General features: G+C 51.4%; 60 protein-coding genes (2 of these 60 cut by a window edge). 36 read left to right on the top strand and 24 right to left on the bottom strand.

Going from position 1 to position 56,684, the window contains the following annotated elements:
* Window positions 1–1,172, top strand: partial view of an ATP-binding cassette domain-containing protein gene (locus tag HNQ57_RS14735; protein WP_184464253.1) — the 3' portion only. It extends 283 nt beyond the left edge of the window; only the last 1,172 of its 1,455 coding nucleotides appear in the window; its start codon lies off the left edge, out of view; it ends in the stop codon at window positions 1,170–1,172.
* 14 nt (window positions 1,173–1,186) lie between these two features.
* Here HNQ57_RS14735 and mrcB read toward each other — a convergent pair whose 3' ends face one another.
* Entirely contained in the window at window positions 1,187–3,481 is a 2,295-nt protein-coding gene (gene mrcB / locus HNQ57_RS14730) for a penicillin-binding protein 1B (protein ID WP_184464249.1), read from the bottom strand.
* Between the two features lie 80 nt (window positions 3,482–3,561).
* On the opposite strand from mrcB, the gene HNQ57_RS14725 reads away from it, so the two are divergent.
* Entirely contained in the window at window positions 3,562–4,560 is a 999-nt protein-coding gene (locus tag HNQ57_RS14725) for an adenosine kinase (protein ID WP_184464248.1), read from the top strand.
* A gap of 128 nt (window positions 4,561–4,688) precedes the next feature.
* Window positions 4,689–5,138 carry a thioredoxin TrxC gene (gene trxC, locus HNQ57_RS14720; RefSeq protein WP_184464247.1) on the top strand — a complete coding sequence of 150 codons (450 nt, stop codon included), beginning with the start codon at window positions 4,689–4,691 and terminating at the stop codon, window positions 5,136–5,138.
* A gap of 91 nt (window positions 5,139–5,229) precedes the next feature.
* Here trxC and HNQ57_RS14715 read toward each other — a convergent pair whose 3' ends face one another.
* Genes HNQ57_RS14715 through HNQ57_RS14705 form a run of 3 tightly spaced genes read right to left on the bottom strand, consistent with a single transcriptional unit; the run spans window position 5,230 to window position 7,361 of the window.
* Window positions 5,230–5,820 (bottom strand): YajG family lipoprotein, encoded by a 591-nt coding sequence (locus HNQ57_RS14715; protein ID WP_221301737.1) that lies wholly within the window; start codon window positions 5,818–5,820, stop codon window positions 5,230–5,232.
* Window positions 5,821–6,855 (bottom strand): DUF2333 family protein, encoded by a 1,035-nt coding sequence (locus HNQ57_RS14710; RefSeq protein ID WP_184464244.1) that lies wholly within the window; start codon window positions 6,853–6,855, stop codon window positions 5,821–5,823.
* Window positions 6,855–7,361 carry a copper chaperone PCu(A)C gene (locus HNQ57_RS14705; RefSeq protein ID WP_226968247.1) on the bottom strand — a complete coding sequence of 169 codons (507 nt, stop codon included), beginning with the start codon at window positions 7,359–7,361 and terminating at the stop codon, window positions 6,855–6,857. The genes HNQ57_RS14710 and HNQ57_RS14705 overlap by 1 nt, the downstream gene beginning before the upstream one ends.
* 171 nt (window positions 7,362–7,532) lie before the next feature.
* On the opposite strand from HNQ57_RS14705, the gene HNQ57_RS14700 reads away from it, so the two are divergent.
* From HNQ57_RS14700 to coq7, 12 genes are all read left to right on the top strand, one after another.
* Window positions 7,533–9,221 carry a protein-disulfide reductase DsbD family protein gene (locus HNQ57_RS14700; RefSeq protein WP_184464242.1) on the top strand — a complete coding sequence of 563 codons (1,689 nt, stop codon included), beginning with the start codon at window positions 7,533–7,535 and terminating at the stop codon, window positions 9,219–9,221.
* Window positions 9,222–9,406: 185 nt separating this feature from the next.
* Window positions 9,407–9,847 carry a type II 3-dehydroquinate dehydratase gene (gene aroQ / locus HNQ57_RS14695; protein ID WP_184464240.1) on the top strand — a complete coding sequence of 147 codons (441 nt, stop codon included), beginning with the start codon at window positions 9,407–9,409 and terminating at the stop codon, window positions 9,845–9,847.
* A gap of 38 nt (window positions 9,848–9,885) precedes the next feature.
* Complete coding sequence (gene accB / locus HNQ57_RS14690) at window positions 9,886–10,344, top strand: acetyl-CoA carboxylase biotin carboxyl carrier protein (protein ID WP_184464238.1); 459 nt, start codon at window positions 9,886–9,888, stop codon at window positions 10,342–10,344.
* Between the two features lie 47 nt (window positions 10,345–10,391).
* Complete coding sequence (accC, locus tag HNQ57_RS14685; RefSeq protein ID WP_184464236.1) at window positions 10,392–11,732, top strand: acetyl-CoA carboxylase biotin carboxylase subunit; 1,341 nt, start codon at window positions 10,392–10,394, stop codon at window positions 11,730–11,732.
* 87 nt (window positions 11,733–11,819) lie between these two features.
* Window positions 11,820–12,704, top strand: a complete 885-nt coding sequence (gene prmA, locus HNQ57_RS14680; RefSeq protein ID WP_184464234.1) for a 50S ribosomal protein L11 methyltransferase — start codon at window positions 11,820–11,822, stop codon at window positions 12,702–12,704.
* Window positions 12,705–12,726: 22 nt separating this feature from the next.
* Window positions 12,727–13,530 (top strand): zinc-ribbon and DUF3426 domain-containing protein, encoded by an 804-nt coding sequence (locus tag HNQ57_RS14675; protein ID WP_184464233.1) that lies wholly within the window; start codon window positions 12,727–12,729, stop codon window positions 13,528–13,530.
* 136 nt (window positions 13,531–13,666) lie between these two features.
* Entirely contained in the window at window positions 13,667–14,656 is a 990-nt protein-coding gene (gene dusB / locus HNQ57_RS14670; RefSeq protein WP_221301736.1) for a tRNA dihydrouridine synthase DusB, read from the top strand.
* A 26-nt stretch (window positions 14,657–14,682) separates the two neighbouring features.
* Complete coding sequence (gene fis, locus HNQ57_RS14665; RefSeq protein ID WP_040802536.1) at window positions 14,683–14,961, top strand: DNA-binding transcriptional regulator Fis; 279 nt, start codon at window positions 14,683–14,685, stop codon at window positions 14,959–14,961.
* A gap of 61 nt (window positions 14,962–15,022) precedes the next feature.
* Complete coding sequence (purH, locus tag HNQ57_RS14660; RefSeq protein ID WP_184464228.1) at window positions 15,023–16,603, top strand: bifunctional phosphoribosylaminoimidazolecarboxamide formyltransferase/IMP cyclohydrolase; 1,581 nt, start codon at window positions 15,023–15,025, stop codon at window positions 16,601–16,603.
* Window positions 16,604–16,763: 160 nt separating this feature from the next.
* Entirely contained in the window at window positions 16,764–18,041 is a 1,278-nt protein-coding gene (gene purD, locus HNQ57_RS14655; RefSeq protein WP_184464227.1) for a phosphoribosylamine--glycine ligase, read from the top strand.
* Window positions 17,992–20,835 carry a response regulator gene (locus HNQ57_RS14650; RefSeq protein ID WP_184464225.1) on the top strand — a complete coding sequence of 948 codons (2,844 nt, stop codon included), beginning with the start codon at window positions 17,992–17,994 and terminating at the stop codon, window positions 20,833–20,835. The genes purD and HNQ57_RS14650 overlap by 50 nt, the downstream gene beginning before the upstream one ends.
* Window positions 20,836–20,870: 35 nt before the next feature.
* Complete coding sequence (gene coq7, locus HNQ57_RS14645) at window positions 20,871–21,512, top strand: 2-polyprenyl-3-methyl-6-methoxy-1,4-benzoquinone monooxygenase (protein WP_221301735.1); 642 nt, start codon at window positions 20,871–20,873, stop codon at window positions 21,510–21,512.
* A gap of 48 nt (window positions 21,513–21,560) precedes the next feature.
* On the opposite strand, the gene HNQ57_RS14640 is transcribed toward coq7, so the two are convergent.
* Both HNQ57_RS14640 and HNQ57_RS14635 read right to left on the bottom strand, forming a co-directional pair.
* Complete coding sequence (locus HNQ57_RS14640) at window positions 21,561–21,968, bottom strand: VOC family protein (protein ID WP_184464223.1); 408 nt, start codon at window positions 21,966–21,968, stop codon at window positions 21,561–21,563.
* A gap of 2 nt (window positions 21,969–21,970) precedes the next feature.
* Window positions 21,971–22,393 carry an OsmC family protein gene (locus HNQ57_RS14635; protein ID WP_184464221.1) on the bottom strand — a complete coding sequence of 141 codons (423 nt, stop codon included), beginning with the start codon at window positions 22,391–22,393 and terminating at the stop codon, window positions 21,971–21,973.
* Between the two features lie 145 nt (window positions 22,394–22,538).
* Here HNQ57_RS14635 and crp point away from each other — a divergent pair, with 145 nt between their 5' ends.
* Window positions 22,539–23,177, top strand: a complete 639-nt coding sequence (gene crp / locus HNQ57_RS14630) for a cAMP-activated global transcriptional regulator CRP (RefSeq protein WP_184464219.1) — start codon at window positions 22,539–22,541, stop codon at window positions 23,175–23,177.
* 136 nt (window positions 23,178–23,313) lie between these two features.
* Here crp and trpC read toward each other — a convergent pair whose 3' ends face one another.
* The 4 genes from trpC to trpE are packed head-to-tail and all read right to left on the bottom strand — an operon-like array spanning window position 23,314 to window position 27,252.
* A complete protein-coding gene (gene trpC / locus HNQ57_RS14625; RefSeq protein WP_184464217.1) occupies window positions 23,314–24,120 on the bottom strand; it encodes an indole-3-glycerol phosphate synthase TrpC in 807 nt (268 codons plus the stop codon).
* A complete protein-coding gene (gene trpD / locus HNQ57_RS14620) occupies window positions 24,117–25,166 on the bottom strand; it encodes an anthranilate phosphoribosyltransferase (RefSeq protein WP_184464310.1) in 1,050 nt (349 codons plus the stop codon). Before trpD ends, trpC begins: the two co-directional genes overlap by 4 nt.
* A gap of 5 nt (window positions 25,167–25,171) precedes the next feature.
* Entirely contained in the window at window positions 25,172–25,756 is a 585-nt protein-coding gene (locus HNQ57_RS14615; protein ID WP_184464216.1) for an aminodeoxychorismate/anthranilate synthase component II, read from the bottom strand.
* Entirely contained in the window at window positions 25,756–27,252 is a 1,497-nt protein-coding gene (trpE, locus tag HNQ57_RS14610; RefSeq protein ID WP_184464214.1) for an anthranilate synthase component I, read from the bottom strand. The genes HNQ57_RS14615 and trpE overlap by 1 nt, the downstream gene beginning before the upstream one ends.
* A 263-nt stretch (window positions 27,253–27,515) precedes the next feature.
* Here trpE and arfB point away from each other — a divergent pair, with 263 nt between their 5' ends.
* Window positions 27,516–27,938, top strand: coding sequence for an alternative ribosome rescue aminoacyl-tRNA hydrolase ArfB (arfB, locus tag HNQ57_RS14605; RefSeq protein WP_221301734.1), 423 nt, complete (start codon window positions 27,516–27,518; stop codon window positions 27,936–27,938).
* Here the strand turns inward: arfB and HNQ57_RS14600 are convergent.
* Entirely contained in the window at window positions 27,935–28,714 is a 780-nt protein-coding gene (locus tag HNQ57_RS14600) for a sulfite exporter TauE/SafE family protein (RefSeq protein WP_226968246.1), read from the bottom strand. The genes arfB and HNQ57_RS14600 overlap by 4 nt on opposite strands.
* A 229-nt stretch (window positions 28,715–28,943) precedes the next feature.
* On the opposite strand from HNQ57_RS14600, the gene HNQ57_RS14595 reads away from it, so the two are divergent.
* From HNQ57_RS14595 to HNQ57_RS14575, 5 genes are all read left to right on the top strand, one after another.
* Window positions 28,944–29,102 carry a hypothetical protein gene (locus tag HNQ57_RS14595; RefSeq protein ID WP_184464213.1) on the top strand — a complete coding sequence of 53 codons (159 nt, stop codon included), beginning with the start codon at window positions 28,944–28,946 and terminating at the stop codon, window positions 29,100–29,102.
* 176 nt (window positions 29,103–29,278) lie between these two features.
* Window positions 29,279–29,614: an Hpt domain-containing protein gene (locus HNQ57_RS14590; protein WP_184464211.1), complete on the top strand. Its 336-nt coding sequence runs from the start codon at window positions 29,279–29,281 to the stop codon at window positions 29,612–29,614.
* Between the two features lie 6 nt (window positions 29,615–29,620).
* Entirely contained in the window at window positions 29,621–30,511 is an 891-nt protein-coding gene (locus tag HNQ57_RS14585) for a GGDEF domain-containing response regulator (protein ID WP_184464209.1), read from the top strand.
* Window positions 30,512–30,556: 45 nt separating this feature from the next.
* On the top strand, window positions 30,557–31,366 hold the full coding sequence (locus HNQ57_RS14580) for an alpha/beta fold hydrolase (protein WP_184464207.1): 810 nt from the start codon (window positions 30,557–30,559) through the stop codon (window positions 31,364–31,366).
* A 320-nt stretch (window positions 31,367–31,686) separates the two neighbouring features.
* Complete coding sequence (locus HNQ57_RS14575; RefSeq protein WP_184464205.1) at window positions 31,687–34,221, top strand: TonB-dependent receptor; 2,535 nt, start codon at window positions 31,687–31,689, stop codon at window positions 34,219–34,221.
* Between the two features lie 65 nt (window positions 34,222–34,286).
* On the opposite strand, the gene HNQ57_RS14570 is transcribed toward HNQ57_RS14575, so the two are convergent.
* From HNQ57_RS14570 to HNQ57_RS14560, 3 genes are read right to left on the bottom strand one after another with little or no spacing between them, the layout of a single operon-like run.
* Window positions 34,287–34,973 (bottom strand): ChrR family anti-sigma-E factor, encoded by a 687-nt coding sequence (locus HNQ57_RS14570; RefSeq protein WP_184464203.1) that lies wholly within the window; start codon window positions 34,971–34,973, stop codon window positions 34,287–34,289.
* Window positions 34,970–35,533 (bottom strand): sigma-70 family RNA polymerase sigma factor, encoded by a 564-nt coding sequence (locus tag HNQ57_RS14565; RefSeq protein ID WP_184464201.1) that lies wholly within the window; start codon window positions 35,531–35,533, stop codon window positions 34,970–34,972. Before HNQ57_RS14565 ends, HNQ57_RS14570 begins: the two co-directional genes overlap by 4 nt.
* A 22-nt stretch (window positions 35,534–35,555) precedes the next feature.
* Complete coding sequence (locus HNQ57_RS14560; protein ID WP_184464199.1) at window positions 35,556–35,960, bottom strand: DoxX family protein; 405 nt, start codon at window positions 35,958–35,960, stop codon at window positions 35,556–35,558.
* Between the two features lie 130 nt (window positions 35,961–36,090).
* Here HNQ57_RS14560 and HNQ57_RS14555 point away from each other — a divergent pair, with 130 nt between their 5' ends.
* The 5 genes from HNQ57_RS14555 (at window position 36,091) to HNQ57_RS14535 (ending at window position 40,539) form a co-directional block, all read left to right on the top strand.
* A complete protein-coding gene (locus HNQ57_RS14555; RefSeq protein ID WP_184464197.1) occupies window positions 36,091–37,101 on the top strand; it encodes a cysteine synthase A in 1,011 nt (336 codons plus the stop codon).
* Between the two features lie 71 nt (window positions 37,102–37,172).
* Window positions 37,173–38,411 carry a cytochrome P450 gene (locus HNQ57_RS14550; protein WP_184464195.1) on the top strand — a complete coding sequence of 413 codons (1,239 nt, stop codon included), beginning with the start codon at window positions 37,173–37,175 and terminating at the stop codon, window positions 38,409–38,411.
* Window positions 38,412–38,450: 39 nt separating this feature from the next.
* Complete coding sequence (locus tag HNQ57_RS14545) at window positions 38,451–39,023, top strand: LemA family protein (RefSeq protein WP_184464193.1); 573 nt, start codon at window positions 38,451–38,453, stop codon at window positions 39,021–39,023.
* Between the two features lies 1 nt (window position 39,024).
* A complete protein-coding gene (locus HNQ57_RS14540) occupies window positions 39,025–39,897 on the top strand; it encodes a GIDE domain-containing protein (protein ID WP_184464191.1) in 873 nt (290 codons plus the stop codon).
* A 39-nt stretch (window positions 39,898–39,936) separates the two neighbouring features.
* Window positions 39,937–40,539 carry a TetR/AcrR family transcriptional regulator gene (locus tag HNQ57_RS14535; RefSeq protein ID WP_184464189.1) on the top strand — a complete coding sequence of 201 codons (603 nt, stop codon included), beginning with the start codon at window positions 39,937–39,939 and terminating at the stop codon, window positions 40,537–40,539.
* 7 nt (window positions 40,540–40,546) lie between these two features.
* Here the strand turns inward: HNQ57_RS14535 and HNQ57_RS14530 are convergent, their stop codons facing one another.
* Complete coding sequence (locus HNQ57_RS14530) at window positions 40,547–41,005, bottom strand: DUF2489 domain-containing protein (protein ID WP_184464187.1); 459 nt, start codon at window positions 41,003–41,005, stop codon at window positions 40,547–40,549.
* A 107-nt stretch (window positions 41,006–41,112) separates the two neighbouring features.
* Between HNQ57_RS14530 and mtnA the strand changes: the two genes are divergently transcribed.
* Genes mtnA through mtnC form a run of 4 tightly spaced genes read left to right on the top strand, consistent with a single transcriptional unit; the run spans window position 41,113 to window position 44,078 of the window.
* Window positions 41,113–42,165, top strand: a complete 1,053-nt coding sequence (gene mtnA, locus HNQ57_RS14525) for an S-methyl-5-thioribose-1-phosphate isomerase (protein WP_184464185.1) — start codon at window positions 41,113–41,115, stop codon at window positions 42,163–42,165.
* Window positions 42,166–42,183: 18 nt separating this feature from the next.
* A complete protein-coding gene (locus tag HNQ57_RS14520; protein WP_184464184.1) occupies window positions 42,184–42,807 on the top strand; it encodes a methylthioribulose 1-phosphate dehydratase in 624 nt (207 codons plus the stop codon).
* Window positions 42,808–42,815: 8 nt separating this feature from the next.
* Complete coding sequence (locus HNQ57_RS14515; protein WP_184464182.1) at window positions 42,816–43,367, top strand: 1,2-dihydroxy-3-keto-5-methylthiopentene dioxygenase; 552 nt, start codon at window positions 42,816–42,818, stop codon at window positions 43,365–43,367.
* Between the two features lie 18 nt (window positions 43,368–43,385).
* Window positions 43,386–44,078: an acireductone synthase gene (gene mtnC / locus HNQ57_RS14510; protein WP_184464180.1), complete on the top strand. Its 693-nt coding sequence runs from the start codon at window positions 43,386–43,388 to the stop codon at window positions 44,076–44,078.
* Window positions 44,079–44,287: 209 nt separating this feature from the next.
* On the opposite strand, the gene HNQ57_RS14505 is transcribed toward mtnC, so the two are convergent.
* On the bottom strand, window positions 44,288–44,680 hold the full coding sequence (locus HNQ57_RS14505) for an MAPEG family protein (RefSeq protein WP_184464178.1): 393 nt from the start codon (window positions 44,678–44,680) through the stop codon (window positions 44,288–44,290).
* 95 nt (window positions 44,681–44,775) lie between these two features.
* Between HNQ57_RS14505 and HNQ57_RS14500 the strand changes: the two genes are divergently transcribed.
* Window positions 44,776–45,339 (top strand): TetR/AcrR family transcriptional regulator, encoded by a 564-nt coding sequence (locus HNQ57_RS14500; RefSeq protein WP_184464176.1) that lies wholly within the window; start codon window positions 44,776–44,778, stop codon window positions 45,337–45,339.
* A gap of 305 nt (window positions 45,340–45,644) precedes the next feature.
* On the opposite strand, the gene HNQ57_RS14495 is transcribed toward HNQ57_RS14500, so the two are convergent.
* The gene (locus tag HNQ57_RS14495) at window positions 45,645–46,034 is read right to left on the bottom strand and encodes a DUF6491 family protein (RefSeq protein WP_184464174.1); all 390 of its coding nucleotides are present in this window, start codon (window positions 46,032–46,034) and stop codon (window positions 45,645–45,647) included.
* A 90-nt stretch (window positions 46,035–46,124) separates the two neighbouring features.
* A complete protein-coding gene (locus tag HNQ57_RS14490) occupies window positions 46,125–48,551 on the bottom strand; it encodes an ATP-dependent helicase (protein ID WP_184464172.1) in 2,427 nt (808 codons plus the stop codon).
* 227 nt (window positions 48,552–48,778) lie between these two features.
* Here HNQ57_RS14490 and HNQ57_RS14485 point away from each other — a divergent pair, with 227 nt between their 5' ends.
* The 4 genes from HNQ57_RS14485 (at window position 48,779) to HNQ57_RS14470 (ending at window position 52,062) form a co-directional block, all read left to right on the top strand.
* Window positions 48,779–49,372, top strand: a complete 594-nt coding sequence (locus HNQ57_RS14485) for a TetR/AcrR family transcriptional regulator (protein WP_184464170.1) — start codon at window positions 48,779–48,781, stop codon at window positions 49,370–49,372.
* Between the two features lie 252 nt (window positions 49,373–49,624).
* Entirely contained in the window at window positions 49,625–50,422 is a 798-nt protein-coding gene (locus HNQ57_RS14480; protein ID WP_184464168.1) for an enoyl-CoA hydratase-related protein, read from the top strand.
* Window positions 50,423–50,496: 74 nt separating this feature from the next.
* On the top strand, window positions 50,497–51,720 hold the full coding sequence (locus HNQ57_RS14475; protein ID WP_184464166.1) for an NAD(P)/FAD-dependent oxidoreductase: 1,224 nt from the start codon (window positions 50,497–50,499) through the stop codon (window positions 51,718–51,720).
* 21 nt (window positions 51,721–51,741) lie between these two features.
* Window positions 51,742–52,062: a 2Fe-2S iron-sulfur cluster-binding protein gene (locus HNQ57_RS14470; protein WP_184464164.1), complete on the top strand. Its 321-nt coding sequence runs from the start codon at window positions 51,742–51,744 to the stop codon at window positions 52,060–52,062.
* A 91-nt stretch (window positions 52,063–52,153) separates the two neighbouring features.
* Here HNQ57_RS14470 and HNQ57_RS14465 read toward each other — a convergent pair whose 3' ends face one another.
* From HNQ57_RS14465 to HNQ57_RS14440, 6 genes are all read right to left on the bottom strand, one after another.
* Window positions 52,154–52,924, bottom strand: coding sequence for an acetoacetate decarboxylase family protein (locus HNQ57_RS14465; RefSeq protein ID WP_184464162.1), 771 nt, complete (start codon window positions 52,922–52,924; stop codon window positions 52,154–52,156).
* A 39-nt stretch (window positions 52,925–52,963) separates the two neighbouring features.
* Window positions 52,964–53,938: a Rieske 2Fe-2S domain-containing protein gene (locus HNQ57_RS14460; RefSeq protein WP_184464160.1), complete on the bottom strand. Its 975-nt coding sequence runs from the start codon at window positions 53,936–53,938 to the stop codon at window positions 52,964–52,966.
* 294 nt (window positions 53,939–54,232) lie between these two features.
* Window positions 54,233–54,835: a TetR/AcrR family transcriptional regulator gene (locus HNQ57_RS14455; protein ID WP_184464158.1), complete on the bottom strand. Its 603-nt coding sequence runs from the start codon at window positions 54,833–54,835 to the stop codon at window positions 54,233–54,235.
* Window positions 54,836–54,961: 126 nt separating this feature from the next.
* Window positions 54,962–55,342, bottom strand: coding sequence for a hypothetical protein (locus HNQ57_RS14450; protein ID WP_184464156.1), 381 nt, complete (start codon window positions 55,340–55,342; stop codon window positions 54,962–54,964).
* The gene (locus tag HNQ57_RS14445; RefSeq protein ID WP_184464154.1) at window positions 55,335–55,730 is read right to left on the bottom strand and encodes a response regulator; all 396 of its coding nucleotides are present in this window, start codon (window positions 55,728–55,730) and stop codon (window positions 55,335–55,337) included. Before HNQ57_RS14445 ends, HNQ57_RS14450 begins: the two co-directional genes overlap by 8 nt.
* Window positions 55,727–56,684, bottom strand: the 3' portion of a protein-coding gene (locus HNQ57_RS14440) for a PAS domain-containing sensor histidine kinase (protein WP_184464152.1). The gene runs 569 nt beyond the window's last position; 958 of the gene's 1,527 nt are visible here — the last part of the coding sequence; the start codon falls outside the window, past its right edge; it ends in the stop codon at window positions 55,727–55,729. Before HNQ57_RS14440 ends, HNQ57_RS14445 begins: the two co-directional genes overlap by 4 nt.

Raw genomic sequence — 56,684 nt, 5'->3', positions numbered from 1 at the left:
AAACCCGCGACGACGCCTTTGACGTTGGCACACCAGTGCGCGCTATTATTTTGCAAGGCCAGCCCGCCAATGCAGAATTCGACAGCCTGTGCAGCAGGCTTGGTATTGAGCACATATTAGACCAGGGCATCCGTTTCATCTCTACCGGTGAAAGTCGCAAAACCCTGCTAGCCCGGGCCCTGTTCGCCAAACCTGTGGCCCTGATTCTCGACAATCCCTTTGAAGGTTTGGATGTCAATGCCCAGGCCGAGATGCGAGCCATGCTCGACGAGTTACTCACCTCGCCAACGCCGCTAATCCTGTTAACCAAAGACGCCAACGATATTCCCGATTGCATAGACACGGTATATCAAATGGCCCACGGCAAAATGCGGGGAGAATGCAGTGCGGCCGCCGCCAAGCAGGCCAGCAAAGCGTTACATCACTACGCCAAACCGCTGCCCATTGCCGAAGCGCCAGCACACCCTGACGACAGCGCACTGTTAGAGCTGCGTAATATCAATGTGAATTTCCGTGGCAATCAGGTGCTTAGCAACATCAACTGGACCTTAATGCCTCATCAACACTGCTGTATTAGCGGCCCTAACGGCGCTGGCAAGTCGACCTTGCTCGGCATGCTCTGCGGTGAAAACGATAAGGCCTACGGCCAAGAAGTGGTTTTATTCGGCAAGCGCCGTGGCAGCGGAGAAAGTATTTGGGAGGTTAAATCGCAATTTGGCCTGCTCAATACCAGCATGCAAATGAATAATTTAAAACGCACCAAGGTGATCGACGTCGTTGCATCGGGCTTATTTGATTCCGTGGGGTTGTACACTGAATACAGCGAGTCTCAGCGTCAGATGCTCATGGCTTGGCTAGACGCGCTTGAACTTTTGCCCCTCAAAGAGCAGCGGTTCGACCGGTTGTCGTTTGGTGAACAGCGCATGGTTTTACTGGCGAGGGCTATGGTGAAATCACCTCGTATTCTCATTTTAGATGAGCCCTGTATTGGCCTAGACAACGAACAAAAATCGCGATTGCTCGGCGCCGTCGACCAAATTGCCGCCCACGGCCAAACCCGTATTTTATTCGTTAGCCATCGCAGCGAAGAACTGCCCGAGTGCATCAATCAGTTTATGGATTTAGTCCCCGCTGAGCAGGGCGGCTATACCGCCCAGATCCGCGAGGCTTAAGCCAGCCATTCTAGCTAGTCAAAGACGCTGCGAAACCAGCCCCACACCTTCTCAGGTTCTGGGGCGCAGCCGCCGCGTTCACTGGGTGCGCTGCCGCTCATAAAAGGCATATAGCGGGCATTTTCACACCACGACTGGCTAAGTTTTCCGCTGATACCATCCACCCACTGATACTCTACGCCATCGACCATTGAGAATGGCATTTGCTCGGTGCTGGCCTCGGCCATAAACTGACGCCACACCATTAAGGCACCGCTGGCACCCGTTAAGCCCGTTGAGGTGTTATTGTCTAAGCCCATCCACACCACGGCCATATAGTCCCCGGCAAAACCAGCAAACCACGAGTCGCGGGTATCGTTACTGGTACCGGTTTTACCCGCCACCCGATAGTCTTTGGGCAACACCTGATACACCCCTTTGCCCGTGCCTTCGCGCACGGTTTCTAACATCGCGTATTGCAATAAATGCACTGCTGCAGAACTTACAACCTGCTTTGGCTTTTGCGGGTAGCGCGCCAATAACTCGCCCTTGTTATCCGTAATCGCGTAAATCGTACGGAGCGGTGTATAGCGGCCATCTGCCGCCAAGGTCTGGTACATTGCCGCAACTTCTATTGGCGCCAACTCCGCCGAACCCAGTAACATCGATGGCACTTCGAGTAAGGGCCGCTGCACGCCAAGGCGCTGGAACATCGCCATAACCTTATCCAAGCCAACCTGCATACCCAATCGAGCAGTCGCTATATTATAAGAGTGGGCCAATGCCGTGTGCAGTGGCACCTCGCCGTGAGATTTCCGGTCGTAATTCGAAGGCCGCCACTGGCTGCCATTGGCATTGCTGATCGACACCGGCTCATCCGACACCTTGGTCAACAAACTATATTGATTGGGCTGATTTAGCGCGGCCAAGTACACCGCGGGTTTAGCCAATGAGCCAATGGGTCGCAGTGCATCTAGGGCGCGGTTAAAGCCAGCGTACTTCGGCCGTTTGCCACCAATGACCGCGACCACATCACCACTATTTACTTTGGTCACGACCATGGCGACCTCTAAGTCTTTTTGACGGGCTTCCAGTCGCTGCAGGGATTTAACCGTTGCCTTTTCCGCGCGGCGCTGCAAAACCGGGTCAAAAGGAGTGAAAATTCGCAAGCCACTGGTTTGCAGCTCTTTGCTCTGATAATCACGGCTCAATTGACGCCGCACCAAGTCAACATAAGCAGGGTAAACGCCTGCCAGCGCCGAGGTTTTGGCTAACTCTAAAGGCTCTTTCTGCCACGCGGCCAATTGCTGCGTGGTGAGCCAGCCCTCTTCCTCCAGCTCGCCAAGCACAATATTGCGGCGGGTTTTGGCGCGTTCTGGGTGACGCCATGGGTCGTAATACGACGGCCCTTTAACCAGCCCGACCAGCATCGCAACCTGCCCTAAATTTAGCTCTTCTAGGGGCCGGTTATAATAGTGCCGCGCAGCAAGACCAAAGCCGTGAATAGCCCGATTGCCCTCCTGGCCAAGATAAACTTCGTTGATATACGCTTCTAAAATTCGGTCTTTGCTGTAATGCATCTCGGTTAAAATCGACATCACCGCTTCTTTCGCCTTGCGCCACAAGCTGCGTTCATTGCTCAGAATAGTGTTTTTAACCAATTGCTGGGTCAGTGTGCTGCCGCCCTGCACAGTACGTCCCGCCTTTATATTGGCGAGCATGGCACGCGCGATACTGCGCGGCGAAATACCAAAATGGCTGTAGAAGTGCTGATCTTCCACCTGCACCAAGGTTTCAAGCAGCATTTGCGGCGCTTCAGCTAAGCTCAGCATGATACGGTCTTCATGACGACCGGGATAAACACCGCCAATGACCATCGGATCGAGCTGCTCTTCGGCAATGCGATCACCCAATTTATTGCGGACCACGCGCACGGTCGTCGCACTCATCTCAACTTCGATCTTGCGCGCCGGTTGTGCCCCGTCGGCAAAGGAAAATGGCCGAAGATAAATAGTGAAGTGGTCACCTTGGCGGGAATAGCTGCCAGGCTGATCAACTAAGCGACGATTACTATAGCCTAGCTCGCCCAGCTCAGATTCGAGTTCATAGGCGGTGAGAATCGCCCCCGTTGCCAGCACCAATGGCCGGGCGTAGACCTTGGCGGGTTGCTCATAGCGCTGGCGGTCAAACGTGCCACGCACCTTGGCATCGCAATAAGCGAAAAAAATCAGCATGACGACCGCAAACGCCAAGCTAAGCTTGACGAATAAACCCCACCACGAGAATTTTGCTGCGGAAGCGCCACTTGCCTTAGATGCTTTCTTAACCATTCAATACGACCAGATACATTGCAAATCAGAATTCAAACCGGATAATAGCGGCACTTTACCGCAAGTTACTGGCAAATCAGATGAAAAAATACCACCTCTATGGAATTGGCGCCGCCTTGGTCGATACCGAAATCGAAATTAACGACGCAGAATTGCAATCCCTCGGCGTGGAAAAAGGCCTGATGACCCTCGTCGATGCCGCCCGTCAACAGGAACTCTTGGACAAGCTCAGCGGCCATATGGTTCACGCCAAACTCGCCAGTGGCGGTTCCGCCTGTAACAGTATTGTCGCTGCGGGCTATTTTGGCGCCAACAATTACTATTCCTGCAAAGTGGCAAACGACGAACACGGCCACTTCTTTATGAACGACATTAAAGCCGCTGGGGTAGATGCTGATTTTAACAGCGCCAAGGCCAATGGCATTACCGGTAAATGCCTCGTATTAGTCAGCCCAGACGCCGAACGCAGTATGAACACCAATCTCGGGATTAGCGAAACCCTTGCGGTAAGCGAGATCAATGAAGCAGCTCTCGCCGCCTCTACGTATTTTTACATGGAAGGCTATCTGGTCACCTCCGACAGTGGTCGCGCCGCCGCCATTGCAGGACGCGAAATCGCCGAGCGCAATAAGGTTAAAACCGCGCTGAGCTTTTCAGACCCGGGGATGGTCAGCTTCTTCCGCGACGGCTTAAAGGACATGCTGGGCAATGGTGTAGACCTGATTTTTTGCAACGAAGCCGAGGCATTGGGCTGGGCCAACAGCGAGTCTTTAGACGAAGCCGTTGCCGCACTGAAACGCGTTGCCAAGACCTTCGCCATCACCCTCGGTGCCAAAGGCGCACTGGTGTTTGACGGCGAACAATTGCATGAAATTTCAGGCCATAAGGTCACTGCGGTAGACACCAACGGCGCGGGCGATATGTTTGCTGGCGCGTTTCTCTACGGCATTACCAACGGGTACAGCTACGCCAAGGCCGGCGCACTGGCTAGCCGCGCTGCCGCCGAGGTAGTATCCCAATACGGTCCACGCCTACGCGGGCCGCGACATCAGGAATTACTCAGCGAGTTAAATCGCTAAGCACTCCCTTGCTAGGCTGTCTCAGGCGCTTTCGCGTCGAGAACGCCTAGCGCCATAAAGCTAAGACCTTGAAATCCCCGCCTTCTGACCACATATCAGCGTTATGACTTGCTGTATTTGGATTCCCCATGAGCGCTAGCCCTTCGCTACAACTGATTTGCCCAAACTGCGCCGTGATTAACCGCGTACCCGAATCACGTATTGCCGATGCTCCGGTGTGCGGCAAGTGCAAGGCGCTATTGCTCGACGGCAAGGTCGTAAACGCCAGCGATGCGAATTTTAATCGTTATATTCAACAAAGCGGCCTGCCGGTGCTGGTGGATTTTTGGGCGCCCTGGTGCGGCCCCTGCCGCTCATTTGCGCCGGTGTATAGTGAACTTGCCGCCGAAATGCCCGCCCATGTCAGCTTTCTTAAACTCGACACTGAAGCCAATCAGAACACCGCTGCCCAGTTTCAAATCCGCTCGATCCCCACGCTAATTCTATTTCATCGTGGCCGGGAAATTACTCGGCTGTCTGGTGCGCTACCCAAGGGACAATTCAAGCAGTGGCTAAATCAGCAGCTGGCAACTTTATAGGCCATGAGTTGGCGCCCACCCAGCACGTTGCAAGCATAAAAAAAGGCGGAGCAATTAACGCATCCGCCTTCTTTAACTCAGATAATACGTGTTAGTTTTTCCGCAAGAACCCTACCAACTTAGGGTCTTCAAACATGCTATTAAGCACTTCAACCACAAGGCCATTAACCAGCTCGGCATTGTGAGACTCGCTTGGCGCGTTAAAGAACTTCTGCTTCCGCTTCACTCGGTAGCGGCCTTCATAACGCTCATTACCGCGACTAGCAACCACATTTACCACAGCTAACATATCCATGTCATAACCAACGCCGTCTTCTTTCGGGTGGTTATAGACCAGAGATTCAAAAATCACATGGAGATCTGCCGTGTCGGCACGCAGACTGTCGGTATCGTAGCCCATTGTTGCCATGTGCTTAGCCAAGGGTTTTTCAACCGCCAAAGACAAATCGTTGGCAATGGTCACCACTGAGGTTTCACGGTATGTACCACCGCGACTGCCCAGCACCTTGTTTTGACGCTGGTCACTGACCCTGACATGAACAGGGCTGTTATTGCCCATACGCGCAGTGGGCGCCGAAAATTTTGGGCTCAATTGAATCGCTTGTGGACTAGAGGCGCAGGCCGTAAGCCACACGCTGGCGGCGAGCACACAGGTTTTAAGTAAAGTAGAGTAAACCATCATTTATCCTTGAGATAACAAGTCACGTAAATCAGTTATAGCACCATTGGCGCGGCTAATATAAGACGCCATCACCAGTGAATGGTTGGCTAAAAACCCAAAACCACTGCCATTGAGAACCATTGGGCTGAACATTGCCTGTTGGGTTCCCTCTAGTTCACGAATTATTTGTCGCAAACTCACACTCGCATTTTTATTGGCCAATACATCGGCAAAATCCACCTCGACCGCCTTCAGGAAGCAAATCAGCGCCCAAGCCGTGCCGCGGGATTCGTAAAATACATTATCAATTTCCAGCCATGGGGTTTTTATCTGCAACTCAGTCGATGCCGGCGTAGACTGCCGTGCATTGGCGTCGTTGGCTAAATCAGTGTTCAAACGCGGCCGCCCAACACTGGCACTCAAGCGCTGCGACAAGCTCCCTAAACGCGACTCCACGCCTGCCAGCCAATAGCGCAGATTATCGGCGCGGGCGTAAAACTGGGCCTGAGGCTGATCTACATCAGCCAAGCGGCTGCGATAAGCCTTAAGGAATTTAATGCCCTGCCGGTATTCCGACTCAGAAGCGGGTACCGCCCAGCTATTATTAGAGAAGCTGAAGCGCGGCTCGGCCTTGGCCAAGTCGCCATCTTCTTGGGATTGCGACTGCGAGCGACTAAAGTTCTCGCGCATGGCGCGGCTCAGGTCTCTAACCTGAATGAGCACTCCGTATTCCCACGCAGGCATATCGTCCATAAAAATGCCTGGCGGGCTTATATCATTACTAATAAAACCGCCCGGCTTGTCGAGCAATGTTTCAGTAACATCAATTAATGCTGAGGTTGTTGCGCTGCCAATAACACCCATTTTGGCGTCTTTTTGCAGATACTGGGTATTGGGTATATCCGGCGTAAAGCTCCAATACACACCAAATATCATCACAATCACGAGATAGACTGGCACGACAACGGCAGCGATTTTTAATGCAAGCCCATTGCCGAGCCAGTCTTGCGCACTCTCTTTGGCCCTAGCGACTAGGTCTTTTATCTTTTCAATCATTAGTGCATTCCTGTGTGTTCAGTCGGGCTCATTGTGGAGCTAGATGTGGTGTTTGCGCTGGGCGCGGGTTTGAGCACACTAATTACCGGCGCATCAATGGCAAGAATTTCACCTTCAGCGGTTTTAAGGGTAAATTTCACCCGGTCACCGTCTGCCAGCGGTCTTGTTAAATTAATTAACATTAAATGGTAGGCGCCGGGCGCAAAAACAAACTCGCCGTTGGCCGGCGCGGTGACCGCATCCTCGCGCTGCATCGACATCATGCCATTACGATGCTGATGACCATGTATTTCCAAGCGCTCGGCGGCATCACTATCACCGGCCACAATCCGAACCTCTTGACCACGGTGATTGTGCACACTAAAAAACGCCGCCGTATTGCGTTGGCTTGGCGGCAAGCCACGCACATAGGCGTTTTCTACCGTAATTTGATCGGGCTGAGCCTGTAGTACAGCGCTGAATAACAGCGCGGCCAAGCCGCCAACACTCATCCACTTACAACTCACAAACCCTCCAATACGCCGCCGCTTGCTTTTCGGCGACACAATTATTCGAACAACATAGCCTGAACTTAACCCTTCCGAGCAATACCTGTAAACTCGCTAGCAATGTGAACTTCAGCATCGAAACAACTAATTATGGCGTATCATAACGCCACCACAGCAGTGATTGTATTTATGAAACCACTTTTATTATCGCTTATTTTTCTGGTCTTCGGTGTCAACGCCCATAGTCAGGATTTTTTTAATGCCACGCCGCAAAGCTTTGGCGACAGCAATCCTAGCTTTTTGCCCGTGGAACAGGCCTACCAATCAGACCTCCAGTGGAATAACGATAATTTATTGCTTGGCTGGCAAATAACCGAGGGCTATTACCTCTATCGCGAGCGTTTCCAGCTAAGCGCCAGCGTTGATGGCAAGCCTGCGGCGATTAGTACCCGCTTTGAACCCGGCAAAGTCAAACAAGACCCTTATTTTGGCGAAACCGAAGTTTACTATCACAATACGTCTATCGCGATCAGCGATATACCCAGCCAACCCTTTACACTGAGCATTACCTCACAAGGCTGCGCCGATGCCGGGCTATGCTATCCGCCCCAAACCCAGCACTACCGTATTGATCCGATCAGCCAGCTAATTGAAAAAACGAGCGCGCCCAAGAAGATTAGCCCCCTGCCCGCCACCGCAGATGTACCAACACTTTGGCTCATCTTAATTTTTGCCGCACTCGGCGGTGCTATTCTCAATTTAATGCCCTGCGTCTTCCCGGTATTGGGCCTCAAGGTGCTGAGCTTCGCGAATGCCCGCAGCGGCAGTCCCGCCAGCCACGGCATCGCGTACAGCGCTGGCGTGGTCTTGAGCTTTGTTGCGGTGGCCGGAGTATTAGTCGCGCTGCAACAAGCTGGGCAAGCCATCGGCTGGGGCTTTCAACTGCAAACACCGTGGTTTGTCGCCCTACTCGCCAGCCTGTTCTTTGTGCTGTCGCTGAACTTACTCGGTGTATTTGAGATTGGCGGCAGCTGGATGAATATAGGCGGCGACCTTAGTCGGCAATCGGGTTATAGCGGCAGTTTTTTCACTGGCGTGCTCGCCACCGTGGTCGCCAGTCCCTGCACAGCGCCCTTTATGGGCACGGCCGTGGGCTTTGCCGCCAGCCAAACACCCGCCATTTCACTGCTCGTGTTTGGCTTCATCGGTATCGGCATGGCACTGCCGGTGTTGTTGTTAACACTATTCCCCGCTGGCTTGCGTCGCCTTCCAAAACCGGGGCAATGGATGATCACGCTCCGCCAGCTACTCGCCTTCCCCCTACTCGCCACCGCCGTTTGGTTAAGCTGGGTGGTCGGTCGCCAAACCGGCGCGAACGGCATGGCACTTATTTTATCTGCCTGGCTGCTAATTGGTTTTGGTCTCTGGCTCTACAGGCAAGGCCTGGCGGCGAAAATACTGGCCATTGTCGCCTACATTGGGGCACTAAGCCTTATGCTGATCGGCCTCAACAAGCCGATTGAGAATAACGCTAATGTGACAGGCTTTGATAGCAGCCAAATTCAGCGCCTGCGCGAAAGCGGCCAAAATGTGTTTTTAGATGTTACCGCCGACTGGTGTATAACCTGCGCCGCCAATGAAGCGCTAGTGTTGCACACCGACACGATTCGCGCCGCCTTCATTCTTCACAATGTTCACTATGTCACAGCCGATTGGACGCGCTATGATCCTGCCATCACCCAACTGCTGGCCGATTACCAGCGCAACGGTATTCCACTCTATATATATTTCCCAGCCGATCTCTCTGCCAGCCCCATCGTCTTGCCGCAGGTCTTAAGCAAGTCCATGCTCCTTCGCTTGCTTGAAGAGTCAACTTAGAGCGATATTAGCCGTTTTCAGTGTTAGCACCGAAAACACTGGAGAGCACAAAATTCCGGCCATCTTCTGCAAACTTGCGGCTAACTGCACGCTATCTTAAAAAATTCACGGGATGCGTTGGACTCATAAAACCAAATAAGGCACAATCTGCGCATAACCTGAATTAAGCAATATAGCAGTGACCTATGGCATCGATACTCGTACTTCACGGCCCCAATCTCAACCTCCTCGGCAGTCGCGAACCCGGCGTTTACGGTAGCGCCACGCTTGCCGATATTGACACTAGGTTACAGCTATCCGCCAAGGCGGCCGGGCATCATTTGCAATCAATGCAAAGCAATGCCGAATACGAGCTAATTGAACGCATCCACTTGGCGCGCCCGGAAGGCATCAACTTTATTATTTTTAATCCCGCGGCCTTTACCCATACCAGTATTGCCCTGCGCGATGCCCTGCTGGCAGTAGACATCCCCTTTATTGAAGTGCACTTATCCAATGTGCACGCGCGGGACAGTTTTCGTCATCATTCCTATTTTTCAGATATTGCCCAGGGCGTCATCTGCGGCTTGGCTGCAGCAGGCTATGAATATGCCCTGCAAGCTGCAATAAGCCAGTTAAACGAATAACAAGACTAATCACTTCACTCACATTAAAGAGAGTTACTATGGATATTAGAAAAGTAAAAAAGCTTATCGAGTTACTCGAAGAATCGAATATCGACGAGCTCGAGATTAAAGAAGGCGAAGAGTCTGTGCGCATCAGCCGCAACAGCGCCGCCAAAGGCATGATGGCGCCGCAGTATATGCAACAGCCAATGCAATACGCGCCACAGCCAGCGGCCCCAGCACCGGCCGCTGCAGCAGCTCCAGTTGAAGCGCAAGGCCCAAGCGGTCATTTAATCAAGTCGCCCATGGTCGGTACGTTCTACCGCTCACCTTCACCGTCTTCACCCGCCTTTGTTGAAGTTGGTCAGCACGTCAAAGCTGGCGATGTCATCTGCATCGTTGAAGCCATGAAAATGATGAACCAAATTGAAGCAGACAAGTCTGGCGTAATCGAGGCCATTTTGGTTGACGACGCTGAGCCCGTGGAATTTGACCAGCCCTTGATCACCATTGTGTAACACCGGCATAACTACGATCAAAGCACCAAAAGAGGAATTGATTCCAAATGCTTAAAAAAGTCGTCATTGCCAACCGTGGTGAAATTGCCCTGCGGATTTTGCGCGCCTGCAAAGAATTGGGTATTAAAACGGTAGCAGTGCACTCAGCCGCTGACCGCGACCTGATGCATGTCCGCCTAGCTGACGAGTCCGTGTGTATTGGCCCCGCGCCATCGACCGCGAGCTATCTCAATATTCCAGCCATTATCAGCGCCGCCGAAGTTACCGACGCCGTCGCCATTCATCCCGGCTACGGTTTTCTCGCCGAGAACGCCGACTTCGCAGAACAAGTTGAAAAGAGTGGTTTTGTCTTTATCGGCCCCACGCCCGACCTTATTCGCATGATGGGCGACAAGGTTTCTGCGATAAAAGCCATGAAAAAGGCCGGTGTACCAACCGTACCTGGCTCAGATGGCCCGATCACCGACGATAATGAACACACTTTAAAGGTAGCCAAGCGCATCGGTTACCCGGTCATCATTAAAGCAGCTGCTGGCGGCGGCGGTCGCGGTATGCGAGTAGTTCATAGCGAGGCAGCGCTGCTCAATGCAGTTTATGTCACGCAATCCGAAGCCAGCGCCGCCTTTGGCGATGGCACGGTATATATTGAGAAATTTCTCGAAAACCCCCGCCACGTCGAGATCCAAGTTTTGGCCGACGGCCAAGGAAGCGCTATTCACCTAGGCGACCGCGACTGCTCTTTGCAACGTCGTCACCAGAAGGTATTAGAAGAAGCGCCAGCACCGGGTATTCCCGACGAGATTCGCGCCCAAGTCGCCAAGTCTTGTGTTGATGCCTGTATTGCCATTAATTACCGTGGCGCGGGCACCTTCGAATTCCTCTACGAAAACGGCCAATTCTTCTTTATCGAGATGAATACCCGTATTCAGGTTGAGCACCCTGTCAGCGAAATGGTAACCGGTGTCGATCTTATCAAGCAGCAGCTCTTAATTGCTGGCGGCGAGAAGCTGTCCCTTACTCAGGACGACATCAAAATCAAAGGCCACGCCTTTGAGTGCCGGATAAATGCCGAAGATCCCAAAACCTTTATGCCCTGCCCAGGTTTGATTAAGCACTACCATGCGCCGGGTGGCCTAGGCGTACGGGTCGACTCGCACCTTTACAGCGGTTACACCGTCCCCCCTCATTACGACTCGATGATCGCCAAAATCATCACCTGGGGAGACAATCGCGAAATCGCCCTTGCCCGTATGCGCAATGCATTAGACGAGCTGGTGGTAGACGGCATTCGCACCAACACCGACTTACATCGGGACTTGGTCCGCGATGCCGCATTCCGCGAAGGCGGCGTGAGTATTCACTACCTAGAAAAGAAGCTTAAACTGTAAAATAGTTTAAACTGCACACTCAAAAGGGGCTTCGGCCCCTTTTTTACATTCTGCCGATATCATTAAATTTCAAAAAGAGTTAGCCCTATGACATGGTTACAACTGCGCCTAGACACCAACCCAGCCTCTGCGCCAGCACTAGAAGACGCCTTGCTAGAAATAGGCGCCGCCGCCGTGACCATGGAAGACAACGCCGACCAACCTGTGTACGAGCCCGGCGTAGGTGAAACCCCCATGTGGCAACAAACTCGGGTAACAGGCCTGTTCACCGCTGACACTGACATGGATGCTATCCTCGTCGCCCTAGAAACCCAATTTGGCAAAGCCCTGCCACCCCACCGCAGTGAAATACTGGAAGACCGCGACTGGGTCCGAGAGTGGATGGACAGCTACCACCCTATTCAGTGCGGCGAGCGCCTTTGGATTTGCCCAAGCTGGCGAGAGCCAGTAGACCCCAGCGCAGTAAATCTACTACTCGACCCCGGCCTCGCCTTTGGCACCGGCACCCACCCCACCACCTGGTTGTGCATGCAATGGCTAGACCAGCAAAATCTCAGCGGCTTAACCGTTATCGACTACGGCTGCGGCTCAGGCATTTTAGGTATTGCAGCGTTACTACTCGGTGCCAAAAGGGTCATTGCCATCGATAACGACCCTCAAGCACTGCTCGCAACCCGCGACAATGCCCAGCGCAATAATATTGACGACGACCGTATCGACTGCCTGCTCCCAGAGCAAATCCCCAGCAATTTGCACGGTGATGTGATGATCGCAAATATTCTTGCCGGCCCCCTAATCTCTCTGGCGCCGAATTTAGCGGCGGCGCTAAGCCCTGAGGCACCGATTTGCCTATCAGGTATTCTCAACAGCCAAGCCGAAGAATTGCTGACCTGCTACCGACAGTGGTTTAATGCGCTAGAACTGAATGCCAAGGACGAATGGGTCCGCATTAACGGCAAAAAGAAACCCTAAACCACTTAAGCACATTGAGCTCATGCCTACCGAACACCAAGCACCGACTGACGTAGTCGAAAGCGTGTCATGCCCGCAATGCATGACGCGCTTTCGACTCAAATCCCAACAACTACACGCCGCTGGCGGCTTAGTGCGTTGTGGCGTGTGCATGAGCATTTTCAATGCGGCAACGGGAAACACGCCAAAAGCGCATTTATCCGCCGCCGAGCCACAGCAAACCGCACTCGAGCCTGCCGAGACGAGCCACACTGAAAGTGACACTACCGCAGACTCCCCCCTAGACCTTATTGCCGGTTTAAGCACTCTAAACCATGACTTTGAACACCATCGCCCGCGTCACCAGCCCCGACGCTGGCCTTGGCTGATGGCGAATTTCATTGCCCTACTGGCACTGGCCGGGCAAATTGCACTCTGGCAAAAGGACGCTGTATTCGCCAGCCCCGCTGGTGACTATTTACAGCAGCTATGCCCACTGCACCCGCTACTGTGCGAGAACAAAGCGCCAGAAGCGCGCCAACTGGGCGACGTAGTGAGTACCCACCTTCTGGTTCGCAAACACCCTAGCGTGGCCAACGCACTTATTGTCGATACTATTTTATTAAATCGCAGTGCCGAGCCAAGCCCCTTCCCAGCCCTGAAGCTGCACTTTAGCGACATAAATGGCCAAACCCTTGCCAGCAGGGTGTTTCAACCCCGCGAGTACCTGGCTGGAGAACTCAATGCGCTGTCAGATCTCGCCAGCCAGCAACCGGTGCACATTGCGCTAGAAATCGTTGACCCCGGCTCCACCGCCGTGAACTACCAGTTACAGCTGCTGCCGTAAAGCCCCATTTGTGCACTTCTTTCACACTCAGAGTTGGTTATTTTCTGAGCGCAAGGCTTCCGGTGAAGTCAGCAAACGAGTATCATAGCTGCCCTGTTTTCCCACTGTTAAGCACCCTTTTTTTTCAGGCATGGCGATGATCCAGATTGGTCCTCACAAGCTTCCTGCTCGCGCTGTATTGGCGCCGATGGCAGGAATTACTGACCTGCCCTTTCGCAGATTATGCCGGCAATTTGGCGCTGGCTTAACCGTGTCGGAAATGGTGATTAGCGACACGCAACTTTGGCATACTCGCAAAAGTCATTTACGCCTAGCTCACGACGACAATACACCCCGCGCGGTACAAATTGCCGGTGCCGAGCCAGCCATGATGGCGGAAGCCGCAAGAAGTTGCATGGAGATGGGCGCCGATATCATTGATATCAATATGGGCTGCCCAGCGAAAAAAGTGTGTAAGCGGGCCGCAGGTTCAGCTTTATTAAAAGAGCCTGAACTGGTTGAGCAAATACTCAAAGCAGTGATTGCGGCAGTAGATATTCCAGTGACATTAAAAATTCGCACTGGGTGGTCACCGGACCAGCGCAATGGCCTAGCCATTGCGGAGCTTGCTCAGGATTGCGGTATTAGCTCACTCGCAGTGCATGGTCGTACTCGACAATGCCGATATTTGGGTATGGCCGAGTACGATACGATTGCCGCGATTAAGCAGGCGATTAGCATACCCGTATTCGCCAATGGTGATATCACCAGTGCCGAGCAAGCTAAATATGTACTGGATTACACCGGCGCCGACGGCGTAATGATCGGGCGTGGCGCGCAGGGTAAACCATGGTTATTCCGTGAAATAGCCAGCTACTTGAACACCGGAATTCTGGCACCGGCCGCGACCACAGCAGAAGTACAAGCAGTTATGCTGAGCCACCTCAGCGCGCTACATCATTTTTATGGGGAACAGAACGGCCTGCGAATCGCGCGTAAACATTGCGCATGGTATTTGCAGGAGCACGACGCCAACACTGGCTTTCGCAGTGAATTCAATCGCCTTGAATCTGCCAGTGCACAACTAGATGCTGTACATCGCTACTTTGAACAGCACGGCCAAACTCTACAGGACGCAGCAGCATGAACTTAACCAGCACCGACACCGCAGTGATGACCGAGGTCAGCGCCAACCCAACGCCCTCGGCAGACGATATTAGCAAAGCAAAAACCTTGCGTGACAGTGTCGCCATAGCCCTCAACAACTACCTGACCAATCTTGACGGACAGGACGTTTGCGATGTTTACAATATGGTTTTATCGGAGGTAGAAGCACCACTACTCGAAGAAGTAATGCGCTACACCCGCAATAACCAAACCCGCGCATCGCAAATGCTGGGATTGAATCGCGGCACCTTACGAAAAAAGCTCAAACAATATGATCTCTTGTAATTGGCTGCTCTGAACACCAATTTCAGTACACTTTTTTAAACCTTAAGGTAACACTCTCTGCATGACTACTGACAATCAGGCCCGTCCCGTAAAGCGCGCACTCATCAGCGTTTCCGACAAATCCGGCATTGTTGAATTCGCTCGCGAACTCAGCAAACTCGGTGTTGAATTACTCTCTACTGGCGGTACGTTTGCCCTGCTTAAGCAGAATGACATCGCAGTGACCGAAGTATCCGATTACACCGGTTTCCCCGAAATGATGGATGGCCGCGTTAAGACCTTGCACCCCAAGGTACACGGCGGCATTCTCGGTCGTCGAGGCATTGATGACGGCATTATGGTCGAGCACGGCATCGATGCGATCGACATGGTTATTGTTAATCTTTACCCCTTCGAAGCCACTGTAGCAAAACCCGGTTGCACCTTAGAAGACGCAGTAGAGAACATTGATATTGGCGGACCGACCATGGTTCGCGCTGCGGCAAAAAATCACCGCGACGTGGCCATTGTCGTTAATGCCACTGACTATCAAGTTATCCTAGATGAGCTGCAAGCCAGTAACGGCTGCACCCATCTCGACACCCGTTTTGACTTAGCCATTAAAGCCTACGAACACACCGCCGCTTATGACGGTATGATTGCCAATTACTTTGGTCGGCTGGTGCCCGGTGGCACTGAAAAATTCCCGCGCACGTTTAATAGCCAGTTCATTAAAGCCCAAGACATGCGCTACGGCGAAAACCCCCATCAGGATTCTGCGTTTTACGTTGAACGCCACCCCAGCGAAGCCTCTGTTGCCACCGCAACTCAGCTGCAAGGCAAAGCCCTGTCGTACAACAATATTGCCGACACCGACGCCGCGCTGGAATGTGTTAAGTCCTTTGTGAAGCCGGCCTGCGTTATTGTTAAACACGCCAACCCCTGCGGCGTCGCGGTCTCTTTGAACGGCATCGGCGAAGCTTACGACCTGGCCTTTGCCACTGACCCCGAGTCGGCATTTGGCGGTATTATCGCCTTTAACCGCGAACTCGACGCCGCCACTGCCAAAGCAATTTGCGATCGCCAGTTTGTTGAAGTCATTATTGCGCCTACCGTTAGCGAAGAAGCTGCGGCCATCATCGCCGAGAAGAAAAATCTGCGCCTACTTAGCTGTGGCCAGTGGGACAAGAGCAGCCCCGCCTTCGACTACAAACGCGTTAATGGCGGCCTGCTAGTACAAGATCGCGATCTGGGTATGATTACCGCCGCCGACCTTAAGATTGTGACCAAGCGCCAGCCCGAGCCCAGCGAAATAGACGATATGATCTTCGCTTGGAAGGTTGCTAAGTTCGTTAAATCCAATGCCATCGTCTACGCCAAGAACCGTCAGACCATCGGCGTAGGCGCTGGCCAAATGAGCCGCATCAACTCGGCCCGCATCGCAGCAATCAAAGCCGAGCACGCTGGCTTACAAGTGGCCGGAGCGGTCATGGCCTCTGACGCCTTCTTCCCCTTCCGGGACGGTTTGGATAATGCGGGCGCTGCCGGTATTAAATGTGTCATCCAGCCTGGCGGCTCAATTCGCGACGAAGAAGTGATCGCCGCTGCCGACGAATACGGCATTGCGATGGCGTTTACCGGTATGCGCCACTTCCGGCACTAATCGCGCAAGATGCTGGACGGGAGACGGGAGATGCAAAAGACACCTCGACCTCCCAATCCAGCCTTGAAATCAAATACAGACAAAGGAGTTTGAACGCCGATAGCGATGACAGACCTAGGTTTTGCGTCTCCCATCTCCCATCAAGCGTTCACCCAAGCATATGAATGTACTCATTATTGGCAACGGCGGCCGCGAACACGCGCTGGCGTGGAAGGTTGCTCAATCAGCACAAGTTGAAACCGTATTTGTAGCCCCCGGCAATGCCGGCACGGCTTTAGACAACAATATTGAAAATGTGGCAATTGCTATTGACGACTTTGCGGCGCTAGCAGACTTTGCCGAGAAGAATCAGGTAGGCCTTACCATCGTCGGCCCTGAAGCGCCCTTAGTCGAAGGCGTTGTTGATTTTTTCCAAGCCCGCAACTTACCGTGCTTTGGCCCCACCAAGGGCGCCGCGCAACTCGAAGGCTCCAAAGCCTTCACCAAAGACTTTCTCGCTCGTCACCAAATCCCCACTGGCAGCTACCAAAACTTTACCGAACTCGAACCCGCACTGGCGTATTTGCGTGAACAGGGTGCGCCGATTGTGGTTAAAGCCGATGGCCTCGCTGCCGGTAAAGGCGTAATCGTTGCCGAAACCCTAGCACAAGCCGAAGATGCCGTGCGCGACATGCTGTCTGGTAATGCCTTTGGCGACGCCGGTTGCCGCGTGGTTATTGAAGAGTTTCTAGAAGGCGAAGAAGCCAGCTTTATCGTGATGGTCGACGGCGAAAACATTCTCGCCATGGCCACCAGCCAAGACCACAAGCGAGTTGGCGACGGCGACACCGGCCCCAACACTGGCGGGATGGGCGCATACTCACCAGCCCCGGTCGTTACGCCAGAAATCCACCAGCGGGTAATGAATGAAGTTATCATTCCCACCGTGCGCGGTATGGCCAGCGAAGGTAATCGCTACACTGGATTTTTATATGCTGGGCTAATGATAAATGCTCAAGGCGAACCCAAAGTAATTGAATACAATTGCCGCTTCGGCGACCCCGAAACCCAGCCCATTATGCTGCGTTTAAAGTCAGATTTAGCGGCACTTTGCCTCGCTGCGATTGCCGGCAAACTTGATACCGTCACTGCTGACTGGGACTCCCGCCCAGCCGTCGGCGTGGTTCTGGCTGCGGGCGGCTACCCCAGCGATTACGCCAAGGGCGAGGTCATTACTGGCATTCCCGCAGAAACGGACTGCAGCAAGGTATTTCATGCCGGCACGCGCCTAGTCGACGGCAAGCTAGTCACCAACGGCGGCCGCGTACTGTGCGCCACCGCCATAGCCAGTAGCGTTGCCGATGCACAGCAGCTTGCCTACGCAGCAGCGAAACAGATAAAGTGGCGGGATGCATTCTATCGCAACGACATTGCCTACCGCGCCATCGACCGTAAATAAACCTCGGTCGTACCGCCGCCTGCGCCGCTTTCTGGGCTTGCTTTTGCTGTGCATTAGCGTTCCCAGCTTGGCGGCGCCAGTGCTCGTACTCGATTCAAGTCAAAACAACACAAACCTCGCGGGCTACACCGACGTTCTAATGGACCCGGACGCGCGCTATCGTATCGACGCTATCCAACAGCCAGAATTAAACACCCAGTTTCGGCCTAGCGGCATTGCTGACTTCCAGCTTTCTGGCGCCACCGGGCGCCTCTGGCTTCGCTTCACGCTACGCAATACCAGTAACGAAATCAGGCAACAGTTATTGCAGGTCCAACCAAGTAATGCCAAATATATTGAATTTTATACCCAGGGAGAAATCGTCGCGCCATTTCCATCAGGAAAGTTAATTCGCAGCGAGACCCTATTTGCCATCCCCATCGAGGCACACAGCCAAAGTACATTTTACCTGCGCATCGAGTCCCCTATTGCACGACGCATCACCATTGAATTACACAGCTATGCAAGCTTTCTTGGCCAGGTAAGTAAGCGAGAATTTATTAATGCCGCGTTCTACGGCATCTTAGTATTACTGCTGTTATTTAATCTTGTCAGTGCACTTTTGCACAAAGAGCGGCTTTTTATCTACCAAGCCCTGAATTGCGGGCTAATAATTATCTGCCAAATACTGGCATGGGGTTATATTGGCGAAGCTCAAGGATTTATGCCACCGTGGCAGGGTGCAACCTTAATAACCGCCTTACTGGCGATCTGCATCCTGGAGTTGCTCTACGCGCAAGGCTTTCCCGTATTTCCAATGAATCGCACTCATCGCTGGCCGGCTATTTTCCGGACAGCGATATTAGTGAATATCTTAGCCATCGCCATTAGTTTAATCAGTGACGGGCGCAGCGCCACTGTTCTTGTACACACACTAATACCCGCCAATGTTTTACTTTTATTTATCATGTCACTGCATTGCTACTTAGTCAGTTACAGCCGTTTGATTTTTTATTATTTAACTACTCGCACAGCAGTCATGTTACTTTACTCAGTAGCTCTGCTTAGCTACTTCCTAAACCTAAGCGATATACCCTTAATCAACACCGCGATGATAGCGCTGGCATCAGGTGCCGCCATCAGTCAAACGTGCTTATTATTTACTCGCCACCAACTACGCCAACGCAAGCAAGCGCAAGACGATCAGCACATTGCCGTCCTCGGTGAAGTGAATCGCGCCAAAACCGATATATTAGCCCGCATTACCCACGATATTCGCACCCCGCTAAGTGCCATGATCGGCGTAACAGAGCTGCTTAGTGACACGCGCTTAACCGCTAGCCAAGAGGACTATATCAGCACTTTACAGCGCTCTAGCCACGAACTGCTGCAGTTGCTGGATGAGGCCAGTCAGGCAGTGCGCTTTAGCGAAAGTGACGTTGAACTCAGCAACCAACTGATTAACTTACCCGAAATTATCGACGAGTCCCTCGCCGGGTTCCGCAATATTGCCGCTGAACAAGCCATTGAATTAATTTGTGATATTGACAGTGAGGTCAGAGAGCAACTCATCGGCGACCCATCGCGAATTCGGCAATTGCTATCCCACGTAATGAACAGTGCATTTGAACATTTTGAATCTGGCTATATTTTACTGAAAGTCTACCCATCAGAGACCAAAGCCGGACTGACTTATTTTGACCTAAGCCATCGCGGCAAGGCCTTCAGCACCCAAGAGAAACAAGCTCTAAGCCGCTCCATTAGCAATGATAGTAGTATCACTAACGCGCGATTTGCCATCGCCGCCCAGCTCATTAGCTTAATGCGAGGCCAAGTCAATGTCCGCACCTCACCAAACGGTGCTCACACTCTGAGCTTTTCCCTGTTACTTGGCGTGCCTAAAATTTCAGAGCAAAGCAGCACTGCTGGCACCGAGCTTCTCCAGGGTAAACGCCTGCTCGTTGTGGACGGCAACCAAACCTTTTGTAAGGTACTCAGCAAGCAGTGCAGCACCTGGGGTATGCAAGTACTCACAGCAAACAGTGATAATGCCGCCGTAGCGATAGTGCGCAATCAGCTACTACTCAATGCGCCGATAGAAATTCTATTAATCGACCAAGCGCTCGCCGGAGGTGGTTTAAAGCTCGCTCAGCGAATATGCGATGACAGTCAAGCCGAAAATCAACAGCCCATCAGCCTGATGCTAGCCCACGCAAACATCAATTTTGATCGCGACGAATTACAAAACGCCGGTATTCGTCGCGTGCTGAGCAAACCGCTGAGCAGTGTCGCACTGCGCAGCGCGCTACTAGCTGAATGCCATTTCGACGCAAGTATTAATCATCGCTCGCCAGATCAATACAGTACTGACGCACTGAACTTGTCATCACTCAAATGCCTTATTGCCGAAGACAATCCAACCAACGCCCAAGTACTAACGCGCATGCTGAGCAGCCTAGGAATTGATGTACACCACGTTGGAAATGGGCAACAAGCATTGAACTCGTTTATTCGTGGTCGTTTCGACTTTGTGATTATGGATATTGAAATGCCAATCATGGACGGCGCTGAAGCAACGCGGCAAATTCGTCTATTCGAAGGCGAAGAAGGCCGTGAGCGCACCCCTATTTTTGGGCTAACGGCCAATTCCCTAGACGAACAGCGCGACAGCTATCTTCGAGCAGGAATGGATTTACACTTAGTCAAACCCATTCGCTTGTGGGAGCTCGCCGAAGCGATCAAACGCTGGACGGGCTACCAACACACCAAAACAACCGTGAGCACGCCACAGGCACCGGCACCGGCACCGCAATAGCGAAAGTGGCGTATAATGTCTGACGGAGGATCAAAATGACCCGCGAATATTCCCTACTCGACCGCGCTATAATGAGCGCCGATCGCAGCTTAAAAACATTGGTGAAAGGCAGTGCAACGGCCAAGCGCAGCAATCCCAGCCACGCCCTGAATACTAGCCAAGGTGAAGAACAACAGCGCCGCCACGCTTCAGGACTAATGCGAATAAACCACACCGGAGAAGTCTGCGCCCAGGCCCTCTATCAAGGCCAGGCGCTCACCGCAAAAAATGCGGCCGTCAAAATTGCCATGGAACAAGCAGCCAATGAAGAAATTGACCACCTAGCGTGGTGCGAACAACGCCTGCAAGAACTCGGTAGTCACACCAGCCACCTCAACCCGCTCTTTTATATTGCCTCGTTTGCCATCGGCGCCGGCGCCGGCGCAATCAGCGACCGCATCAGCCTCGGCTTTGTCGCCGCCACGGAGGACCAAGTCTGTGCGCACCTGCGGGAACACCTTAAAACCTTACCCGAAGACGACCTAAAATCTCGCGCCATCATCACTCAAATGTTAGAAGACGAAGCAGCCCATGCCACAATGGCAATTGACGCGGGCGGACAAGTGTTCCCCGCGCCAGTGAAAAAGGCGATGAGTTTAATGGCGAAGGTGATGACAGGGAGTACGTATTACGTTTAAGTGTGGAAGCAAGTCGGACGTCGGGTGTCTGACGTCCGACGACCGACATCAGACGGTCCGCGCACTTATCGGCGGATGATAAATCATCTGCACCAAATTCCCATCGGGATCCAAACAGTAAAAACTACGGGCGCCATCGCGATGAGTGCGAGGCTCGGCCTTGATTGCAACGCCATTCTCGAGCAAAAAAGCATGCCAGGCATCGACGTCGTCTATGCGGTCAATGACAAAGCCTAAATGATCTAAGCGCTGCCCCGCTACAGGCCGCTCCCCGCCCTGATAGCGATGCAGAGCGAGGTTGTCGCAGCCGGAGCACAAATAAATATTATCGGGGTCCGGCTGCCACTCAACCGCCATACCTAATAGCTCGGTATAAAAATGCAGGGCTTCATCAAAGTTCGCTACAAACAGTGCAAGATGGCGCAAGCCTGCATGCGCATTAGGCCGATTTAACATAGCTATTCCTCGCCAGCGATCTCGTAGCTGTGACTTACATCGACACCGGCCGCTTCCATCATGATTGAGGCAGAGCAGTATTTTTCAGCTGAGAGCTCGACCGCGCGTTTAACATGAGCTTCCTTGAGGCCTTTACCGCTCACCACAAAATGCAGGTGAATTTTGGTAAACACCGCCGGTACGGCATCGGCACGTTCAGCTTCTAGCTCACAGCGACAATCCAATACATCTTGTCGCGATTTTTTAAGCATACTCATTACGTCAAAAGAGGCACAACCGCCCATACCAAGTAACAGCATCTCCATAGGGCGAACACCCATATTGCGACCGCCGTGATCTTCCGGGCCGTCCATGACGACCGAGTGGCCACTCCCCGATTCAGCCAAAAACATGGCACCGTCAACCCACTTCACTGTTGCTTTCATTCCGCCCTCTTTGCGACTTGTGTAAATTAGCCTAAGCTTACCACAGCCCCTAGTATTCAGGCTCGCCATCAACACCAAAGCAGGTCATACTTAGACCTGAAACACACGCATTGGACATTCTGCTAGATCAAGAGACCCCACAACCGTGCTGAACCCGCTAAAACCAGAAATTATAAATATAGAAGGCTTCTTAGCTCACTGCCACCGACGCCGCTACCCCAGTAAAAGCACCCTAATTTACGCTGGCGATGACAGTGACGCCTTGTTTTACATCACCGAAGGCTCCGTCACCGTCATCATAGAAGACAATGAAGGACGCGAAATGATTGTCGCCTATTTAAACAAAGGCGATTTTTTCGGTGAAATGGGCGTGTTTGATGAAGACAGCCCGAGTACACGCAGTGCATTAGTCAAAAGCCGCACCGAATGTGAAATCGCAGAAATCAGCTACAGCAAGTTCCGCGAACTCAGCGAACAGTATCCCGATATTTTATTAGCCCTGGGCCGACAAATGGCTAAGCGCTTGCGCTTAACTACCCGCAAAGTCGGCGATCTCGCCTTTTTAGACGTTACCGGCCGAGTCGCCCGAACTTTACTTGATCTTTGCAAACAGCCCGACGCAATGACTCACCCGGACGGTATGCAGATCAAAATTACCCGCCAAGAAATCGGCCGGATTGTGGGTTGTTCAAGAGAAATGGTTGGCCGTGTTTTGAAAACCCTAGAGGAACAGGGCTTAGTTAACGTGAAAGGTAAGACCATGGTCGTGTTTGGTACACGCTAGGTTTCGCCTAATGCTGGACGGGAGACGGGAGATGCAACAGCAAGTGCGGCCTTCCATCTTTCTCACGCGGAACAGGGTCGGCGGCAAAGCACCAGTCTTAGCGTTTGCCGTCTCCCATCCAGCGTTCAGCGGCCTCTCAGGTAAATAACTCAGCCAATTTCTCGCCCGGCTCGTCAGCGCGCATAAACGCTTCGCCCACCAAAAATGCATTCACACCTTTGCTGCGCATTGCCGCCACGTCTTCAGTGGTGTGAATACTGCTCTCGGTCACCACCAAAAATTCATCGCCGATATCAGCTAACAAATTGAACGTCGTTTCTAGCGTGGTTTCAAAAGTATGCAGATTACGATTATTAATGCCGATAAGACGGTTACCCAACGGTAAAGTACGCGCCAACTCTTCAGCGTTATGCACCTCAATCAATACATCCAAACCCAACTCAAGGGCCAATGCATTCAAGCTCGCCATGTCGGCGTCATTCAGTGCCGCAGCAATCAACAGAATGCAATCGGCGCCTATTGCTCGCGCCTCATAAACTTGATAAGGATCAACGATAAAGTCTTTACGAATTACCGGTAGCAAACACGCCGCTCGCGCCTGCTGAAGATAAGCTTCTGAGCCCTGAAAAAAGTCGGCATCGGTAAGCACTGATAAACACGCCGCACCACCGCGCTCGTAGCTAGCGGCAATCTCGGCAGGGTGAAAATCTTCGCGAATAACACCCTTGGAGGGCGAGGCCTTTTTAATCTCGGCAATCACTGCCGACTGCCCAGCCGCTAATTTCGCTTCCATTGCCCGAACAAAACCCCGAGGCGCCGAGGCTGTTTGAATTTGCTCTTTAAGCATGGCGATGGCAACGTTAGCGCTACGCTCAGCAACTTCTTCACGCTTACGATCAATAATTTTCTTTAAGATTGTTGGGGTATTTAATGACGAACTCATTTTTGTGATCCGCCAATTAAGCCCTGACTAAAGGCGGCTAGTTCACCCATTTTTTCTAGGGCTTGGCCACCGTGAATGGTGTCTTCAGCCAGCGCAACGCCATGCTTTAAGGTACTGGTGACGCCAGCAACATAGAGCGCCGCGCCCGCATTTAAGGCGATCATGTCGGCGGCCTTTTTGCCCGCCTCGGTACTGCGCTTGCCCAGGGCATCGCGAATCAGCGCCAAGGAGCCCGCGCTATCCGTTACGTCCAGACCAACAAGACTTTGGCTTTTAATTCCCACATCTTCAGGTGAGAGCAAATACTCCGTTATTTCGCCGTTTTTTAACTCGGCGACTTCGCTTGCGCAGGCCAAGCTAATCTCGTCTAAACCATCTTTGGCATGAACAACCATCACGTGCTCCGCACCTAAACGCTGTAGTACCTCAGCCAAGGGCCTGCACAGCTCGCTGCTAAACACACCCAAAACCAAGCGCGTCACGCCTGCTGGATTAGTAAGCGGTCCCAAAATATTAAAAATCGTGCGCTGGGCAATTTCGCGGCGAACGCCAATAGCGTATTTCATTGCGCTGTGGTGATTAACGGCAAACATAAAGCCAACACCCACCTCACGAATACAGCGCGCCACTTGCTCTGAGTTTAAATTGAGCTGAATACCCGCCGCTTCTAGTAGGTCTGCACTACCGCTTTTTGAGGACACCGAGCGATTACCATGCTTTGCCACATGCGCCCCCGCCGCCGCCACCACAAAAGTACTGGCCGAAGAGACATTAAATAAATTAGCACCGTCACCGCCGGTGCCAACAATATCAACCACATGCGCTAAACCGCTAATATCCACCGGCATCGCCAATTTGCGCATCACCCGCACCGCGCCCTCAATCTCATCGAGGCTTTCACTTTTCATACGCAGCGCAATAAGAAACGCCGCAATCTGGGCGTCGGTGCATTTCCCGGTCATGATGTCAGTCATCACCGCCGTCATCTCGTCAGTACTCAGACTTATGTTTTGCACCAGCCGCCCGAGGGCAGCGGTTATTGTCATGGCCGTCATACGCCGCGCTCCAAAAAGTTTTTAAACAATTCATGGCCCTGCTCAGACAAGATAGACTCGGGGTGAAACTGCACACCCTCAACATCGAGTGTCTTGTGACGCACGCCCATAATTTCATCGACACTACCGTCTTCGAGCTGTGTCCATGAGGTTATTTCCAAACAGTCTGGCAGACTGGCTCTGTCGATGACCAGCGAGTGATAGCGGGTTGCGACTAGGGGATTATGCAAACCGCTAAATACACCATTGCTGTGGTGATGCATCGGTGACGTCTTACCATGCATCACCTGCCTAGCCCGCACAATTTTGCCGCCAAACACCTGACCAATACTTTGATGCCCAAGACAAACACCGAGCACCGGAATCTTGCCGGCAAAGGCCTCGATTGCCGCCATGGAAATACCGGCTTCATTGGGTGTGCAGGGGCCGGGAGAAATCACGAGGTGCGTCGGCGCCAATGCCTGAATCTCCTCGATACTGATTTCATCATTGCGGACCACTTTGACGTCGGCGCCCAACTCAGCAAAATACTGCACAACGTTATAAGTAAAGGAGTCGTAATTATCGATCATTAATAACATTATGACGCCTCCACTTTATTGGCCACACCGCTCTGCACCATTGACGCCGCTTTAAATACCGCCCGCGCCTTATTCATTGTTTCTTTCCATTCCAGTCTAGGCTGAGAATCGGCAACAATGCCTGCGCCAGCCTGAATATGCAGCTGGCCATCTTTAATAACCGCGGTACGGATTGCTATGGCGGTATCCATATTGCCATTCCAGCTTAAATAGCCGACTGCGCCACCGTAGACACCACGCTTGACGGGTTCAAGCTCGTCAATGATCTCCATAGCTCGCACCTTGGGCGCGCCGCTCAAGGTGCCTGCCGGTAAGGTCGCGCGCAGTACATCCATGGCGGTAATATCATCACGCACTTGTGCGCGCACGTTCGAGACGATATGCATCACATGGGAATAACGCTCAACCACCATTTTATCGCTGAGCTCTACAGTACCGGTTTTGGCGACTCGGCCAGCGTCATTACGGCCTAAATCGATCAACATTAAATGCTCGGCAATTTCCTTGGGATCAGCGAGTAGCTCATTTTCAAGCGCTAAATCTTCCGCGTCGTTATGACCGCGGCGGCGGGTGCCAGCAATCGGCCGCACCGTGACTTCGCCGTCCTCCAAACGCGCCAATATTTCCGGTGAAGAACCAACAATATGGAAGTCTTCCAAGTTGAGGTAGTACATATAGGGCGACGGATTCAGATGGCGCAGAGCGCGATAAAAATTCAGCGGTGAGGCATCAAAAGGAATACTCAGGCGCTGAGACAAAACCACCTGCATAGTGTCACCAGCAAGAACGTAGTCGCGTACCTTTTCGACCACTTCTTTAAATTTATCCTCACCGAAACTAGAAACAAAATCTGTTTCAGCGACGCCATCGGCGCTCAGATTCAACTCCGGCAGCATAGGCGACAAGCCTCGCAACATCTGCGCATAGGAATCGAGACGTTCCTGAGCTTTGCCATAGGCCCCAGGATCACTAGGATCGGCATGGGTAATGATCTTAACGACGCCAGAAAGATTATCGAAAACCAATAATTCCTCAGACACCATCAACAAAATATCCGGTGTGCCCAACACATCGGGTGGCGTTGTCGCCATTAATTTAGGCTCAATATACCGCACACAATCGTAGGCAAAATAGCCGACCAAGCCACCATAAAACGCCGGAAGCTCATCCAAGTCTGGCACTTGATAGCGCGCCTGAAAGGCCTCGACAAAGGCCAGTGGGTCGTCACACTCGTGGGACTCGATTAATTTACCGTCACGATGCACCGTGACCGCTAAGCCTTCGGCACGCAAAACCGTACGCGCGCCGAGGCCGATAATTGAATAACGGCCCCATTTTTCGCCGCCGTGAACGGATTCAAACAGAAAACTGTAAGGCTCGGCAGCGAGCTTTAGATAGGCACTGAGGGGAGTATCGAGGTCGGCCAGCACATCGCGATAAACCGGAATACGGTTATAGCTTTGCTGCGCCAGTTCATTATATCGCTGGGCTTGCATGATAAATCCTTAAAAATGGTAGGTCGGTTTGCCAGTTTGCTTTTGCAATAGCTACCATCGCCATCGACGGCAATCACACAGCTGTGTTATGCGGGCCTTATGCACCATTTTCGTAAACTCATCACACCAAATTAGATTAAGCAGCATTGTAACTGAGGCTGGCCTGTGGGGGAACCTCAAAAAAATAGCGCACGCCAAGCCCTTTATGGGCGTTTTTCCAGTCTCACGAGCAAGCTGATAGACTAGCCCTCTTTAAGGAGAGAATGTTCACTGTGTTTGAAATATCAGCCGCCCTCACCCTGCCCGACGACGAAATTGAACTTAGCGCCATCCGCGCCCAAGGCGCCGGCGGCCAGAACGTCAACAAAGTGTCGTCTGCCATCCACCTGCGCTTTGACATCAAGGCGTCCTCCCTGCCCGATTATTACAAGCAGCGCCTACTGAGCAAGAATGATCAACGCATTACCAAAGACGGCATTATCATCATCAAGGCCCAACAATTTCGCACCCAGGAAAAGAATCGAGATAACGCCTTGCAGCGTCTGCGCGAGTTTATTATAGAATCCGTTAAAACATTGCCACCGCGCCGCCCCACCAGGCCCACCAAGGGTTCGCAGCGCCGCCGCATGGACAGTAAAACGCAACGCGGTAAAATCAAATCACTGCGCGGCCGGATTGACGATTAACTCACCATCGCAAAGCCACTTGCGACCACCGTCATCACAAACAAAAACCACTTCAAGCTGCGCTGACTCGCCTTTAGCGCCAGACGAACACCCACTTTTGCGCCCAGTATTGAACCAAGGCCAAGAATAAGCCCAGGCAACCACGCCACAAGATCTTGCCATATAAATACCGCCAACGCCGCCACGGTCAGCGCGGCTGTGCACAGCATTTTCAGGGCATTCGTCTTTACTAGGTCATATCGCAGGGTGCCTGCCAAGGCTCCAATTAATACAAAACCGACCCCAGCCTGCACAAAGCCGCCGTAGATCCCTGCCGCAAACAAGCCCCAAAAGGCTTCTGGGCAATCCTTAAGTTGTTTTACCGGTGTTCCCGGCGGCGGTGCTATCACCGCGGGCCTCACCAAAATAATGAGCGCCATACTCACCATCGCAAATAGCAAAATCGGCTTTAGATAGGCTACTGGCATATAAGCTGCCGCAATCGCGCCGAACACCGAACCCATTAAAGTAGGCCGTAGCACAGACCACAGATCTGCGCGGGGCAATTGGCCATGGCGATCAAAATCACGCACCCCCGCCAGCGACTGCAGCAAAACACCAACGCGGTTAGTGGCATTGGCGACATCTGCAGGCAGCCCCATCACCATTAACGCGGGCAAAGTCAGGTTTGAACCGCCACCGGCTAGGGTATTGATCACCCCAGCAACGAGGCCAACAGCCAGCAACAGCAAGATAAACCAAGGATTCATTGCCGCCAGAGAATCAATACCAATCACTCCTACAACTCCAAAAAAGCCATTCATCATTGAATATATTGAAAAGACAGTTAATCGCGGCTAGTCGCTCACTCTGGCGACGACGACATACTGAGCATAAGCGGCAGTATATGCAGAATTACCTAAGTATAAATTCGAATCGCGTATTTCAGCGTCGACTTTATACTACTTCACAGCGACTAGGTTCAGCTTAACACCGAGCTGCAACTAGCGCGGGCTAGGAGGCCTCATGGCACACTCAAACAATATTAACCTCAGCATTCCCTTAATTGGCAATATTATTCTCGTTGTGATTAGCGGCGGTTCCGCCCAAATCAGCCTGGGTACACTGCCAACTATTGCACTTTGTGTGGCACTGGTGCTCGGCGCAACAGCCCTAAGTCAATAAGAAGTGAGCGGACCAATCCCTGCGTTCGCCTCAATATTTCGTATGCCCGCTCACCATCGCAAGAAAGCAGCCTAAACAAAATCGCCTAAAGCGCTCGTTAGATAGCTGAAAAACCGTGAATACCTAGGCAATATCGGGCATTATGCAGAGATAATCTGCTTTGACCCAAGGACGATATGATACTGGATCCTCAGCGTGTTCAGGACATCACCCGGAACAAAACCGCACTTATTAAGACACTCGCGCAACTGTTTCTTAGCGAACTTCCTGATATGATTGATAGTATTGAGCTTTCTTTGCGCCAAGGCGACAAAAAAGCATTATCTAATGCTGTTCACCGCCTAAAGAGTGCGCTCGGCAATTTCGCCAGCTCAAGCTATTATCAAGAAGTGGGCGCTTTAGAAACACGTGCATTAGAACTTGATGCAACACAGTGGCAAACGGACTGGCTCACTGCAAAAGACAAGCTAGACACGCTAATCATAGAATTAAAGCAGATGGCAGGACTATAACCCTCTATGGATGTGCTGATAGTCGACGATGACGCAGTGACCCGGCTCGCACTAAGCGCCGCACTAGAAGAGTGGGGCTTTGTACCGATCCTTGCTGAAAATGGCGAGCAGGCTCTTAAAAAGCTTGAGATGGATAACGCCCCGCATTTACTGATCTTTGATTGGTCAATGCCCGGCATGAGTGGCCCCGAGCTGTGCAAAACCATCCGCAAACGCGAAGATGGGCAGTTTTTTTATATTTTGATGCTAACCGGCAAAGAGGGCAACGAAGCCATTATTGAAGCCATGGAAGCAGGCGCCGACGACTTTTTAAGCAAGCCCTTCGATCATCGAGTGCTAAAAGTGCGCATCGCGGCAGGCAGCCGAATTGTCCGCCTAGAACAAACCCTAAATCAACTTGCCTCCAGAGACGCCCTCACCCAGTGCTGGAATCGCCGAATGATCGACGAGCTATTTACCAATAGCATCGCTGAATCAACCCGCAAGCGCAGCTCCTTTTCCATTATGGTGCTGGATATTGACCACTTTAAAGCTGTTAACGACACCTACGGTCACGCCGCTGGCGACCTTGCGCTCAAACACGTGGTTAACATTTTAAATACCAATCTACGCGAATACGATCAAGTAGGTCGCTATGGTGGCGAAGAGTTTGTCATTCTCTTACCGGCAACCGACGAAAACGAAGCCTGGGGTGTCGCGGAACGCGTCAGGTCTGCCATCCAGTTTCAGCCAACCGTAATTAATGATGGCGCAAAAATTGACCTCACGGTTAGCATCGGGATCGCGCAATTTGATCGCAGTCGAGATATAAACCAAAACACCTTTTTTGAGCGCGCCGACAAAGCACTGTACACCGCCAAACAATCTGGCCGAAACCGGATTATCTGCGCCGACTGATCAGCATTAAAACGAATAATAAAAATTCCACTTAGAGTTAATTTAATGCAGTCATACCAAAAAAAAACACCTACACCACCCAAGCTAAGACACTCACTCAGCGAGCTACCCCGTGCGGCGATTGAAGGGCAAGCACTGCTTCTGACCTTGCCGCTACTGCGCAGTGCAGCCAAAGGCGACAACCACCCAGTATTGATTGTTCCTGGTTTTGGCGGCGGCGATGGCAGTACCTTGTTACTGCGAAAATGGCTAACAAGTCAAAATTTTGCCAGTAAAACCTGGGATTGCGGCCGCAACATGGCAACTTATCGGCTACGCAGTATTGCTGATGCATTGAACTTCCGACAAGAAATGCTCGCTAAGCTAAACCGCAGAGTGGAACAACTTTATGCCGAATACGACCGTAAAATAAGCTTAATCGGCTGGAGTCTTGGCGGACTGTACGTCGACCAACTCGCGCAAGAATACCCTGAGCGCATTCGCCAAGTCATCACTCTCGGTGCACCGCACGGCGACCCTCGAGGTACAGCAGCGTGGTCGCTAATGCAGCGCGTCTATCGCGGCAAACTATCTGACCCCGATCTCGAACGCGGCATAGCCGCATGGCGAACCAGTGACAAGCCCAGCCCACGTACGGTGCCCACCACCGTTATTTATAGTCCCACAGACGGCTTAGTAGCCCCCAAGGAGGCTCGCCTACCTACAAGTGCTGGCGCGGCCCACATCGCAATCAACGCCAGTCACTGCGGTTTAACAATAAACCCACGTGTTTATTGGTTAATCGCCAACCGCCTAGCGCAAACTGAGGGCAAGGAAAGCGACTTTTGTATGTCGACTAAGCCGTGCTGGCTATAATCCAAATACACCATATAATGATAATAAAGCGAGGGCGCAAAAACAGAAATAGCCTCACAAATATCTACGCGAAACAACAATAAAAACCGCTTCGAACCAAATTTATGCAGAGTAAAGAGCTGATAAATTATAGAAATAGAAATAATTACAAAAATTTAATAAACCCTGTATAACTAAAAACCACTACAAACCCGACAACATAGCGCAGCTTCAAAACCAGACTCTCAACATCTAAAACGAGGCCGATTGTAATTTGAAGGTTAATATGTTTTAACTTAGCAAGCTTAAATAACAATAACGATCCGAAACGGAGCGACTACGTGAAAAAATTTTCCCCCTATGCTGCAGGGCTTTGTGCACTGACAACAGTTTTTAGCTGTAACAGTATTGCCGAAGCAAAAAAGTCTGGCTTTGCGCTAGAAGAAGTGATCGTTACGGCGCAAAAAAAGGCCGAATCATTGCAAGACACACCAATCTCACTTACCGCCTTTGGTGAAGAGCGCCTAGAAATTGACGGCATCAGTAGCCTGGGGGATATCGGCTCAAAAGTACCCAGCCTAACCATTGAGCCCTTCCCCATCAATAACGCGACGCTGCGTATCTTTATTCGTGGCGTCGGCATTTCCGATGTGCAAGTTACCCAGGACCCGCCGGTTGGCATTTATGTCGACGGCGTCTATATCGCCCGTTCAACCGGCACCGCCTTGGACGTTGCCGAGCTACAACGCATAGAAGTCCTCCGAGGCCCTCAGGGCACACTCTACGGGCGCAATACAACTGGCGGGGCGATCAACTTAATTACCAAGCGGCCCAGTGTTGAAGAGTTTGAGTTAAAGCAGAAGTTTTCAGTAGGAAATCGCAATTTATTCACCGCAAAGACCTCTGCCAACATTCCCCTTGGCGACACCCTAGCTGCCAAGGTAGCGTATTTAAACACGCGCATGGACGGCTTTATTGAGAACACAGGACCAGGTGGCGATTTCGGCGACAAGCAAGTTGAAGGCTACCGCATTGATCTTCGCTGGGACATCAGCGACAACCTTACCCTCGATTACGCCTACGACAACTCAGATTACGAATACTATAATTATATGTACCAATCGATCCGCCCAGGGGTACAAAACAAGGGTCAGGCCGAGCCGGTTCGGGAATACGCCGTTACCCAGTCCAAGCACAGCGAAGATCGCTTTGACGACATGGCCACCGCCAGACCACTGGAAACCTCGGCCACCGAAATTGAAGGCCACTCATTAATTATCACCAAAACCTTTGAAAACTCTCAACTCAAATATATTGGCGCCTATCGGGAGCTCTACGATGCAGCTTACGCCGACCTCGGTGGCGGCCTCGGCTCAGAAAATTACCGCACCGACTCCCACGCCTACTGTGGTGTGTCGGTACGCGAACAAACCGGTGAAGACTGCTTGCCACTTGTCGTACCCCAAATTAATCAGGAGCAGTTTTCCCACGAGTTCCAATTTAGTGGCTCGGCATTCAATGGCAGTATCGACTACATCACGGGAGCGTATTATTTCGAAGAAGAAGCGACCGAAAATAATAGTCCACTCCACCACCAGTTCAGCTCCGAAATCAGTGATGGCGTTATTCCCATTCCCGTACTCGGCGCAGCACTAGGTTCAGTATTATTAGACGGTGGTGACGTACATCTGGTAAACATGCTCTCCCAGCGCTACGACATTAAGAACACCGCCATCGCCGCTTACGGCCAGTTCACCTGGACACCCAGTATTCTCGATGAGCGCATGCACCTAACCTTTGGCGCACGCTATTCCCAAGACGAGCGCGAGGCTCTAAAAAATCAAACCGATAAAACCTATGTCGAAATCCGCTCTTTAGATATGGCAATCGACATGGAGAATCTTGGCACCTTGGCACCAATTCTGGAGCAGGGCGGCTTTTTAATACCGGGTGATCGCGCCTTTGACAACGTTCAAGCCCAAAAAGACTTTGACGATTCGTCCTTTAGCTTTATTGCCGAATTTGATGTCACCGACGACATCAATATCTACGGTAAGTTTGTACAAGCGTATAAATCAGGCGGTTTCAACACCCGCGACCCACAGCGCGGCGCCACGGGCGAAGCCCCTGGCACACCGGGTAAAGGCGACGACACAGCCACACCGGCCCCCGATGGTAATGTCTATGGTTTCGGTTTTGCCGACGGCTTTGATGAGGAGCATGTTGCCTCTATCGAACTCGGCATAAAAAGCGAGTTACTCGACCGTCGCCTGCGAATAAATGCCAACGTATTCACCAGTGAATACACCGAAATGCAGCTGAACTTTATTTTGTCTGGCACCATTGCCGACACCAAGGTGACTAACGCTGGTGAAGCGACAATGCGCGGTTTAGAAGCCGACATCACGTACTTACCCACCGAAAACCTGATGTTAATGTTTAACTACGCATATTTGGACGCCGAAGTAACCAAGGCCGAAGACGAGTTTGGCAATGACCTTTCCGATAGCTTTGTCTTCTACTCCGCGCCCAAAAACTCCTATACCGCAGCAGCGGATTGGACTATTGCCAATATGAACTGGGGCACTGTAGCGATGAACATAAGCTATAACTTCATGGACAACCGCAACGGTGGGTCTCGGGCCCACAATGCCCGCAACACCTTTATCAGTGATTACGGTTTGGTCAATGGTCGCCTAAGTTTGAGTGAAATCCCCGTGGGCAACTACGGTAAATTCAATATCGGCATTTGGGGTAAAAACCTCGCGGACGAAGAATTTGAGATTACCGCCATCGACAACCTCCCCCACAGTGACCGGACCGTCATTTGGGGCGACCCTCGCAGCTATGGCGTTGACTTGATTTACGAATATTAGTCATCTAAGCGCTCAGTAACAAAAACGGCAGCCTAGGCTGCCGTTTTTGTTACTGAACAAGAAAATCACATACCAACAATCGGCTGTATTAACCGTGCTAACCACCCCCGAAACGCTAAGGGCGCATCCATACCGGCAAGGCAAATACAGTCTTCATCACTGTCAGCAACGGGCTGATGCTCAACACTCGCATCGAGATCAGCGACATCGCCAGCATTAAATTTACCTACGCTGTCACTGTAGCCGCCACGTAAGATCATGGTCAATTCGCTGCCACGATGGCTGTGCACGGGCATTCTTTTACCCGCGGCAATCCTTAACAAGCGCACATCGCCCTCATCACAGCTAAGAATAATCTGCTTTAAACCCGGAGCAATGGTCCGCTTCCAAGGTAATGAATCAAAATTATCTTCCTGCAGAAAACGGTGTAATAACCGAGGAATCGCCTCCGGATTGGACGCACTCGGATTCATCTTGTCTGCAGCCACACTGAGCTTAGCCGCATGTTTACCTTCGCTTAAATCAGTATCTAACTGCTCGAGAACACTTGTTCTTGCCCTTGCGGAAAGTGCCTTCGGCGTCAACGCCACCATCAAGCCTGCGCCCAGCACCTCGCCGGCATTCACGCTAACACGACACTCAGGACAATACTGCAGATGGCAGCCAACCACTAAGGCCAAGCCAGCAGGCAGCGCCCCCGCCGCATAGCTAAGCAGGGTTTCTTGATTCGGGTGATGCTCAATACGGCTCATACGCCATCTTCTCCAAAATGCTGACGAAAAGCTTTTATCGCCAGCCGCAAACTTGATTTAACGCTACCTAAAGGCATTCCGGTTTCACCGGCAATCTCGCTGTGACTCTTTCCCTCGTAATAGGACTTGTAGACCACTTGCGCCTGACTCTGCGGCAAGGTGTCTAGCACCGCCTTTAAACGCTCGCCATCAGCATTCAAGCGCGCCTCATCATCTACGGTCTCAGCCAAGTTCTCATCCGACTCATAGGCGACACCGCGCTGCTTACGCAATCGGTCAATCCACAGATTTCTGGCCACACGAAATAGCCACGTGCTGACCGCCGCTTTCTCCCGCGAATACAAATGGGCCTTATTCCACAGCGCCAACAAGGCCTCTTGGCTTAAGTCTTCAGCCATAGCAGCCTCCGCGCCCTGCCCAAGCAAATAGGCGTTAACCCTCGGCGAAAAATAATCGAACAGCTGCATGAAACTGTGTTTATCGCGCTCTTGCGCAATACGCTCTACACAGTCGGCCCAAAATTCGCCATTGCGCGCTTGCTCGACGGCAAGTTCTGCCATTTATGAACCCCTTGTTATGCGTTTATACGTCGCCATTGGGCGCCTGGATCAAGGTTTCTGAATTATCATTGGTGGACCACAGAATGGCTGCGATCAAAACAAACTGCAGCGGAATGCGCAACCACAATAGCTCTGATGCCACCGGCCCACCAAAAATAGGAATATCACTGAGCGCTTGATAGATATTGGCGGGCAATACCAGCAAGCAATACACCGCAGCAAGCTTACCCGCCACTCGGCGCTGCGCCGGCAACAATATACCAATCACGAACAGTAGCTCTAGCACACCCGTTAGCCACACGATTAACAAAGGCCACGGCAAGATTGGCGGCACGATACCGGCAAAGTCCTCAGCCAGCAGAAAATGGCCTATACCACCGAAAAAGAACACCAAACAAACCAGTAGCCGCAAAATACTTTTGAGCATGCGCATTCCCATACAGCTTATAGTAATTCTAAGTATTGCTCATTAACCCAGCATAGCGCCATTTTATAATTAGCATTGCCGCCTCAGCCCCTCACCTATACCATTAGGACAGTAAATAATGGAGTAAATCATGTCTTTGCCCACTTTTAAGTCAATGCCCGAGCTTATCGGCAATACCCCACTGATCCACCTCAAACAGGTATCAGAACTGACCGGCTGTACCATTTTAGGCAAAGCAGAGTTTCTCAACCCCGGTGGCTCCGTTAAAGATCGCACCGCATTAGGCATAATTCGCGACGCCGAAGCCAAAGGCACCTTGCGTCCGGGTGGCACTATCGTCGAGGGCACCGCTGGCAACACTGGGATTGGCCTAACCCTTATCGCCAACGCCCTAGGTTACCGCAGCGTGGTGGTAATGCCCCAAAGCCAAAGCCGAGAAAAAATCGAATTATTGGATTTGTACGGTGCCGACCTGCGTCTGGTAACCGCCACGAGCTACAGCGACCCTAATCACTATATTCACACAGCCCGACGATTGGCAGAAAGTTTAAATGAATCTGAGCCCAACGGGGCAATTTGGGCCCGGCAATTTGATAATACCGCCAATACCGACATCCATGAGCGCACGACCGGCCAAGAAATTTGGCAGCAAACAGGTGGCAATATCGACGGTTTTATTTGTGCGGTAGGCACTGGCGGCACATTGGCCGGAGTCAGTCGCGCCCTCAAAGCTCACAAACCCCAGATCACGATTGGCTTGGCCGACCCCAAAGGTTCTTCACTTTACAATTATTTCACCAATGGCGAATTGCGCGGTGAAGGTCGATCAATCACTGAGGGCATTGGCATAAGCTTGGTCACCGATAATTTACGTTTAGCCAGTATCGACCAGGCCTTTGAGGTCAGCGATGCCGAAGCCCTGCCCTATATCTTTGACATGCTTCGTCACGAAGGTCTCTGTTTGGGGGGTTCCTCAGCCATTAATATTGCTGGCGCCGTGCAGCTGGCTCGCAAACTCGGTCCCGGCCACACCATTGTGACCATACTTTGCGACTACGGTGATCGCTATAAGAGCAAATTATTTAACCCGGTATTTTTAGAAAACATGGGCCTACCGGCACCAGACTGGACGCGTAATTAAACGTGCACAGGCATCGGCCCCCAAGTAGCTAGCAACACGACTAAATAACAATATCAATAAGAGACCTCACTATGCCGGAATGCCCTTTTGCCAACCTGCTAGACCCCGATATCTATGCGCAAGGTATGCCCTACGAGGCACTCCAAAAATTTCGCCAAGCGGGGCCAGTAGTCAAAATGGACGACCCGCTGACCGGCGTACCTTACTGGGCGGTAGTGGGCCAGCAAGAGCTCGATTATGTCTCTAAAAATCCTGCGCTGTTTTCATCGGCGCTGCGCAGCTCCTTCCCAATGGAACACCCCCAGGACATGGTGGATTTAATTTTCAGCCACACCATTATCAATATGGACCCACCGCGCCACCAAAAAGTCCGGCGCATTGTACGCGAGGCATTTACACCAAAGCGGGTCGACTCCTATGAACCGGCCTTTCGCGCCCACGCTAAGCGTATTTTGGATAATGTCGTGGCCCGCGGCGAGTGCGAGTTTGTCGAAGAGGTCGCGGCGGAACTTCCGCTCATAGCGATACTAGAGCTTTTAGGGGTGCCGCTTAGCGACCGTAAGCAGTTTTTCGACTGGACCAACACCATGATCTTCGCTGACGACCCCGACATGGCAACCAGCGAGCTAGACGGCCAGATTGCCGCAGGCGACTGCATTAACTACGCATTGCAACTGGCAGCAAAACATCGCAGCGAGCCCATGAACAATATAACGGGTGCCTTGCTCGATGGTGAAGTCGACGGCGAGGGCATATCAGAAGAAGACTTTGCCTGGATGTTTATTCTTATCTTGGTCGGCGGCAATGAATCTACCCGCACCGTGATTTCCCACGGCATGCGTCTTTTAATGGAACATCCCGAGCAGCTCCAGTACTTAGTCGACAACCCAGCAAAGATACCCGCCGCAATCGACGAAATACTGCGGTTCAACACCGCGTTTATACAAATGCGCCGCACCGCGACCCAAGATATTGAGTTGGGTGGCCAAGCGATCAAAGCCGGTGATAAAGTCATTCTGCACTATCACGCCGTCAATCACGATGAAGCGGTATTTGGTGACGACGCCATGCAATTTGATGTTCGCCGCGCCGAGCGCATGCCCAAGCTGGCTCAGCAAGTGCGCTCATTTGGCATAGGACAGCACTTTTGCATTGGCTCCCACCTCGCGCAGCTAGAGTTACTCGTTATGTTCGAGGAGATCATTCCCCGACTGCGCAAACCCCAGGCCAATGGCGAGCTAGAGTATATCCGCTCGTATTTTGTAAACGGCATAAAGAAAATGCCCATTCGCTTCGAAGCCAGCCATTAAGGCTCCCAAACTTATATTTATCGACAAAGGAACAAGGACATGGAAATCGGTCTCATTATCAGCCTCGCTGTCGTCCTCTTTAGTATTTTTTATTTGGTCATGCTCTATAACGGCCTGGTCAGTTTAAAACACGCCGTAAGCAAGCACCTTGCCAATATTGACGTACTGCTCAAGCAGCGCCACGACGAGCTCCCCAAGCTCATCGAAACCTGCAAACAATATATGAAGCACGAGCAAGAAACCCTCAGTAAGGTCATTACCGCCCGCCAGCAGGTGTCTGTTGCCCAGTCCAACCACGACATGATCGCCCTGGGGCAAGCTGAAACAAACTTGCGCGCATCAACCGGCCAACTATTTGCGCTGGCAGAAAACTATCCTGAACTTAAAGCCGACAGCAGTTTTGCCGCCTTGCAAAATCGCATTTCAGAATTAGAAAATGCCATTGCCGATCGGCGTGAGGTCTACAACGAAGCGGTGAACAACAACAATGTTCGTATTGAGCAGTTTCCCGACGTCATCATCGCCCGCTGGTTTCGCTTTCACGCCTTTGATCTACTGAAGTTTGCGAAAAGTGAAGTACAGGACGTCGATATAAAATCTTTGTTTAATTAATATGCCGGCGGATTATCTCAGCCTAGGAATTAGCGCCGCCATTGCACTAGGCTGCGCCTATGGTAGCCTCAGCCGCCTGCACTCCGCCCGCATCATTGAAGATACCCCAACCTCTAAAATCCGCTCTGCGCACCAAGGCTATGTTGAACTCATCGGCTTTGCCAAAACCGGCGCCACAGAATTGCTACTCAGTGGTTTAAGCCAAACGCCCTGCCTGTGGTACCGCTACAATATTGAGCGCTATGAATCCTCAGGCAAAAATAGCCATTGGCGCAGTGTCGAACGCAAAACCAGCGAGCAGCCATTTATACTTAATGACGGTACCGGCGACTGTATTGTGTACCCCGACCGCGCCGAGATGAGCACCCTGCGCAAAAAGGTATGGAAGGGTAGTGAGCGCCACCCCAATACCACCAAGGGCAAGCACAGCCTATTTGGCAGTCGCTATCGTTATACGGAAGAAATACTCTGCGCTGACGACCTACTCTATATCATTGGCCAATTTCAAACTCGGCAGCCACCCAGCGCCAGCGAGCTACAAGAAAAAGCGATGGCAACGATACTCAATGAGTGGAAGCGGGATTACGACCAGCTCGTCACCCGCTTTGACCGTAACGGCGATGGTGAAATTGACTTGCAAGAATGGGACTTAGTACGCGCCGAAGCCCTGCGCAAAGCGCAGCGCCAATACCGCAATCAGACGCCCCCGCCCCCGGTACATACCATCAGCTACTCGCCCAGTCGCCGACAACCCTATATGATTGCTAACTCAGAACCCGATTCACTGAGCAAACGCTTCCGCTGGCAGGCTTTTTTCTTGCTAGCAGCAAGCTTAGGCAGCGCAGTCGCGTTTATGTGGTTAGTCACCCAGTAATTAGCGATACCGATAAAATTGAAGAAGAAGGATTACACAATGGCTACCCGCCGCAATACCAAGGCACGCATACTCGATGTTGCCGAAGGCCTGTTTGCCCAACAGGGGTTCGCAGCGACCTCAGTGAGCGAGATTGCCGCCCAAGTTGGCATTAGTAGTCCAGGCATTTATAAACACTTTAGCAATAAATTTGCGATTTACGAGCAGGTTTGCCACCGGCTTTTTACCCCCTTGGCAGATGCGACAAGAGGCATGGCCGCCGATGCCGATTTTGCTGACACCAGCCAACAGATCTATCACGTACTATCCCTGTTGGCCACGACCCCTAATACCGCGCGTATCGTCCAGCACGCCACCCTCGCCCGCGATGAAACCTTAGATTTACTAAGTGACCGCTGGTATCGCAAATTTTTCTCATCAATCAGCGACCCAGCCAAAAACCCCGACAAAGACTGGATCAACGTCCCCACGGCCATGGCGTTCCACTGCATGATTTTGGGCTACGTTACCCTCGCACCGCTGCACCACTCCATTTTTGGCGTCGACCCATTACAACCCGAGCAGCTCGAAGCACAATTAAAATTCCAGCAACATATGGTCAGTGGCTTAAATCATCTTATGCAGCACCAAAATACCCGTTAAGCCCGGCTCAAGTAATGTTACTCAGGTGCTCAGCAGCGCGCTGCAGACTATCGAGATAGCGGGCTTCTAGCACACCCATTTCAGCGCTGTAGATGGCCCGTTGTTCAGCGCTTAACGCCTTCCAATCTGCATGGGTTGGGATATGCGCTAAGCTAGCCGCCATATCATGAAACACCGCAATATCGGCGCTATAGGCCGCATCCACCGCCGCCGTCTCAGCCAACACCGCGACCCGCAGCGCGCACTCACTTGCGCCCAACTGCCCTGCCAAATAACTACGCGTAAGGATTGAAATCCCCTCTCGCGCTGCCACGCCCTGCACCACCAACTCATTCTGGAAGTCCGAGCGCTCAGTGTGTTCGTGCCGACGCTGTTCACGTAATTGCCACAGCAAGCGCCCGGCAATCACCATCAGCACCACAATTATTAAGGTAGCGGCGATCAGCCACACTCCGTATTCGCCCATTCGCAACTCCGCTAAATATAGCTATCAAACCACCATTCTGACATCCGCATGGCCAAACACCTAGGAGCAAGCTTATAATTGCCGCCCTGTAAAAACGGAGGCCACCAGTGACTAGCCCCAGCGCCATTAAATGGTCAGCACAGCAATTGCAACTGCTTGACCAACGCATACTTCCCGCTCGAATTGAGTACCTAAGCTACAGCGAGCCATTTGCGGTGGCTGAAGCCATTCGTAATATGGTGGTGCGCGGCGCTCCCGCGATTGGCATCACCGCAGCCTACGGCATGGTACTGGCTGCGCAGCAACTCACATCTACGCCCGCCAGCGTCGCCGCGTGGTGTCAGGCACTTAGCGCTGCGCGCAGCGCCTTGGCTAATTCCCGCCCCACCGCCGTTAATTTATTTTGGGCACTGGAGCGCTGCGACCGCGTAATAGAAGAGCAAGGCAATGGTGGCAATGTACTGGGCGCACTCACCGCGCTGGCAGAAAACATTCACGCCGAAGACATTAAGCTCAACCAGCGCATTGGCGATTTTGGTGCCAGCCTGATTCCCGCCAACAGCGTGGTGTACACCCACTGCAACGCCGGTGCCCTAGCCACTGGCGGCTATGGCACGGCACTGGGGGTGATTCGCTCCGCCTACCGCGACGGTAATATTCGTGGCGTGATTGCCGGAGAAACCCGGCCATGGCTACAGGGCGCAAGGCTTACCAGCTGGGAGCTGATCCAAGACGGCATTCCAGTGACCTTGGCGATTGAGGGCGCCGCGGCGCATCTTATGCGGGAACAAAAGCCCAGCTGGATTATTGTTGGCGCCGACCGCGTTGCCGCCAATGGCGATGCCGCCAATAAAATCGGCACCTATAACCTCGCCATTATCGCCAAATACCACGGTGTAAAAGTCATGGTTGCCGCGCCGACCAGCACCTTTGACGCCAATATCGACGGTGAGAAAATCCCTATTGAGCAGCGCCCCGGCGAAGAAATCAGCCACAGCTTTGGGCAGCGGATCGCCCCAGAAAATATCAATATTGCCAATCCAGCCTTTGACGTAACGCCCGCCGCCTTAATCGACGCCATTGTCACCGAGCACGGTATTATTCATGCCCCCAACCGTGACAAAGTCCTCGCCCACTTGCGCGCCGCCGCTGACAGCTAAAAGGGAAAAGAAGCCGCCATGATCGACAGCAAATACTTCTACCAGCAGGCCGTTGCGCTGGCCGCCGCTGGTGACGAGCTTTACCGCCGGGGCTGGGTCCCCGCCACCAGTGGTAACTTCTCTTGTCGGCTCAATGCCGATTCGGCAATTGTTACTGCATCCGGTAATCACAAGGGCCGCCTTAGCCCCAGCGATTTCATTGCCGTTGACCTACAGGCCAAGCCGATCAGCAGCGGCAAACCCTCGGCAGAAACCGCCCTGCACACCCAGCTTTATGCCCGCTTCGCCCACATAGGCGCAGTACTGCACTGCCACTCCCCAGCAGCCACGGTTTTGTCGATGGCACTGGCCGACAGCCCTGAACTGGTGTTAGAAAATTACGAATTGCTCAAAGCCTTTGATGGCGTCGACACCCACGCCACCCGCGTGAGCATCCCCATCTTTGCCAACACCCAAGATATCGACGCCCTTGCGGTAGAGGCCGATCAATACCTGGCCGAGCACCCTCGCTGCCCCGCCTATTTAATTCGCGGCCACGGCGTGTATTGCTGGGGCAAAGATTTAGACGTCTGTATGCGCAATTTAGAAGCCGTCGATTTTCTTTTACACTGCGAACTCGAAAGAATGCGCCTTAGCCGCTAGGAGCCACCATGAGCACACTGACTATTTTTGCCGATTCCGACAGCAGCCAATCGTTGGTGCACAGCGCTGAGCCAATTGAGATTAGCCGCTTACTCGGCGCCGAGGGCGTTCGCTTTGAGCAATGGCAAACCCGCGATGACATTCGCGCTGGCGATAGCCAAGACGCCGTTTTAGCCGCCTATGCTGATGATGTGGAACGCTTAATTCGCGAACAAGGCTACCAAACCGTAGACGTGATCAGTATCGCCAGTGACAATCCGCAAAAAGACGCCCTTCGCCAAAAGTTTTTAGACGAACATACCCACAGCGAAGATGAAGTGCGCTTTTTTGTTGAGGGCCAAGGCCTGTTTGCCCTGCATATTGGCGACAAAGTATTTGAAATACTCTGTGAAAAAGGCGATTTACTAAGCGTACCCGCCAACACCCAACACTGGTTTGATCTTGGCCCAGAACCTGACTTAGTCGCCATTCGCTTTTTTAATAATCCCGATGGTTGGGTGGCGAATTACACTGGCAGCAAAATCGCCGACGCCTACTCACGCATTGCCGCTACACACTAAAAGCCAAGGGAATAAACTGTGATCAACACCGTTGTTACCGACATCGAAGGCACCACCAGCTCAATTCACTTTGTGCATGAAGTGCTCTTCCCTTATGCGGCAAAGAATTTGCCTGAGTTTGTTCGCAGCAATCACACTAAGTCTGAAGTAAATAGCGCATTACAAGACGTTGCCGCCTTAGCTGGCATTGCCGCCGATGATATTGACGCCCTCATCACCCAACTCTTGCGCTGGATTAGCGATGACAAAAAAGTCACACCGCTTAAAAGCTTGCAGGGCTTAGTCTGGGAACACGGCTACCGCAACGGCGATTACCAAGCCCATATTTACGCGGACGCATTAGCGTCCCTACAAGCTTGGCATCAGCAAGGCCTGGATCTCTATGTTTATTCCTCAGGCTCGGTTTACGCGCAAAAACTGTTTTTTGAATTTAATGAAGGCGGCGATTTAAGCAGCTTGTTTAAAGGCTATTTCGACACCGTTACCGGCGCCAAGCGCGAAGCCGATTCCTACAAAAAAATTCAAAAAGCGATTGGTAAACCAGCCGGTGAAATTTTATTTTTATCCGATATAGTTGAAGAGTTAGACGCCGCAGCCGAAGTCGGCATGCACACTGCGTGGCTACAAAGAGACGTGACTGATATTGAGCACCACCCCCGCCACGCCTGCGTTCGCAGCTTTGCTGATATTGAATTATCGGCGCTCCGATAAAATACCGGTTTTAACACATCGGATAGAGGAATATGGCCGCTGATTACGTGTGCTTTGGCCAATATTAGCAAAGCCTTTATCGAAATAGTTTTTCCTATAATGCCTTGTTCGTGTGGCGAATAAGCGTAGTTCTTATGTTAACGGAGCGACAGCGCACTGCATAAAGTACAAAACAAAGCTTTGGCGCTCCCGTGTACCAACTTGTTATGCTATACAGCATATCGTAATAGAGCAAAACACAAACCTAAACCAAATATATAAGTTCCAACCGCACCAACAAAGCGCATTGGATTCGGCTTAGCCATTGTTTTAGGAACAATAATACCTAACACAAATAAATAACGGCAAAACGTGACTAAAGCAATAAACCAGCCAACCCAGGCTGCATATTCGTACTGACTCAATATATAAATCAGTATCATAAGCACGGGAGCATACTCAATTGTATTTCCGTGAGCCCGTATCAGCTTATTCAACGTGTCCTCTGGATCATCAGCGCTTCCAGATAAAACATTAAACTTACCACGAGCCACTGTAACAAATATACCAAGGACTATTGTGAGTAGTGCTAGCAACACAATACACATTAATTCAACGTTCATAACCGGACCCCACAACATGAATAACATACGCACCCGTATGCTATTTCTTACAGACGACCCTGTCAATACGCAACCGTATGTTGTACGATCTGAATATGAATACACCTAAATCAAAATTGTCCGCAAATGACTGGCTTGATGTTGCACTGCAGGTATTAGCAGAGGATGGCCTAAGCGCTCTGGCAGTTGAGCCGTTGGCAAAAAGAATGGGTGTAACTAAAGGTAGTTTCTATTGGCATTTTAATAACAGAAAAGTACTTGTAATTGAATTGCTTAAATTTTGGGAAAATATTGAGCTTAGCTACCAAAAATCGATAGAGTCAAAAAATAGTTTGCCTAAGGATTTTTTAAAAGAAGCCTTAGGTATTCTTATTGAAGACGACACTAATAAAAGAGTTTTTCTAGCTCTCTCAAATGAACTAAATGATGAAGAGGTTAAGTATTTCTACCATCGCGCGGTAGCTAGACGCCTTAATATATTTGAATCGACCTATTCTCAAATGGGGGCAAGCAAAGATCAGGCTAGAACTATTGCTCACTCAGCATACTTTTCTTATCTAGGTTTAATCAAATCGTTAACTGATAAAAGCATAAACAGCAAGCCTAAGAAGCTAATAAAATCAGTTATTCATTCAGCTATAAACCCAAATTTCAACTAACGCATAACAGCTAGTAATAGCAGATTTCTTTAGTATTAATAGTTAAACTGCAGATTAAAATCTCAGCGACTGACCGCCAAAGTGAGACCGTCACACCGGACTTGATCCGGCATCTAGTGCGGTGAGCCTGAAGGACTTCGCTGGCGTTAGATTCTGAGTCAAATTCAGAATGACGGCTTAGCGTGGCTGACAACCAATTTTGACTAAGGCCCTCGTCTAAAATGAAATTGCGGGGCCTATATTCACCATTTTTGGCCAACATATGCCTTATAAGCTTGGCCACCCTTTGGGTGAAGCAATAGAACTTATTCGCTTGGATACACTATAGAGATTGTCTCGATCTCGCAGCGGCTTAACGCTTCAGAGTTACTGGCAATCACGTCATCTATCCGGGTTAATGCGTCGCTAATCGGTTTAAAGGCCAGCTGTTCTGCACTGCGCAGCGCGATGCAGTTTTTTCTTAAGCTCAGCAAATAGTGTTCGGCATTGTTGTTGGTAAAAATCAGGTGACGGTCATCTAGATATTGCCAATTGGCAACCTGGTAGGCGTCAACGGCCTCCACACTCTCGCCGGGGCGGTAACCGTATTCCGCCAAGCGTTCGTCCAGCGCCGGTTCGTCTTTGACTAGGGCGCAGCCGATAAGCGACACCGCTAAAATTTGAGCAAGCCCTATTTTTATATATTGTAAGTTCATATCCGCCTCCCGGAATGAATGCACACAAGTCTATGTACATTAGTCAGACCGCACCAAGGCGCTGAGGTTCGATACAGCCAACGTGCCAGCTCAAGCGATTTTTTTAGCCTGAAACAAATCGAGACGAAAGGTCTTGCGCCCGGCACTAAAGTTAACCGCAATGGTGTGCTTATCAACGGCGAGTACTGCACCTCGGCCAAATTTGTCGTGCGCCAGTATATCGCCAACACAAAAGTCTTTCGCACTGGCGCCGGCACCCGCTAGCGCAGCACTAACCACGGACTCCGGTGCGGGCTGCAATACCCGCGACACTAATAACCGCGGGAAAAAGCGTTTGGTACTGGAAAAGCTCACGACCAAACCAAGCGCATCAATATCGCTTACGCGCCCCAAGCCATAACGCGTATGCTGCAGATAGGCGCCCAGCTCGGGGTATCCGACTGAGCTTGCTACGGTATTTGCCTGCCACTCGGGCACAACCGCATCTAAATACCGCTGCGCCACGCTGGCAGTCGCGCCACCACTAGGTGGTAGATCAAATTGACGCGCACCCGCTTCTATCTGCGAACTGAGGCGCTGCGCCAAGTCCAGATTCATCTCCGCCAAAAACGGGCTCGGAAGCTGGTGCAATTCTGGGCGCTGGTCGGTCGACCAGCCATTTGTAGCATCGAGCCCCGGCGCAAATAAATACAAGGCTTTTATCGCCCGCGTCATTGCAACGTACATTAGACGGCGCTCAGCCTCCAAATGGTCAAGCTCTTGCCGGCGTCTATTACCCGCCTGGTAGGGCATATAATGAGCGCTCAAATTAGGGAGTAGGACAACAGGCCATTCTAGCCCCTTACTACGGTGCATGGTGGTGATGGTAACTGCCCCGGCTGTCGTATCCCCGCAGCCACTCTGATCACTCAGTTCGGCCAGCATGGCTAAAATTGCGCTCGGCGCTTGGTCCTGCTGTAGCGCTACAAACTCAATGAAGGCACTTACGGTGGCAGCACGATTTTCGCCATCTTCTCGGTTCAGAGCGTTATCTCGCATCAAGTTCAATAGATCGAGATCATTTACAAAGCGTCTTAGCCCCCGCCCCGCCCCGCGCTCCTGACCTAACTGCGCCAGTACCGTGGCAAGGCTTTGCAGGCGTTTTTCTTGATAAAAGGACAAGCTGTCTTCAGAGCGGTGTAAGGCGCTAAAGTCGCTTAGCACTATGCGCTCGGCATAGCCCCGCAACACCTCGTGACGAATCTTTAACTCACAGAATTTCAAAATATCAAATAATTGCTGATGCTGTTCAGCGGAGTCTTGGCTGGCAAATTCTCCCGCCATTAACCGCAGCAAGCTCATTAACACCTTAATTTCGCTGCGCTCAAGCACCCGGCTGCCACCCATGACCCGATTGGGAATCCCCCGTTTAAGCAAAGCCAATTCAACCGGCGCAGCTTGGGCCCAAGTCCGACATAAAAACGCCATTTCGCTGTAAGCCCGCCCCTCGGCGCGCTGCGCTTCACACGCCTGGGCGAAAACCGCGCCATCGGGGTTTTGCAAACAGAGTTCAACATGGCTGGGCGCGGCAGAATCTGCACTAATACAGAGGAGTGGATCGCGACGCTGATTATGACTAATCAACTGCGCAGCCGCTAATGCCAGCTGGTGGCCATAACGGAAGGTTCGCGACAACTGATAAGACTGATGGGAGTAGGTATCACCAAAATAACTCAGCATATATTCTGGTTTGGCGCCGCGAAACTCATAAATACACTGATCCGCGTCGCCCACCACTTGCAATTGCGCGCGCTCACCAGCCAAGGTCTTGAGCATAAAAAACTGGATATCATTAATATCCTGAAACTCATCAACAACAAACAACTCTACCCGGTTGGCTAGAAAATTAGCCAACGCCGGGTCATTGGCAATTAGCCGACAGGGATCGTAAAGAAAATCGGCAAAGCTCACCCTCGCCGCCGCCTTGCGCCACTGCTCAAAGCGCGCAAAAGCTTCAATAAATAGCTGATACTGCTCTGGGTAGCCGCCAAGCGCAAAGCTAACTTCCGGTGCTGCCAAGGTTGATTTGGCGAGGTCGACGAATCCAGAAAAAGTATCCAGCCACTGCTGTTGATCATCGCGAATCGCCGCACGCAGCGCCGACGTTCCCGCAGCCGCCTGCAAGGCTTTAAGCATTTCTAAGCTCGCCTGCACATCACCTAGGGGCGTGGGATCAAAGGTCGCTAAATGCCCCTCTTTGGCCAGCGACATTGCCAAATTACGTCCCATGGCATGAAAGGTACGCACCGGCGGTAGCTGGGCATTTGCACCCGCCGCAATACGGAGTTTATGACTAAAATCCTCTTGCGCCGCTTTATTGAACATTACCACCCGAATTAAACGGGGGTCCATACCCTCGCGTAAGCGCGCCAAAACGTAGGCCACCATGGTGCTGGTCTTACCTGCACCCGCCACCGCCATAACGCGCGCGTGGCCGCCACGATGACGAGTAATAATTTGCTGCTCTTCGGTAAGCATAGAAAACGCGAGACACAAAAAAAGGCCTTGCAGGATAGCAAGCTTGGCACTGCGCTTCACTCTCCATTTTGTTAGATAGCGGCGAGACCATGCCAAGTGCAACTGCCTAATGGGGCCGCAGACTTCGGTATACAGGTACTCTCTGCTACAATTTAATTCACCCTAATGGCACTGAATTGGCTTTTATAAATAAGTGCGCAATGTCGCATAAGCTTAAGGACACCGCAGTGGGCAGACCCTCAAAACCAATTATAACGAAAGAGCTGGCCGCCAAAGCTGCCCTCGCGGTGATAGATAGCCAAGGCATCGGGGGCATGAGCTTACAGCTAGTTGCGCAAAATATAGGGGTAAAGGCGCCATCTCTTTATTATCACTTTAAAAACAAGGCTGAATTACTCACCGAAGTCGCTAGATCGCTGCTAACCGAAGCCCGTATTTCAGAAAAGCAGCATTTCGAAGATTGGCGTGACGCGATAAGCACCCTGGCCCTCGCCACCCGGAAGTCAATTTTACAACACCCAAAAGCAGCGCCATTACTCTTAGAATTCTTCCCTAGGCACCTCATGCTACAAAGCTATGACTACTGGGTAGGTCAATTCGACCTCCCCATGGAGAAGCGCTTGCTGGTCATTGATGGCGTGGAAAAACTGACCTTTGGGTCGGCTATGCTCGGCGCCATGAGCCGCGCCAGCGGCAACGAGCCAATGCCGTCTTTTTCACCTGAGCAATTCCCTCATTTACACGCGGCTAACACTGCCAATGAACTTGACGAAACAGCCATATTTGTCGCCACCTTAAAGGCATTTCTAAACGCCTTTTGAACAAGCGCTACCAATAGGCCAAGTTTCTTAGGCCGCCCCGAGAAAGTGCAAAACGTTTTAAGCCATCAAAAAACCGTCGTGATTTACTAAAAGAACGGAAAAATTGGCGATTATATTGCGATTGCAATAGAACATCGCAGCCAAGCCATGCAAAATACGTGGCTTGTTATTTTACGAAAAGTATCAACAGTGACAACACCTCAGCGGTGAGTGACCACCAACAGACCCAACAATAAATGTAAGGCACGGTTAATGGATTTTCAGCAAATACAGGTCGAAATACGTGGGGCAGTGGGCATACTGCGCTTAAATGCCCCCGACAAACTGAATGCACTGACGCCCTTAATGGTAAGCGAGATCAGTACCGCCATTGATCATATCGCGCAACATTGCCGGGCTATGATAATTACCGGTGCAGGCCGGGCTTTTTGCTCGGGCGCGTCTTTAGACCCCAAGAATCCACTAAGCCCTGTTGACCAAGATCCCAGCGCAAGAGACCTCGGTTTGGTGCTCGAACAGCAACTCAACCCCATAATGCTCAAACTCAAAAATTTAGACATTCCATGGATTAGTGCCGTGCGCGGGGCGGCGGCAGGATTTGGCGCGTCGCTAGCCTTAGCTGCCGACATGATTTTGGCCAGCGAGACCGCTTATTTCGCCCAAATTTTTTCTAAAATTGGCCTTGTTCCAGACGGTGGTGCAAGCCACCTACTCAGCCGAACCATTGGCCGCGTACGCACAATGGAATTAATGTTCCTCGGTAACCGCCTTAGTGCTGAAAACGCCCTGGCGTGGGGGCTGATCAATCGCGTGGTGAACGACACGCAGCTCGAAGAGCAGGCCTTTTCACTGGCAACCACCTTGGCCAACGGCCCCAGCCAAGCCTTAGGCATGACCCGCAAGGCAATATGGGCGGCCACCGACGACAGCTGGGAGCTGACGTTAAAAAATGAGCGTGAACAGCAAAAAATAGCAGGTCGAAGCATAGAATTTGACGAAGGCCTCGCGGCATTCACCGAAAAGCGCCCTGCGGCGTTCAACGGCCAATAACAACAACTAACCGCAACACCAGTAGTGCGGCAATGCCACACCGAAAGTTAAAAAAACCAAGCGAGAATATGTTTATGAGTGAACATTGTATAATTATTGGTGCAAGCCACGCTGCAGCCCAATTAGCCTCTAGCCTGCGCCAAGAGGGCTGGGAAGGCAAAATTTCTATCGTCGGTGACGAGCCATACATGCCTTACCACCGCCCGCCACTATCAAAAGCCTTCTTTGTTGGCGAGAAGACTGAAGACGAACTATTGATTCGCGCAGCCAATTTTTACGAAAAAAACAATATCGATCTCCTACTCGGCTGCAGGGTGAGCCGTATTGATCGCGATGCAAAGAAGATCATCCTGCAGGACGATGCCGAAATTGCCTACACCAAACTGGCGATTACCACCGGCGCAAGAGTCCGAAAAATTCCCTTTAAGGGCAGCGAGTTGGCTGGCGTATTTTATATGCGCGACCTTAACGACGTTAAGCAAACTCACAAATTTACCGGCAAAGGTAAGTCTGCAGTCATAATCGGCGGCGGCTATATTGGCCTAGAAACGGCGGCATCGCTGCGCAAAATTGGTATGTCGGTTACGGTTATCGAGGCCATGAGCCGCGTTCTACAGCGTGTTACCGCACCTGAAGTCTCTGCGTTCTACACCCGCGTCCACACCGAAGAAGGTGTCGACATTCGCACCGATGCTGGCGTAGATGCCATTACGGGTGACCAGCATGTGGACGGCGTCCGCCTCAGTGACGGCACCACCATACCCGCCGATCTCGTCATTATTGGCGTTGGCGTAATACCCAATATTGAAATCGCTGAGGCCGCTGGCCTAACAATCGATAATGGTATTGCGGTTGATGAACATGCGCGCACCAATGACCACGACATTCTTGCCGCAGGCGATTGCACCAATCACTATAACCCGATTTACCAGCGCAAACTGCGCCTTGAGTCAGTTCAAAATGCCACAGACCAAGCGAAAATTGCCGCTAAAACCATTTGCGGCAAGCTTGAGGTCTACAATGCGCTGCCCTGGTTCTGGTCTGATCAATATGATCTGAAACTGCAAATTGCGGGTTTGTCGCAAGGCTTTGACCAAGTCATTATTCGCGGCGACAGTGAAAGCAGCCGGAGCTTTGCCGCGTTTTACCTCTGTGAAGGACGCTTAATTGCGGTAGATGCAATCAACCGTCCCAAGGAGTTTATGACCACTAAGCGTGCCTTGAGCACTGGGCAAACTGCCGACCCTATAAAACTTGCTGACGATTCGATCGACATCAAAGACGCCTTTACCAATTAATATCAAGTAAGAGAGAAACGCATGCCTTTAATCATTTTTAAATCTCACGACGGTGAAACCAAAGAAGTTCACGCCGAAACTGGCACAAGCATTATGCAGGCTGCAGTTGATAACGGTATCGACGGTATTCTTGGCGAATGCGGCGGCTGTTGCAGCTGCGCGACTTGCCACTGCTACGTTGACCCAGCTTGGGTGGCTAAAGTCAGCCCAGCAGACAGCACTGAAGCCGACATGCTCGAATGCGTGCTCGAGCCCAAGGAAACGAGCCGCCTAAGCTGCCAAGTAACCCTCACCGACGAAATGGATGGCATTATCATCGGTATGCCTAAGTCTCAGTACTAAACCTCTTCGGTATCGAGCGCTGAACGCTGCTTGCTCCGCACTACGTGGTAATCAAACAGCGTTCAGAAACCTCCCTCTTCAGCTAAAGCGTTTAACTTCTTATCGGCCCACCATTTTCACCCGGCCACCGAGAACCACCTATAGTGTCGGCAAAGGGGTGAAAACCCTCCTCATCCAGCGCGCCTTCCAAGGTAATTTGACGGTCTAAAAACACCGGCGTCCATAAATGGGCTTGCGGCTCACTACGCGGTGGCAAGCGGCTCGCCACTGGGTCCCAAGGGCTATCATTCAAGCGTAAATTACCCTCGAGTTTCTCGACAAAAGCCGTGCCATATTTACTGTAAACGCGAACAACATGGGGCGGGAAATCATAGTCGGTCTTTGTCATATCAACGCCGCGCAGACATTTGATCCACCACTCATTGGTTTCAAACTCAGGAGGGATTTCACCCACACCGCTGACCTTACCGTGGTATTCCAAGAACGTGTAACCGCGGTGGGTGACGCTGGCAGAAATCGTATCCATAAGGCGGAAATATTTGGTTTCAGCGTAGAATTTCGGCTGACCCCAGCGCTCATGGCTACCAAAAATTGCGGCTTCCTGGTCAATGCCAATACCGAGGGTGTATTCACCCTCTATACCATTGTATATCGCGTCGACATTGACCACACAGCCGTATTCGGGCTCGTTCAACACCGGAAAATTGTAGATAGTAATAGTGACTTTTGGACTTTTTCCCGGCGAAATACCGGGTGGCAACAAGGCCGCTATATTCGCTGGGTCCGTTAAATAACTGATTTTCAACATTGGCCAGTTGAGAATTTCTCCGGGAACCGTTACGGGCGAAACAGGCGTAGTCATAGTACTTCCTCGTTATTATTGATTAGGGTTTGACCGAGCTTAAGCAACATAAAACTGTTTGAACCACTTGCGGTATTTGGCAATTGGACCATCACCATCGCAAAGTGTCGGCTCCTCGAGATAGACCTTATTTTCCCAAATAGGAATATCCTGATTCACCTGATGCACGATCTCATCGCGGAACGCATTGGCATACAGTGTGTGTTCATCGCTCTGCTGCTTAGGCAGGGTGAAGCAAAAGCGCATGTGGATATTTTGGTCGTCGATTGGGGTGATTGTGCCCATCATAACGACATCAAATAGCCGCGAGAATTTTTGATAAGTGAGTCCAGGACCATAGGACCACGCTTCTAATCGCCCCTCATCATAGCTCTGACCACTGCGATCAATATTACCAAATTCGTCCATCGCCTCTTGCTTGCTATCCATTAGCGTACAGCGAGTGTGACCATTCATCGTCACCACACCCTGCGGCATTTCTGGCGAGTTGTGCACGGTAACAAAGTGCGCGATATCCGCGGCGTTTTCACCGGTTTCTTGAATAATCGAATTGATTTCCCACTCGAAAGTATCGACGTCCGTCCACTCAGGTGAGTGCAACTCGGCAATGGTATGCACCTCAAAACTAGGCTCTGCACCTTCTGGGTGGTACCAAGCCCAGATCATTTGATTGCGTTCAGCAACGGGGTAACGGCCAATAGCCTGTTTACCGTCTACCTTTGGCGGCATATTTTTGGCGTAGGGCACCTTGGTACAATAACCCTCGCCATTAAACTCCCAAGCATGAAATGGGCAACTGATGCTCTCGCCCTTTACAACGCCGCCGTGGCCCAAGTGAGCGCCCAAATGCGGACAATGTGCATTTAACAGTGTGGCCTCACCCGATTCCGTGCGAAATAGCACTAAGTCCCGACCAAAATAGCGCAATGGCTTCACATCGCCCACCGCGAGCTCTGCAGAATATCCAATGGCAAACCAACCCAGTGGAATAGGCTTGTCATACCGCTTACTCATACTATCTCTCCTGCGAAACATAGACTTTCCAATAAGGATAAGCCGAAAAAGGTAACCATGGTGTAAAAAAAGTATACGGTTTCCATTTGCAGGTCAAGCACGGTTTGTAAAAATTGAATTACGGATCATTAATCCGCGACGAGACAATGCCCTTCGCCGGGACAGCGGTAGCCGCAAATACTGCACTCGCGGCTTATTTAGGAGGAATTTCAGTAGAGCGGAACAAAATACTAAATCTTAGCGCCATGGCTGCCAAACCACGTTACGCCTGACACTGCGGGCGAATAACGTGCGTTAAGGGGCGGCGAGCATGCTACTTACAATAAAATCCCGCAACTGGGTGAAGCGCTCTTGGCTGTTGTAATTATCATCGTGCAGCCAATTCAGAGTAATGGCATTTGCCATACCCACTGTCATTTCTGCACAGAACTCAGGGGTTATGCCGGGCTTTAACTGGGATTGGCTATTACTGTATAGCCGATAAAAATAGCTATTCATAAACGCCAATTGCCCCGCCCCCTGGCTTAAATTAGTCGACAAGGAACCCACTAAATACGCGATTAACTCGCGCTCTAACTTACTTGCAGTACTATTGCGTGTCGCCAAAATCCCAAGAATATAATCGAGCTGCTCCGCCAAATCGCCGGATGTAGCAATCGCTTCACTCACCAAATCATCGGTACGCTGCAACAACTCAGACTGGCATATATCGACCATTAAATCGTGCTTGGACGCGTAATAATTGTAAAACGTCTTCTTGGCAATATCGACACAGTCGCAAATAGCATCAATAGTAATGCCTTCGACACCGTAACGCGCGATAAGGCGCAGGGTCTGTTCCGAGATATTTTCCCGAACGGCCTTCTTCTTACGCTCACGGCGTCCAAGCTGTGTCACTGGCAATTATCCACCCCAATATTTCGTTAAAGCAGAGATAGTAACGTATGCGCAGCGCTTAGGCCAAGATCGCCATCAACTAGCGACTTGAGCGCCGCCTTATTTGCGCAGCTCAATAGAGTAAGCTCAAGCGTTCAAATTAATTGGTGGCGCACTGATGTCACCCGACTTAGCCACATCTAGAATCTCGTTTAAGATCATTGCAATCTCTGCGATTAGCGCCGCATCAATGTCAGCGGCCTGTAATACGCTCTGAATTTTTATCTGCACTTCGTTACTTAAGCTATCTATCGGTTTAACATTCAAAATACTTGAGGTTCCCGCTATAGCGTGCATTTTTCGGTACACATCGCGCAATAATTCGGGCGAATAATTGCTAGCAATATAATCCTGCCACAGACTTAAAACGGGTAAAACGCGATCATATAAATTGGCAATATATTCCGTCTGCAGCGCCGCGAGCTGAGCGTCGACGCTCGGCTTTTCGTTTAACTCACTGTCACTCATCGCACGCCGCCCATATTGCCCGCACATCGTCGGCCAAGGTCATAGGATTAAAGGGCTTGCTGATCACATCTGCTGCACCAAGGCGCTTAAATTGTTCGACTTCATCGGCTTGGACTTTTGCAGTAATGAACACCACCGGCGTCGCTTTAAACTCCGGCATATCCCTAAGCTTACACAGTATTTGCGGGCCGTCCATGCCAGGCATCATCACATCCAGAATAATTAACTGCGGCATAAAGTCGTTGATTAAACTCAAGCCTTCTTCGCCACTGGAGCAAGTGATGACGTTTAAGCCACCAACTTGATGCAGCGCAATCTCGGCCACTAAGCGAATATCAGGCTCATCTTCAATATACAAAACTCGTTCAAGCTTCACCGATGCTGTCATTGCGGGCTACCCTGCCGCTGTAATTGTTGCTTTAGGTCAATATGAAATTCTGTGCCTTGGCCAATGACAGTATCAAAGGAAAGCTCACCATGATGTCGTTCAATAATGGCTTTGGAAATATGCAAGCCCAAGCCAGTGCCACTCATTTCACGCTTATCTGAGGTATCTGCCTGAGTAAATTTTTCAAAGACCCTGTTCTGAAAATTGAGGGGAATACCTGGGCCATAATCGCGCACCGTAATCCGGATGCCGTCATTCCGGCGCCCAGCTTGAACCTCTATTTGTGAATTCTGATGAGAAAACTTCGCCGCATTAGACATTAAATTGCTCATCACCTGCATAAGGCGATCCGGATCCACATAAATATAGAGCTTGGAGGGGCAATCTAGTAGCACAAATTTAACGTGGTGCTTTTCAGCGTAAGCTTGGTTATCAGAAATTGCGGTTTCTAAAAACGAATGCAACAGCACTCGCTTAAAATTCAATTTCATTTTTTCAGATTCAATTTTAGAAATATCTAAAATATCATTAATCAGCAACAACAGACGATCACTGTTCTTGTGAGCAATGGTGATGAGCATTTTCTCCTGATCGGATCCCTTGGCTACCGCCTTACCTATTATCAGCTCTAAAGATGCCTTAATTGACGTTAGCGGCGTTCGCAGTTCATGACTTACCGTGGCAATAAATTCATCTTTAATACGCTGCTCATGTACCCTGCGCATCGCCTCTCGAAGCTTTTCTTCGGTTTCTTTACGCTCTGAAATATCCCGCACGATACCGGTAAACATACGCTGACCGTTGACCTCCATCTCGCTAATGGCCAACTCTAATGGAAACGTAGTGCCGTCCTTCCGAAGCCCCGTCACCTCTCGACCAATACCAATAATTTTCTTTTCACCGGTATGAAGGTAATTCTCTAAATATTGATCGTGCTCATGTCGATAGGGGTCA

Source organism: Zhongshania antarctica (assembly GCF_014202945.1).
In the GTDB taxonomy this organism is placed as follows: domain Bacteria; phylum Pseudomonadota; class Gammaproteobacteria; order Pseudomonadales; family Spongiibacteraceae; genus Spongiibacter; species Spongiibacter antarcticus.
Note: the sequence above shows the minus strand (reverse complement) of the source record. Positions and strands in the feature narration are given on the sequence as shown.

What these genes read in the sequence shown, in the direction of transcription:
- accC (WP_184464236.1), top strand. Translation starts at nt 10,392, where the DNA reads ATGCTTAAAAAAGTCGTCATTGCCAACCGTGGTGAAATTGCCCTGCGG.
- trpD (WP_184464310.1), bottom strand. Translation starts at nt 25,166, where the DNA reads ATGACAATAACCGCTGCCCTCGGGCGGCTGGTGCAAAACATAAGTCTG.
- HNQ57_RS14585 (WP_184464209.1), top strand. Translation starts at nt 29,621, where the DNA reads ATGGATGTGCTGATAGTCGACGATGACGCAGTGACCCGGCTCGCACTA.
- HNQ57_RS14595 (WP_184464213.1), top strand. Translation starts at nt 28,944, where the DNA reads ATGGCACACTCAAACAATATTAACCTCAGCATTCCCTTAATTGGCAAT.
- HNQ57_RS14505 (WP_184464178.1), bottom strand. Translation starts at nt 44,680, where the DNA reads ATGAACGTTGAATTAATGTGTATTGTGTTGCTAGCACTACTCACAATA.
- HNQ57_RS14540 (WP_184464191.1), top strand. Translation starts at nt 39,025, where the DNA reads ATGCCGGCGGATTATCTCAGCCTAGGAATTAGCGCCGCCATTGCACTA.
- HNQ57_RS14615 (WP_184464216.1), bottom strand. Translation starts at nt 25,756, where the DNA reads ATGTTATTAATGATCGATAATTACGACTCCTTTACTTATAACGTTGTG.
- HNQ57_RS14450 (WP_184464156.1), bottom strand. Translation starts at nt 55,342, where the DNA reads ATGAGTGACAGTGAGTTAAACGAAAAGCCGAGCGTCGACGCTCAGCTC.
- prmA (WP_184464234.1), top strand. Translation starts at nt 11,820, where the DNA reads ATGACATGGTTACAACTGCGCCTAGACACCAACCCAGCCTCTGCGCCA.
- arfB (WP_221301734.1), top strand. Translation starts at nt 27,516, where the DNA reads ATGTTCACTGTGTTTGAAATATCAGCCGCCCTCACCCTGCCCGACGAC.
- aroQ (WP_184464240.1), top strand. Translation starts at nt 9,407, where the DNA reads ATGGCATCGATACTCGTACTTCACGGCCCCAATCTCAACCTCCTCGGC.
- HNQ57_RS14565 (WP_184464201.1), bottom strand. Translation starts at nt 35,533, where the DNA reads ATGGCAGAACTTGCCGTCGAGCAAGCGCGCAATGGCGAATTTTGGGCC.
- HNQ57_RS14570 (WP_184464203.1), bottom strand. Translation starts at nt 34,973, where the DNA reads ATGAGCCGTATTGAGCATCACCCGAATCAAGAAACCCTGCTTAGCTAT.
- HNQ57_RS14500 (WP_184464176.1), top strand. Translation starts at nt 44,776, where the DNA reads ATGAATACACCTAAATCAAAATTGTCCGCAAATGACTGGCTTGATGTT.
- HNQ57_RS14535 (WP_184464189.1), top strand. Translation starts at nt 39,937, where the DNA reads ATGGCTACCCGCCGCAATACCAAGGCACGCATACTCGATGTTGCCGAA.
- HNQ57_RS14710 (WP_184464244.1), bottom strand. Translation starts at nt 6,855, where the DNA reads ATGATTGAAAAGATAAAAGACCTAGTCGCTAGGGCCAAAGAGAGTGCG.
- coq7 (WP_221301735.1), top strand. Translation starts at nt 20,871, where the DNA reads ATGACCCGCGAATATTCCCTACTCGACCGCGCTATAATGAGCGCCGAT.
- HNQ57_RS14460 (WP_184464160.1), bottom strand. Translation starts at nt 53,938, where the DNA reads ATGAGTAAGCGGTATGACAAGCCTATTCCACTGGGTTGGTTTGCCATT.
- mrcB (WP_184464249.1), bottom strand. Translation starts at nt 3,481, where the DNA reads ATGGTTAAGAAAGCATCTAAGGCAAGTGGCGCTTCCGCAGCAAAATTC.
- HNQ57_RS14675 (WP_184464233.1), top strand. Translation starts at nt 12,727, where the DNA reads ATGCCTACCGAACACCAAGCACCGACTGACGTAGTCGAAAGCGTGTCA.
- HNQ57_RS14490 (WP_184464172.1), bottom strand. Translation starts at nt 48,551, where the DNA reads ATGCTTACCGAAGAGCAGCAAATTATTACTCGTCATCGTGGCGGCCAC.
- HNQ57_RS14495 (WP_184464174.1), bottom strand. Translation starts at nt 46,034, where the DNA reads ATGAACTTACAATATATAAAAATAGGGCTTGCTCAAATTTTAGCGGTG.
- dusB (WP_221301736.1), top strand. Translation starts at nt 13,667, where the DNA reads ATGATCCAGATTGGTCCTCACAAGCTTCCTGCTCGCGCTGTATTGGCG.
- trpC (WP_184464217.1), bottom strand. Translation starts at nt 24,120, where the DNA reads ATGAGTTCGTCATTAAATACCCCAACAATCTTAAAGAAAATTATTGAT.
- accB (WP_184464238.1), top strand. Translation starts at nt 9,886, where the DNA reads ATGGATATTAGAAAAGTAAAAAAGCTTATCGAGTTACTCGAAGAATCG.
- HNQ57_RS14640 (WP_184464223.1), bottom strand. Translation starts at nt 21,968, where the DNA reads ATGTTAAATCGGCCTAATGCGCATGCAGGCTTGCGCCATCTTGCACTG.
- HNQ57_RS14545 (WP_184464193.1), top strand. Translation starts at nt 38,451, where the DNA reads ATGGAAATCGGTCTCATTATCAGCCTCGCTGTCGTCCTCTTTAGTATT.
- purD (WP_184464227.1), top strand. Translation starts at nt 16,764, where the DNA reads ATGAATGTACTCATTATTGGCAACGGCGGCCGCGAACACGCGCTGGCG.
- HNQ57_RS14650 (WP_184464225.1), top strand. Translation starts at nt 17,992, where the DNA reads ATGCATTCTATCGCAACGACATTGCCTACCGCGCCATCGACCGTAAAT.
- HNQ57_RS14445 (WP_184464154.1), bottom strand. Translation starts at nt 55,730, where the DNA reads ATGACAGCATCGGTGAAGCTTGAACGAGTTTTGTATATTGAAGATGAG.
- HNQ57_RS14635 (WP_184464221.1), bottom strand. Translation starts at nt 22,393, where the DNA reads ATGAAAGCAACAGTGAAGTGGGTTGACGGTGCCATGTTTTTGGCTGAA.
- trpE (WP_184464214.1), bottom strand. Translation starts at nt 27,252, where the DNA reads ATGCAAGCCCAGCGATATAATGAACTGGCGCAGCAAAGCTATAACCGT.
- HNQ57_RS14520 (WP_184464184.1), top strand. Translation starts at nt 42,184, where the DNA reads ATGATCGACAGCAAATACTTCTACCAGCAGGCCGTTGCGCTGGCCGCC.
- HNQ57_RS14560 (WP_184464199.1), bottom strand. Translation starts at nt 35,960, where the DNA reads ATGCTCAAAAGTATTTTGCGGCTACTGGTTTGTTTGGTGTTCTTTTTC.
- HNQ57_RS14480 (WP_184464168.1), top strand. Translation starts at nt 49,625, where the DNA reads ATGGATTTTCAGCAAATACAGGTCGAAATACGTGGGGCAGTGGGCATA.
- HNQ57_RS14465 (WP_184464162.1), bottom strand. Translation starts at nt 52,924, where the DNA reads ATGACTACGCCTGTTTCGCCCGTAACGGTTCCCGGAGAAATTCTCAAC.
- fis (WP_040802536.1), top strand. Translation starts at nt 14,683, where the DNA reads ATGACCGAGGTCAGCGCCAACCCAACGCCCTCGGCAGACGATATTAGC.
- HNQ57_RS14590 (WP_184464211.1), top strand. Translation starts at nt 29,279, where the DNA reads ATGATACTGGATCCTCAGCGTGTTCAGGACATCACCCGGAACAAAACC.
- HNQ57_RS14700 (WP_184464242.1), top strand. Translation starts at nt 7,533, where the DNA reads ATGAAACCACTTTTATTATCGCTTATTTTTCTGGTCTTCGGTGTCAAC.
- HNQ57_RS14725 (WP_184464248.1), top strand. Translation starts at nt 3,562, where the DNA reads ATGAAAAAATACCACCTCTATGGAATTGGCGCCGCCTTGGTCGATACC.
- HNQ57_RS14530 (WP_184464187.1), bottom strand. Translation starts at nt 41,005, where the DNA reads ATGGGCGAATACGGAGTGTGGCTGATCGCCGCTACCTTAATAATTGTG.
- HNQ57_RS14550 (WP_184464195.1), top strand. Translation starts at nt 37,173, where the DNA reads ATGCCGGAATGCCCTTTTGCCAACCTGCTAGACCCCGATATCTATGCG.
- purH (WP_184464228.1), top strand. Translation starts at nt 15,023, where the DNA reads ATGACTACTGACAATCAGGCCCGTCCCGTAAAGCGCGCACTCATCAGC.
- HNQ57_RS14470 (WP_184464164.1), top strand. Translation starts at nt 51,742, where the DNA reads ATGCCTTTAATCATTTTTAAATCTCACGACGGTGAAACCAAAGAAGTT.
- HNQ57_RS14580 (WP_184464207.1), top strand. Translation starts at nt 30,557, where the DNA reads ATGCAGTCATACCAAAAAAAAACACCTACACCACCCAAGCTAAGACAC.
- HNQ57_RS14715 (WP_221301737.1), bottom strand. Translation starts at nt 5,820, where the DNA reads ATGATGGTTTACTCTACTTTACTTAAAACCTGTGTGCTCGCCGCCAGC.
- HNQ57_RS14475 (WP_184464166.1), top strand. Translation starts at nt 50,497, where the DNA reads ATGAGTGAACATTGTATAATTATTGGTGCAAGCCACGCTGCAGCCCAA.
- HNQ57_RS14515 (WP_184464182.1), top strand. Translation starts at nt 42,816, where the DNA reads ATGAGCACACTGACTATTTTTGCCGATTCCGACAGCAGCCAATCGTTG.
- HNQ57_RS14555 (WP_184464197.1), top strand. Translation starts at nt 36,091, where the DNA reads ATGTCTTTGCCCACTTTTAAGTCAATGCCCGAGCTTATCGGCAATACC.
- trxC (WP_184464247.1), top strand. Translation starts at nt 4,689, where the DNA reads ATGAGCGCTAGCCCTTCGCTACAACTGATTTGCCCAAACTGCGCCGTG.